The 57,671-nt window shown below is 62.5% G+C and carries 48 protein-coding genes and 3 pseudogenes (1 of these 51 running past the window's edge); 23 read left to right on the top strand and 28 right to left on the bottom strand.

Annotated elements, in window-relative coordinates:
• Together CQ020_RS19710 and CQ020_RS19705 are read right to left on the bottom strand one after the other, a co-directional pair.
• Positions 1-298: the 5' portion of a GntR family transcriptional regulator gene (locus CQ020_RS19710; RefSeq protein WP_024821008.1), read on the bottom strand. 83 nt of this gene lie to the left of the window's left edge; the window shows 298 of its 381 coding nt (coding positions 1-298); its start codon is at positions 296-298; its stop codon lies off the left edge, out of view.
• Positions 299-452: 154 nt separating this feature from the next.
• A complete protein-coding gene (locus CQ020_RS19705; RefSeq protein ID WP_105693384.1) occupies positions 453-1,277 on the bottom strand; it encodes a trans-aconitate 2-methyltransferase in 825 nt (274 codons plus the stop codon).
• A gap of 72 nt (positions 1,278-1,349) precedes the next feature.
• Here CQ020_RS19705 and CQ020_RS19700 point away from each other — a divergent pair, with 72 nt between their 5' ends.
• Genes CQ020_RS19700 through CQ020_RS19685 form a run of 4 tightly spaced genes read left to right on the top strand, consistent with a single transcriptional unit; the run spans position 1,350 to position 7,161 of the window.
• Positions 1,350-3,884: an RNA helicase gene (locus CQ020_RS19700; protein WP_105693381.1), complete on the top strand. Its 2,535-nt coding sequence runs from the start codon at positions 1,350-1,352 to the stop codon at positions 3,882-3,884.
• Between the two features lie 7 nt (positions 3,885-3,891).
• Positions 3,892-5,265, top strand: a complete 1,374-nt coding sequence (locus CQ020_RS19695; protein WP_105693378.1) for a CoA transferase — start codon at positions 3,892-3,894, stop codon at positions 5,263-5,265.
• A 32-nt stretch (positions 5,266-5,297) separates the two neighbouring features.
• Positions 5,298-5,810 carry a GNAT family N-acetyltransferase gene (locus CQ020_RS19690; protein ID WP_105693375.1) on the top strand — a complete coding sequence of 171 codons (513 nt, stop codon included), beginning with the start codon at positions 5,298-5,300 and terminating at the stop codon, positions 5,808-5,810.
• Complete coding sequence (locus tag CQ020_RS19685) at positions 5,779-7,161, top strand: alpha/beta hydrolase (protein ID WP_258142106.1); 1,383 nt, start codon at positions 5,779-5,781, stop codon at positions 7,159-7,161. Before CQ020_RS19690 ends, CQ020_RS19685 begins: the two co-directional genes overlap by 32 nt.
• Here the strand turns inward: CQ020_RS19685 and CQ020_RS19680 are convergent.
• The 4 genes and pseudogenes from CQ020_RS19680 to coaE all read right to left on the bottom strand — a co-directional run.
• Positions 7,158-8,510, bottom strand: coding sequence for an MFS transporter (locus tag CQ020_RS19680; RefSeq protein WP_105693373.1), 1,353 nt, complete (start codon positions 8,508-8,510; stop codon positions 7,158-7,160). The genes CQ020_RS19685 and CQ020_RS19680 overlap by 4 nt on opposite strands.
• Positions 8,511-8,539: 29 nt before the next feature.
• On the bottom strand, positions 8,540-9,568 hold the full coding sequence (locus CQ020_RS19675; RefSeq protein WP_105693371.1) for a TerC family protein: 1,029 nt from the start codon (positions 9,566-9,568) through the stop codon (positions 8,540-8,542).
• A 167-nt stretch (positions 9,569-9,735) separates the two neighbouring features.
• On the bottom strand, positions 9,736-11,835 hold the full coding sequence (uvrB, locus tag CQ020_RS19670; RefSeq protein ID WP_105693369.1) for an excinuclease ABC subunit UvrB: 2,100 nt from the start codon (positions 11,833-11,835) through the stop codon (positions 9,736-9,738).
• 157 nt (positions 11,836-11,992) lie between these two features.
• Positions 11,993-12,637: pseudogene (coaE, locus tag CQ020_RS19665) on the bottom strand (dephospho-CoA kinase); the annotation flags it as partial.
• A gap of 22 nt (positions 12,638-12,659) precedes the next feature.
• Between coaE and CQ020_RS19660 the strand changes: the two are divergent.
• Entirely contained in the window at positions 12,660-13,349 is a 690-nt protein-coding gene (locus CQ020_RS19660) for a YigZ family protein (RefSeq protein ID WP_105693367.1), read from the top strand.
• A 102-nt stretch (positions 13,350-13,451) separates the two neighbouring features.
• Here the strand turns inward: CQ020_RS19660 and rpsA are convergent, their stop codons facing one another.
• A complete protein-coding gene (gene rpsA, locus CQ020_RS19655) occupies positions 13,452-14,930 on the bottom strand; it encodes a 30S ribosomal protein S1 (protein WP_024820997.1) in 1,479 nt (492 codons plus the stop codon).
• 184 nt (positions 14,931-15,114) lie between these two features.
• Entirely contained in the window at positions 15,115-15,957 is an 843-nt protein-coding gene (locus tag CQ020_RS19650) for a polysaccharide deacetylase family protein (RefSeq protein WP_258142105.1), read from the bottom strand.
• Between CQ020_RS19650 and CQ020_RS24585 the strand changes: the two genes are divergently transcribed.
• The gene (locus CQ020_RS24585; RefSeq protein WP_258142104.1) at positions 15,956-16,165 is read left to right on the top strand and encodes a hypothetical protein; all 210 of its coding nucleotides are present in this window, start codon (positions 15,956-15,958) and stop codon (positions 16,163-16,165) included. The genes CQ020_RS19650 and CQ020_RS24585 overlap by 2 nt on opposite strands.
• Here the strand turns inward: CQ020_RS24585 and CQ020_RS19645 are convergent.
• A complete protein-coding gene (locus CQ020_RS19645) occupies positions 16,162-17,475 on the bottom strand; it encodes a GNAT family N-acetyltransferase (protein ID WP_105693362.1) in 1,314 nt (437 codons plus the stop codon). The genes CQ020_RS24585 and CQ020_RS19645 overlap by 4 nt on opposite strands.
• 97 nt (positions 17,476-17,572) lie before the next feature.
• A complete protein-coding gene (gene polA, locus CQ020_RS19640; protein ID WP_258142111.1) occupies positions 17,573-20,215 on the bottom strand; it encodes a DNA polymerase I in 2,643 nt (880 codons plus the stop codon).
• 160 nt (positions 20,216-20,375) lie between these two features.
• Between polA and CQ020_RS19635 the strand changes: the two genes are divergently transcribed.
• Positions 20,376-20,840: a hotdog fold thioesterase gene (locus CQ020_RS19635; protein WP_105693359.1), complete on the top strand. Its 465-nt coding sequence runs from the start codon at positions 20,376-20,378 to the stop codon at positions 20,838-20,840.
• On the opposite strand, the gene CQ020_RS19630 is transcribed toward CQ020_RS19635, so the two are convergent.
• The 5 genes from CQ020_RS19630 to CQ020_RS19610 form a co-directional block, all read right to left on the bottom strand.
• Positions 20,834-21,373, bottom strand: a complete 540-nt coding sequence (locus CQ020_RS19630; protein ID WP_105693358.1) for a dihydrofolate reductase family protein — start codon at positions 21,371-21,373, stop codon at positions 20,834-20,836. The two genes, CQ020_RS19635 and CQ020_RS19630, sit on opposite strands and share 7 nt — an antisense overlap.
• Positions 21,336-22,478, bottom strand: a complete 1,143-nt coding sequence (locus CQ020_RS19625) for a hypothetical protein (protein ID WP_105693357.1) — start codon at positions 22,476-22,478, stop codon at positions 21,336-21,338. Before CQ020_RS19625 ends, CQ020_RS19630 begins: the two co-directional genes overlap by 38 nt.
• 96 nt (positions 22,479-22,574) lie before the next feature.
• On the bottom strand, positions 22,575-22,796 hold the full coding sequence (locus CQ020_RS19620) for a hypothetical protein (protein ID WP_105693356.1): 222 nt from the start codon (positions 22,794-22,796) through the stop codon (positions 22,575-22,577).
• Positions 22,793-23,998: an inorganic phosphate transporter gene (locus tag CQ020_RS19615; protein ID WP_105693355.1), complete on the bottom strand. Its 1,206-nt coding sequence runs from the start codon at positions 23,996-23,998 to the stop codon at positions 22,793-22,795. Before CQ020_RS19615 ends, CQ020_RS19620 begins: the two co-directional genes overlap by 4 nt.
• Before the next feature lie 181 nt (positions 23,999-24,179).
• Positions 24,180-24,698 carry an HAD domain-containing protein gene (locus CQ020_RS19610; protein WP_105693354.1) on the bottom strand — a complete coding sequence of 173 codons (519 nt, stop codon included), beginning with the start codon at positions 24,696-24,698 and terminating at the stop codon, positions 24,180-24,182.
• Between the two features lie 114 nt (positions 24,699-24,812).
• Here CQ020_RS19610 and kynA point away from each other — a divergent pair, with 114 nt between their 5' ends.
• From kynA to CQ020_RS19595, 3 genes are read left to right on the top strand one after another with little or no spacing between them, the layout of a single operon-like run.
• Positions 24,813-25,682 (top strand): tryptophan 2,3-dioxygenase, encoded by an 870-nt coding sequence (gene kynA / locus CQ020_RS19605; protein ID WP_105693353.1) that lies wholly within the window; start codon positions 24,813-24,815, stop codon positions 25,680-25,682.
• A gap of 46 nt (positions 25,683-25,728) precedes the next feature.
• The gene (kynU, locus tag CQ020_RS19600; protein ID WP_105693352.1) at positions 25,729-26,967 is read left to right on the top strand and encodes a kynureninase; all 1,239 of its coding nucleotides are present in this window, start codon (positions 25,729-25,731) and stop codon (positions 26,965-26,967) included.
• Between the two features lie 7 nt (positions 26,968-26,974).
• Positions 26,975-27,862 carry a PaaX family transcriptional regulator C-terminal domain-containing protein gene (locus CQ020_RS19595; protein WP_105693351.1) on the top strand — a complete coding sequence of 296 codons (888 nt, stop codon included), beginning with the start codon at positions 26,975-26,977 and terminating at the stop codon, positions 27,860-27,862.
• Here the strand turns inward: CQ020_RS19595 and CQ020_RS19590 are convergent.
• From CQ020_RS19590 to CQ020_RS19565, 6 genes are all read right to left on the bottom strand, one after another.
• Complete coding sequence (locus CQ020_RS19590) at positions 27,859-29,202, bottom strand: MFS transporter (RefSeq protein WP_105693350.1); 1,344 nt, start codon at positions 29,200-29,202, stop codon at positions 27,859-27,861. The two genes, CQ020_RS19595 and CQ020_RS19590, sit on opposite strands and share 4 nt — an antisense overlap.
• A 41-nt stretch (positions 29,203-29,243) precedes the next feature.
• The gene (locus CQ020_RS19585) at positions 29,244-29,534 is read right to left on the bottom strand and encodes a Dabb family protein (RefSeq protein ID WP_105693349.1); all 291 of its coding nucleotides are present in this window, start codon (positions 29,532-29,534) and stop codon (positions 29,244-29,246) included.
• Positions 29,531-31,216: an FAD-dependent oxidoreductase gene (locus CQ020_RS19580; protein ID WP_105693348.1), complete on the bottom strand. Its 1,686-nt coding sequence runs from the start codon at positions 31,214-31,216 to the stop codon at positions 29,531-29,533. Before CQ020_RS19580 ends, CQ020_RS19585 begins: the two co-directional genes overlap by 4 nt.
• A 107-nt stretch (positions 31,217-31,323) precedes the next feature.
• On the bottom strand, positions 31,324-32,112 hold the full coding sequence (locus tag CQ020_RS19575) for an SDR family NAD(P)-dependent oxidoreductase (protein ID WP_258142103.1): 789 nt from the start codon (positions 32,110-32,112) through the stop codon (positions 31,324-31,326).
• A 169-nt stretch (positions 32,113-32,281) separates the two neighbouring features.
• Positions 32,282-33,076 carry an IclR family transcriptional regulator gene (locus CQ020_RS19570; protein ID WP_105693347.1) on the bottom strand — a complete coding sequence of 265 codons (795 nt, stop codon included), beginning with the start codon at positions 33,074-33,076 and terminating at the stop codon, positions 32,282-32,284.
• Position 33,077: 1 nt separating this feature from the next.
• Positions 33,078-33,809 (bottom strand): GntR family transcriptional regulator, encoded by a 732-nt coding sequence (locus CQ020_RS19565; RefSeq protein WP_105693346.1) that lies wholly within the window; start codon positions 33,807-33,809, stop codon positions 33,078-33,080.
• A gap of 269 nt (positions 33,810-34,078) precedes the next feature.
• Between CQ020_RS19565 and CQ020_RS19560 the strand changes: the two genes are divergently transcribed.
• From CQ020_RS19560 to CQ020_RS19540, 5 genes are all read left to right on the top strand, one after another.
• Complete coding sequence (locus tag CQ020_RS19560) at positions 34,079-35,002, top strand: N-acetylglucosamine kinase (protein ID WP_258142102.1); 924 nt, start codon at positions 34,079-34,081, stop codon at positions 35,000-35,002.
• A gap of 93 nt (positions 35,003-35,095) precedes the next feature.
• The gene (locus CQ020_RS19555) at positions 35,096-36,331 is read left to right on the top strand and encodes a DUF2092 domain-containing protein (RefSeq protein ID WP_105693345.1); all 1,236 of its coding nucleotides are present in this window, start codon (positions 35,096-35,098) and stop codon (positions 36,329-36,331) included.
• On the top strand, positions 36,328-37,344 hold the full coding sequence (locus tag CQ020_RS19550; protein WP_105693344.1) for an ABC transporter ATP-binding protein: 1,017 nt from the start codon (positions 36,328-36,330) through the stop codon (positions 37,342-37,344). The genes CQ020_RS19555 and CQ020_RS19550 overlap by 4 nt, the downstream gene beginning before the upstream one ends.
• Complete coding sequence (locus CQ020_RS19545; protein ID WP_105693343.1) at positions 37,331-38,200, top strand: ABC transporter permease; 870 nt, start codon at positions 37,331-37,333, stop codon at positions 38,198-38,200. Before CQ020_RS19550 ends, CQ020_RS19545 begins: the two co-directional genes overlap by 14 nt.
• Before the next feature lie 20 nt (positions 38,201-38,220).
• Complete coding sequence (locus CQ020_RS19540) at positions 38,221-38,841, top strand: L-threonylcarbamoyladenylate synthase (protein WP_024820974.1); 621 nt, start codon at positions 38,221-38,223, stop codon at positions 38,839-38,841.
• A gap of 26 nt (positions 38,842-38,867) precedes the next feature.
• Here CQ020_RS19540 and CQ020_RS19535 read toward each other — a convergent pair whose 3' ends face one another.
• Positions 38,868-40,031 (bottom strand): serine hydrolase, encoded by a 1,164-nt coding sequence (locus CQ020_RS19535; RefSeq protein ID WP_258142101.1) that lies wholly within the window; start codon positions 40,029-40,031, stop codon positions 38,868-38,870.
• Between the two features lie 39 nt (positions 40,032-40,070).
• Entirely contained in the window at positions 40,071-41,096 is a 1,026-nt protein-coding gene (gene ligD, locus CQ020_RS19530; RefSeq protein ID WP_105693409.1) for a non-homologous end-joining DNA ligase, read from the bottom strand.
• Positions 41,097-41,171: 75 nt separating this feature from the next.
• Between ligD and CQ020_RS19525 the strand changes: the two genes are divergently transcribed.
• Positions 41,172-41,837: an alpha/beta family hydrolase gene (locus tag CQ020_RS19525; protein WP_105693341.1), complete on the top strand. Its 666-nt coding sequence runs from the start codon at positions 41,172-41,174 to the stop codon at positions 41,835-41,837.
• On the opposite strand, the gene CQ020_RS19520 is transcribed toward CQ020_RS19525, so the two are convergent.
• From CQ020_RS19520 to CQ020_RS19510, 3 genes are all read right to left on the bottom strand, one after another.
• Positions 41,834-43,945, bottom strand: a complete 2,112-nt coding sequence (locus tag CQ020_RS19520; RefSeq protein WP_105693340.1) for an elongation factor G-like protein EF-G2 — start codon at positions 43,943-43,945, stop codon at positions 41,834-41,836. The genes CQ020_RS19525 and CQ020_RS19520 overlap by 4 nt on opposite strands.
• Positions 43,946-44,125: 180 nt before the next feature.
• Entirely contained in the window at positions 44,126-44,860 is a 735-nt protein-coding gene (locus CQ020_RS19515; protein WP_105693339.1) for a M50 family metallopeptidase, read from the bottom strand.
• Between the two features lie 13 nt (positions 44,861-44,873).
• Positions 44,874-45,491 carry a TetR/AcrR family transcriptional regulator C-terminal domain-containing protein gene (locus CQ020_RS19510; RefSeq protein WP_105693338.1) on the bottom strand — a complete coding sequence of 206 codons (618 nt, stop codon included), beginning with the start codon at positions 45,489-45,491 and terminating at the stop codon, positions 44,874-44,876.
• A gap of 158 nt (positions 45,492-45,649) precedes the next feature.
• Between CQ020_RS19510 and CQ020_RS19505 the strand changes: the two genes are divergently transcribed.
• Complete coding sequence (locus CQ020_RS19505) at positions 45,650-47,107, top strand: APC family permease (RefSeq protein ID WP_105693337.1); 1,458 nt, start codon at positions 45,650-45,652, stop codon at positions 47,105-47,107.
• Complete coding sequence (locus CQ020_RS19500) at positions 47,097-48,731, top strand: amidohydrolase (RefSeq protein WP_105693336.1); 1,635 nt, start codon at positions 47,097-47,099, stop codon at positions 48,729-48,731. Before CQ020_RS19505 ends, CQ020_RS19500 begins: the two co-directional genes overlap by 11 nt.
• 20 nt (positions 48,732-48,751) lie before the next feature.
• Here CQ020_RS19500 and hrpB read toward each other — a convergent pair whose 3' ends face one another.
• Positions 48,752-51,547 (bottom strand): ATP-dependent helicase HrpB, encoded by a 2,796-nt coding sequence (gene hrpB / locus CQ020_RS19495; protein ID WP_105693335.1) that lies wholly within the window; start codon positions 51,545-51,547, stop codon positions 48,752-48,754.
• Between the two features lie 42 nt (positions 51,548-51,589).
• A complete protein-coding gene (locus tag CQ020_RS19490; protein ID WP_105693334.1) occupies positions 51,590-52,633 on the bottom strand; it encodes an NAD(P)-dependent alcohol dehydrogenase in 1,044 nt (347 codons plus the stop codon).
• Between the two features lie 129 nt (positions 52,634-52,762).
• Here CQ020_RS19490 and CQ020_RS19485 point away from each other — a divergent pair, with 129 nt between their 5' ends.
• From CQ020_RS19485 to CQ020_RS19470, 5 genes and pseudogenes are all read left to right on the top strand, one after another.
• The gene (locus CQ020_RS19485) at positions 52,763-53,659 is read left to right on the top strand and encodes a helix-turn-helix transcriptional regulator (protein ID WP_105693333.1); all 897 of its coding nucleotides are present in this window, start codon (positions 52,763-52,765) and stop codon (positions 53,657-53,659) included.
• Between the two features lie 22 nt (positions 53,660-53,681).
• Positions 53,682-54,086 (top strand): cupin domain-containing protein, encoded by a 405-nt coding sequence (locus tag CQ020_RS19480; RefSeq protein ID WP_105693332.1) that lies wholly within the window; start codon positions 53,682-53,684, stop codon positions 54,084-54,086.
• A gap of 256 nt (positions 54,087-54,342) precedes the next feature.
• Positions 54,343-54,441: pseudogene (locus tag CQ020_RS24820) on the top strand (hypothetical protein); the annotation flags it as partial.
• 150 nt (positions 54,442-54,591) lie between these two features.
• Positions 54,592-54,747: pseudogene (locus tag CQ020_RS24815) on the top strand (DapH/DapD/GlmU-related protein); the annotation flags it as partial.
• 1,272 nt (positions 54,748-56,019) lie between these two features.
• On the top strand, positions 56,020-57,671 hold a 1,652-nt coding region (locus CQ020_RS19470; protein ID WP_258142100.1), incomplete at its 3' end, for a 13E12 repeat family protein.

Here is a 57,671-nt window from a genome sequence, read left to right as displayed (position 1 = left end):
CCGCGGCGACACCTGCCAGTGCTCCCCAGCGGTCATCCCGTGCGCAGACCACGGTGCCGTTGCGCCCACGGGTAGCCACGACACCCGCTGCCTCCAGCTCCTTGTAAGCACGGGCCACCGTGTGGGGTGCGACGTCCAATACCCCGGCCAAATTGCGGACGGGAGGAAGCTTTGCCCCAACGGCCAGGGCTCCGGCATCCACAAGTTCAATGATCCGCAGTCTCAACTGTTCAAAGAGCGCAACAGCACTGCCGGTGTTGGGGCGCCAGTTGCCCGGAAAATCTCCTGTGGGAGTCACGGGGAACTCCGGCCCGCTGCCGGGGCAACCGGCGGCATCTCTTGTTCGAAGCGTCCTTGGTCCATGCCGAGAATTAGACCAGCGACGCCGGAAAGGGACAAGCCGTCATAGCGCGGGAACGTGAATGCTACGTGCGGCGAAGAGATCCAGCGGATCATGCGGGCTTTTGGGCTACGGCGAAAATGCGACGGAACGGGAAGACCGTTCCGTGGCTCGTCGCCGGGTAGGCCTCGCGCAGCAGGGTCGAGTACCCATCTTCGAAATCAGCAGCCTCTTTCGCAGTCAAGGCTGCCAGTACCGGACGAAGTCCCGTGCCGCGTACCCACTCCAGTACCGGGTCCTCACCCTGCAGCACTTGTTGGTACGTGGTCTCCCAAGCGTCTGCCGCACATCCGGCGTCGAGCATGATGCCCAGGTAGTCCGCAGGACTGCCCACGGCGCCATCGTGCCGAAGCACGCCGCCCAGCCGCCCGGACCACGTGCGGGATTCGGCCAATTCCCTCATGAGCGTGTGGGAGGGCGACGTGAAGTTCCCCGGGACCTGCATGGCAAACCACGCGCCAGGCTTGAGGTCGCGAAGCCAAGCGGCCAGCATTTCCTGATGCCCCGGAACCCATTGGAGGGCGGCGTTGCTGACCACCAGGTCAGTATCCGCGTCCGGATGCCACTCAGCAATATCGCCCAGCTCGAAGGCCAGCCTGGCCGGCTTCTGTTCGAGGGACTGCTGAGGGAGGGACTCGGGACGAAGGGACTGCTGACGAAGAGAGTCTGCCCTCAGCAGCATTTCCTCCGATGAGTCGATGCCCACAACGAGGGCCTCCGGCCAACGCTCAGCAAGCGTTGCCGTCAGGTTTCCCGGGCCGCAGCCGAGGTCAACTACTTTGCCCGGTTGCACGGACCGCACCCTCGCGACGAGGTCATGGAACGGCCGGTCCCGATGGTTGCCGAACTCCACGTATTTAGACGGGTCCCACTTCATTGACAGCCTCCTCGCGCCTGGCATCCCTTGCTGGGCTGAGCCTAAACCGTCCGGGCACTAAGCTGGAAACCAATGAAACTTCTTGAGCAGCTCCCCGGTTCCACCGCCACAGGTCCCCTGGACCCGGACGAAATCTACACACGGTTCGTGGAGTGGACTGAGAGCCGCGGGCTGCAGCTCTACCCGGCGCAGGACGAGGCCATCATGGAGCTCGCTTCCGGCGCCAACGTCATCCTTGCCACCCCCACGGGCTCCGGCAAATCCCTGGTAGCCATCGCAGCGCACTTCGAAGCGATGGCGCGGGGCCAGCGAAGCTATTACACCGCTCCGATCAAGGCTCTGGTCTCCGAAAAGTTTTTCGCCCTCTGCGAGATCTTTGGTGCCGAAAACGTTGGCATGATCACTGGTGATTCCGGCGTCAACCAGGATGCACCCATTATTTGCTGCACTGCGGAAATCCTGGCCAACATCGCACTGCGCGAGGGCTCTGCGGCAGAGCTTGGCTCCGTGATTATGGACGAGTTCCACTTCTACTCCGACCCGCAGCGCGGGTGGGCATGGCAAGTGCCGCTCCTGGAACTCCCGCAGGCGCAGTTCCTCCTGATGTCAGCGACACTGGGCGATGTCTCCCGGTTCGAGACCGGTCTGACAGAGTTGACAGGCCGGACCACCACGACTGTGAGTTCCGCGGAACGCCCCATTCCGCTGCATTACTACTACCACCTGACGCCGGTTCACGAGACGTTGGAAGAACTGCTCTCCACCAAGCAGGTTCCTGTCTATGTGGTCCACTTCAGCCAGGCCGAAGCCATTGAGCGTGCCCAGAATCTTATGAGCATCAACATGTGTAGCCGCGCCGAAAAGGACCGGATTGCCGAGTTGATTGCGGGATTCCGATTCGCCGCAGGATTCGGGAAAACGCTGAACAGGCTTGTACGCCATGGCATCGGCGTCCACCACGCCGGCATGCTTCCCAAGTACCGCCGCCTGGTGGAGCAGCTCGCCCAGGCCGGCCTCCTGAAAGTCATCTGTGGAACCGACACTTTGGGGGTGGGCATCAACGTGCCCATCCGGACAGTGCTGTTGACGGCTCTGAGCAAATACGACGGCGTACGCACCAGGTCTCTCAACTCGCGGGAATTCCACCAGATTGCAGGCCGCGCGGGCCGTGCAGGCTACGACACTGCCGGCACGGTGGTGGTTCAAGCCCCGGAGCACGTGGTGGAAAACACCAAGGCCATGGCCAAGGCCACCGCCAAGTTTGGCGATGACCAGAAGAAGCTGCGCCAAGTGGTTAAGAAGAAGCCGCCGGAAGGATTCGTGTCCTGGGGTGAGCCAACGTTCAAACGACTCGTCGAGTCTGTTCCCGAGCCCTTGACGTCCAGTTTCACCGTCACCCACGCGATGCTACTGAACCTCATGGAACGCCCGGGCGACCCCTTCCAAGCGACCCGGCGCCTGCTGAGTGAGAACCATGAGAGCAGGCCCGCGCAGCTCCGGCTGATGAAGAAAGCCCTGGGGATCTACCGGGAACTGCTGGCCGCCGGTGTGGTGGAACGTATTCCGGAGGAGGAACAGGAGGCCGAGGGTCGCTCCGTCCGGCTGACTGTTCATCTGCAGGCCAACTTTGCCCTCAACCAGCCCCTCTCCCCCTTTGCGCTAGCCGCCCTGGAGCTCCTTGATCCGGAGTCGCCCTCCTACGCCTTGGATGTTGTCTCCGTCATTGAGTCGACGCTTGAGAAGCCGCGCCAGATTCTCTCGGCCCAGCAGAAGAAGGCGCGGGGTGAGGCAGTGGCCGCCATGAAGGCTGATGGCATCGAGTACGACCAGCGCATGGCCATGCTGGACGAAGTGACCTACCCCATGCCGTTGGCGGAGATTCTTGGCGAGGCCTTCGAGGTTTACCGCAAGGCGGCCCCGTGGGTGGGCGACTTTGAGCTTGCTCCGAAGTCGATCATTCGGGACATGTACGAGCGTGCCATGAACTTTGGCGAGTTTGTGCAGTTCTATGGCCTGGCCCGCTCTGAAGGCATTGTCCTGCGTTATCTGGCGGATGGCTTCCGTGCGCTGAGGCAGACAGTTCCCCAGGATTCCCTCCGTGAGGATCTTGAAGATCTCATTGCTTGGTTGGGCGAGCTGGTGCGCCAAGTGGACTCCAGCCTGCTGGATGAGTGGGAGGAACTCACTTCAGGGCTTGTCCCGACGCCCCATGACGCTCCCCCGCCCCCACCCCCGCTGCTGACCGCGAACATCCGGGCTTTCCGGGTCATGGTTCGGAACGAGATGTTCCGCAGGGTTGAACTGTTCGCTGACGAGGATTCCGCGGCACTGGGAGAACTCGATTCCGACGCCGGCTGGGAGGCAGGGCGGTGGGAAGAAGTCCTGGACGACTACTTCGACGAACATGACGACATCGGCACGGGCCCCGACGCAAGGGGCCCAGGGTTGCTCATCATCACCGAGGAACCGGGAACCTGGAAGGTCCGCCAGATTTTTGATGACCCGGCAGGAAACCACGACTGGGGAATCTCCGCCGAGGTGGACTTGGCAGCGTCAGATGAGACCGGCACCGCGGTGGTGCGGGTGACGGACGTCAACAGGCTCTAGGTCCACCATGGAATCAGTCCCTGATCTGACCGCCGGCTTGGGCGAGGTGGAAGCCCTGCGCAATGTACAGCCGGCAAGCTGTACTGGTTCGCGTCGTTGGTGGGGTGGCCCCCTGGATGTCGAGGGTTTGGCGCTGGGTTCGGTTCACAGCGCAGCAACGGCGCTTAATGTGCTGACTGGTTCTCCAAGGAGATACTCGGTTGATTCAGGGCTGACTGCAGCTTCTTTTGATTCGCTGGGCCACCTTCGGATTGCGGGCCGGAAACCCCAGGGCTTCGCTCCGTCGTCCGGGTTCCGGCGCACTGCGGACGGCTGGATCCGTCTGCACGCCAACTACCCTCATCACGAGGCGCGGTTGATGGAGGCCCTCTCCGCCACGGTGCCGCGGGACGTGGACCGTGCCTTGGCGTCGATGACCTCTCTGGAGGCCGAAGCTGTAATCGTGGCACACCAGGGTGTTGCCGCCGCTGTCCGGAGCCGTGAGGAGTGGGTTTCTTCAGACATGCATTCCGCGGCAAGCACTGGGCCTTGGATCAGCCTCGCCCCTCATGATTCTCAGCCCGGGAGGCCGGCTACCTCCCCGTGGGTGCCTTCCGGGAACCCGCTCCAGCCGCTGGACGGATTGAAGGTGCTCGATCTGACCCGCGTCATCGCGGGGCCAACTGCCACACGCTTTCTGGGGGCGTTGGGTGCTGATGTTCTGCGGATCGATCCCCCTTTTCTTCCGGAGCTACCGGAGGCGTTCATCGACGCGGGGTTCGACAAACGCAGCGCCGAAGCTGATTTCAGGAAACCCGGGGATCTGGCAGTTGTTCATGGTCTTGTTGCCACTGCGGATGTGGTGGTCACCGGATACCGCAACGGGGTCCTGGACCGATACGGTTTGGGCCAGGAAGCGCTGCTGGGTGCCAGGCCAGACCTGGTGGCGGTTACGTTGACCGCATGGGGCGGTAACGGCCCGTGGCGGGCAAGGCGCGGCTTTGACAGCCTCGTGCAGGCAGCCTGCGGGATCGCCGTCAAGTATGGACAAAATGACGACGACGGATGGAAACCTGGTGCGCTTCCCGTCCAGGCCCTGGACCACGCCACGGGATACGGGCTCGCGGCGGCGGTGCTGACGTTGCTCGCCGAGCGCGTGAGGACCGGAGCCGGCGGATCAGCAACGCTCTCCTTGGCGCGGACAGCTGAGGAACTCTTCGCCCTGGCTTCCGGCCACCAGGGAATGCCTGTGACTCCGGTCCAGGAGCCCGAGTACTTTGCTGCGGACAGCCCCTACGGGCAGCTCAGATTTGTTGGCCCGCCTCTTTCCGTTGACGGTACCCCGCTCAGGTATTGGCGGCCGCCGGTGCGTTATGGAACGTCCACCCCAGCCTGGCAGTAGGAAGCCGGCAAGCCCCTAGTAAGCTCGAATGCATGAGTGTAATCCGCCCCGCCACCGTTGAAGACGTTCCTGCAATCCTGCGTATGATTCACGATCTTGCAATCTACGAAAAGGAACCGGACGCCGTTAAGAACACCCCGGCCATGCTCACCGAAGTACTCTTTGGCGAGAACCCGCGCGTCTACGCCAGCATTGCGGAGAACAGCGCCGGCACGGTGCAGGGTTTCGCCCTCTGGTTCCTCAACTATTCCACGTGGGAAGGCGTTCACGGCATCTACCTGGAGGACCTCTACGTGGTTCCGGATGCCCGTGGCGAGGGCCACGGCAAGGCGCTGTTGCAGCATCTGGCCGCCACCGCCGTCGAACGTGGCTATGCCCGCGTGGAGTGGAGCGTTCTGAACTGGAACGAGCCCTCCATCAATTTCTACAAGAACCTGGGTGCTTTCGCCATGGAGGAATGGTCAACGTTCAGGTTGACAGGCGATGCGCTCCAATCCTTTGGATCGAACGTCGGTGAGTCGAAAGAGGTTCTTGCCCGTGGCTGAGCTGTCCGGAGCCGAACTCTCCGCACCCAGGCCGGGGGAACCTACGGCACGGCACCGCATCCAAGCCCGCTACGAATTCCGCGGACTCCGGACGGCGGAACACTACTTCACGGTCCCTTTGGTTCACCAGGAGGTGGTCCCCGGCGAGACGATCACCGTCTTTGCCCGGGAATACTCCTCAACGAGCCATTCGCCCGAGGAGGCTGCCAAGCTGCCGTGGCTCCTCTACCTGCAGGGTGGGCCGGGTGGCCGGGGTAACCGCGTCACCTCGCTGTCCGGCTGGATGAAGGCGGCAGCGAAAGACTTCCGCATCCTGATGCTGGATCAACGTGGCACAGGATTATCCACGCCGATTGAGCGGCAGTCGCTGGAGCTCCGGGGTGACGCCGCAGCGCAAGCAGACTACCTGACCCACTTTCGTGCCGATTCCATCGTGGCCGATGCCGAGTACATCCGGCGGGTTCTGGGCTCCGGCCCGTGGTCTGTGCTGGGACAGAGCTTCGGTGGCTTTTGCGCGCTGACGTACCTTTCATTCGCCCCGGAGGGGTTGCGTGAGGTGCTGATCACCGGTGGCCTGGCCCCCCTCCACGGTCCAGCGGACCGCGTCTATCAAGCAACGTTCCGTCGGGTAGCTGCAAGGAACGCCGAGTATTTCGCGTGGTACCCGGAGGACAGGGAAAAAGTCACACGCATTGCCCGCCACTTGGAGCAGCAGCCCGAGTTCCTCGCAAGTGGCGAACGGCTGACACCGGAGCGTTTCCAAATGGTGGGATCTTTCCTGGGCGGCAACACCAGGGTGGATGCCCTCCACTACCTTTTGGAGGACGCCTTCATAGAGACACTCAGTGGTGAGCGGTTGTCCGAATCGTTCCTTGAACAGGTTCGGGCACTGGTCAGCCGTGCGGCCAACCCGCTCTATGCCGTCCTCCACGAGTCCATCTATGGCCAAAACGAGGCAACCAACTGGGCAGCTTGGCGGGTCCTGCAGGACTATCCTGATTTCAAACCCGAATCCGAAGAGCCGCTGCTCACAGGGGAAATGGTGTACCCCTGGTACTTCGAGCAAGACCCGGCGCTCGTTCCCTTACGTGACGTCGCCGAACAACTCGCGGCCCGAAAAGACTGGAAACCGCTGTACGACCCCACCCGGTTGGGATCCAACACCGTCCCCGTCGCGGCAGCCGTGTACAAGGACGACATCTATGTGGACCACGATCTCTCGATGGAAACGGCCGCAGCAGTGCGCGGACTCCAAGCCTGGGTCACATCCGACTTCCACCACGATGGCATCGGCGAAGACGGAGAGGGCATCTTCCGCAGGCTCTTTGGCATGGTCCGCGCCCACCGCTAGGTGGACGTGCCATCCGGCGATCCGCTGCTCACAGCTGACGTACGCTGGCGGGCAGCAATTAAGGCCGTCAAGGCCAGCACCGCTGCCGCCAGAACGCTGGAAGCAATGTTGAGCCCCTGATAGCCGATCCAGGCAAGGAGCAGCCCGGACGTTGCGCCTCCGAGCGCTCCTGCGGCACCCATCAGGGTGTCCGAGACGCCTTGCACGGTGACCCTTTGATCGGGTTCAACGCTCTCGGCCAACAGCGTGGAACCGGCAATGGTTGCCGCGGACCAGCCCAGGCCCAGAAGAATCAACCCCGTGGTCACCAACACAGGCTCACGCTGGCCGAACCCTGCGATGAACACCGCTACCAGCAGAAGCCCGTGCCCCATGGCAATGGTCTGAAAGCGTCCGGCCTTGTCCGTAAGCCACCCCCAAAGGGGTGATAGGGCAAACATGCCAGCGATGTGGAGGGAAATCGTGAGCCCGATAACCACCAGTGCATCCGTGCTGTCCGTGGTTCCGCCATGGTGTCCTGCATGCGACCCTCCCAGAAGCTGTTGAAGATGCAGCGGTGTCATGGACATGACTGCCACCATGACGCCGTGGGCGGCCACGACTGCCGCCAGCGCCAGCATCGCCCGGGGTGACGAACGGACGGCACGGAGACCGGATCGAATGGTTCCCCGCACAGGCTGTGCTGCCGGCTGACCGCTGGCATCAACCTGACGGGCCAGACGGCGGGACAGCAGCAGCGGATCGGGCCGCAAACCGGCAAACAACAGTCCTGCTGCCAGTAATAGACCGACTGCGGAGAACACGAACGGACCGGCGATGGGTGGCAGGCCCAGTGCCGCACCTACTGCGGCTCCGGGCTGAATCAGGTTGGGTCCGGCCACAGCTCCGATGGTGATGGCCCAGACCACTGTGGACAATGATCGTCCGCGGCGCTCCGGTTCGGCGAGGTCGACGGCGGCGAAGCGCGCCTGCAGGTTTGCCGCAGTACCCAGGCCGAGGAACGCCGCGCCCAACAAGAGCAAGGCGAACGACTGGGCGGTTACTGACGCGATGATGAGCAGCGCGCCGATCATCGCAGCTACCAAACCAGTGACGAGTCCTACGCGCCGGCCGCGGGCCTCAGCCAACCTCGCCAGCGGCAGGGCTGCGATTGCTGCAGCAAGTGTCAGCACAGTGGTGATGGAGCCTGCCCAGGCTTCGGACCCCGATAAATCCACGGCCAGCAGGGACCCGATGGACAGTGTGGCCCCATTGCCAACGCCGCTGAGCAGCTGTGCCGAACTGAGCAGGAAAACAGTACGGCGCTGAACCCGTTGCGGGTCCAGCGCCGTAGTAGAAGTGGTAGTCACTTCACGAGACTACAACTTTTGGAGTTCCGTTAGTCTGCCTCGCTCATGCTCTTCTTGGCATCTTCCTCGAGCCGGGCATCCAGTTTGGCCTGCCGTGCTTGCGGGCTCAGCAAGCTGGCCACAACAGCTACGACGATGGTGCCCACAATGACAGCCAAGGACACGTAGGTGGGGATCTCAGGGGCCCACTCGATGTGATGACCGCCGTTGATGAACGGGAGCTCATTCACGTGCATGGCATGCAGGACAAGCTTGACGCCGATGAAGGCCAGAATCACGGAAAGAGCGTGCTTGAGGTACACCAGGCGTGTCATGAGTCCGCCCAGGAGGAAGTACAGCTGACGCAGGCCCATCAACGCGAAGATATTCGCGGTAAACACGATGAATGCACTCTGGGTCAGGCCGAAGATCGCGGGGATGGAGTCAACGGCGAACAGGAGGTCGGTCAAGCCGATGGTCACGAAGACGATCAACATGGGGGTGAAGACCTTCTTGCCGTCCACCACGGTGCGGATCTTGTTGCCATCGAACTTCTCGGACATCGGCAGGACCTTGCGGAGGCGGCCGATCAAGGGGTTCTCGGCACCTTCTTCTTCGTCCTCGCCGGAATCCTTGGCCTGCTTCCAGGCGGTCCACAGCAGGAAAGCGCCGAAGATGTAGAAGACCCAGCTGAACTGCTCGATCACAACGGCACCCAGGGCGATGAAGATGCCGCGAAGGATCAGCGCGATGATGATGCCCACCATCAGCACTTCCTGCTGGTACTTACGGGGCACCGAGAAGCGGGCCATGATGATGATGAACACAAAGAGGTTGTCGATGCTGAGGCTGTACTCAGTGACCCAACCAGCAACGAACTGACCGCCGTACTCAGGGCCGGCGAAGGCGAACATGGCAACTGCGAAAAGCAGTGCCAGTCCTACGTAGAAGCCAACCCAGAGGCCGGCCTCCTTCATGGAAGGTTCATGGGGACGCTTGACGACCAAGAGGAGGTCGATCAGCAAGATGATTCCGAGAACGACAAAGGAGCCGATCTCAAACCAGACGGGAAGCTGCATTAAAGGTGCCTTTCGCAGGGTACGGGAAAGCGGTGTAAGTCTCTCCGGCCTGCCAGGGTGCGGTGAAGGCAAAATTGGCGGCCCGCTAGATCCGGCGAGGCATCTGTGCCTTGCGTGCTGACGGACGTAGCGCTTGGGATACTCCCCTACGTGACCATAACCTTACCTTAGGCGTGCCCGGCAGACTGCATCTGGCGTAATTCGCGCTTCAGCTCCTTGACTTCATCACGGATCCGGGCGGCGACTTCGAACTGCAGTTCAGCAGCCGCCCCGTGCATTTGTTCGGTCAGTTGTTCAATGAGGCCAACAAGGTCTTCAGCGGGAGCTGCGGCGAGCCCGTCCTGGCGAACCGTGGCCGCACCCTTTGCGGCCGTCTTACCGCGCTTGCCACCCTTGGCCAGCCGGTTGTTGTTGAGCAGCTCCTGGGTGTCTGCGTCTTCCTTGGCCAGTTGATCGGTGATGTCTGCGATCTTCTTGCGCAACGGCTGGGGGTCTATGCCGTGGTCGGTGTTGTACTGCACCTGGATGGCGCGGCGGCGGTTGGTCTCCTCAATGGCATGGGCCATGGAGTCGGTGATCCTGTCCGCGTACATATGTACCTGACCCGAGACGTTACGGGCGGCACGGCCGATGGTCTGGATCAGGGAAGTGGAGGAACGCAGGAAGCCTTCCTTGTCCGCATCCAGGATGCTGACAAGGGAAACCTCGGGAAGGTCCAAACCTTCGCGGAGCAGGTTGATGCCCACCAGGACATCAAAAACGCCCATCCGGAGTTCCCGGAGCAGTTCCACCCGCCGCAGAGTATCGACGTCGGAGTGCAGATACTCCACCTTCACGCCATGACCCACCAGGTAGTCCGTGAGGTCCTCCGCCATGCGCTTGGTCAACGTGGTGACAAGAACGCGTTCATTCTTTTCCGTGCGGGTCCTGATTTCCCCGAGAAGATCGTCAATTTGTCCCTTGGTGGGCTTGACCACCACCTCGGGATCAATGAGGCCGGTGGGACGAATGATTTGCTGCACATAGCCATCCGCTTTACCGAGCTCGTACTTGCCCGGGGTTGCGGAAAGGTACACGGTCTGGCCGATGCGTTCCAGGAATTCATCCCATTTCAGCGGTCGGTTGTCCATGGCAGAGGGTAGGCGGAAACCGAAGTCCACGAGGTTCCTCTTACGGGACATATCGCCCTCGTACATGGCGCCGATCTGCGGAATGGTCACATGCGATTCGTCCACCACCAGGAGGAAGTCGTCCGGGAAGTAGTCGATCAGACAGTGTGGCGCTGTTCCCGCTTCGCGGCCATCGATGTGGACGGAGTAGTTCTCGATGCCGTTGCAGAAACCCATCTGCTGCATCATTTCGAGGTCGTATGTGGTGCGCATCCGGAGCCGCTGTGCTTCCACAAGTTTTCCTTGGCCTTCGAGGACCTTCAGACGGTCAGCAAGTTCGTCCTCGATCCGCTTGATGGCCCGGGCCATGCGCTCAGGGCCAGCCACGTAGTGCGACGCCGGGAAGACGTACATCTCTTCTTCGTCCCGCAGTACCTCGCCGGTGAGGGGGTGGAGCGTCTGAATATTCTCGATTTCGTCACCGAAGAATTCGATCCTGATGGCCAGTTCCTCGTACATCGGAATGATCTCCACGGTGTCGCCGCGGACCCGGAACGTGCCCCGGTGGAAGTCCATGTCATTCCGGGCGTACTGCATGGAGACGAACTTCCGCAGGAGGTGGTCGCGGTTCATTTCCGCACCCTTGCGGAGCGTCACCATGCCCGCGATGTACTCTTCAGGCGTGCCCAGGCCGTAGATGCAGGACACCGTGGCCACCACGATGACGTCGCGCCGGGTCAGCAGGGCGTTGGTGGCCGAGTGCCGGAGTCTTTCGACTTCCTCATTGATGGAGGAATCTTTCTCAATGAAGGTATCCGTCTGGGCTACGTATGCCTCGGGCTGGTAGTAGTCGTAGTAGGAGACAAAGTATTCCACTGCGTTGTTGGGCAGCAGCTCCCTGAATTCATTGGCCAGCTGCGCGGCAAGAGTCTTGTTCTGGACCATTACCAGGGTGGGACGCTGGACCTGTTCGATGAGCCACGCCGTGGTGGCACTCTTACCCGTACCAGTGGCGCCGAGGAGCACGACGTCTTTTTCACCGTTGTTGATGCGCTCTGTCAGCTCGGCTATGGCAGCCGGCTGATCACCGGCGGGCTTGAACTCGCTGATCACTTCGAACGGCGCGACGACACGGTTGATTTCCTGGGCAAGGCTCATACAACAAATCTACCCCCGACCCAGGACAGCTACTGTCCGCGTTTGCCTTGAGCGGAAGACAATTACGACGGCGGCACGCAGCTTGCGCGTTTGGCCCACTCATTCATGAGCGGCCAGGCAACGTGGAACCGTTTCAGCCACTGGGCGGGATCGGGTTGTGCGGGCTGACAGGCCCGGTATCGCGCGGAGCCTTGGAGTTGTGGTGGAGGCTATTTGCCAAGGGCACCAGTCGGTGCTCCCACAGAGCGTCCACAGCAGCGAGCAACTCTTCCCGGGTTCCGGAGTTATCCAGGACAACGTCGGCGGCGTCATTGCGTTCTGCGCGAGTGGCCTGCGAGGCCATGCGGGCCAACGCGTCCTCCGTGCTCATCCGTCGAAACTCCACCATGCGTTGAAGGCGGACATCGTCCGGGGCATCAACCACCACCACCAAGTGGAAATTGCCGCCCTGCCCGGTTTCGACAAGCAGAGGAATGTCCTGGACCACGATGTCGCCGGCACCTGACACCATTGCGCCGGCTACCTCGCGGACCAGCGGATGGACGATGCTGTTGAGAACGTCTCGTTGGGCGGGGTCCTGGAAAACGATGGCCCCGAGCTTGGGCCGGTCAAGCCGACCGTCGTCGTCGAGGATGCCAGGCCCGAACGCCTTCACCACACGGTCCAGTCCCGGAGTACCCGGCTCCACTACCTGCCGCGCTATAACGTCCGCGTCCACGAGGATTGCACCCAATTCCTGCAGCCTCGACGCCACCAATGATTTTCCTGAGGCGATACCGCCTGTCAGCCCGATCTTCAGCACCCCTCAACACTAGACTGAAGCGGTGGAAATTGAGGATGTCAGCCGCGCCACCAGTTATACGACCCTCGCTGCGGGCTCCGATTTTCGCCACGAACTGGAGATCCGCCGCTCGCGCTTCATCACTGTTCTGAGGCGCTCCCCCGACGAGGACACTGCCCGTTCCCTGGTGTCGAACCTGCGGCGTGAATTCCACGACGCCCGGCACCACTGTTCAGCCTTCGTCATCGGCGCGGACCGGATGATTCAACGCTCCAATGACGACGGGGAACCCTCAGGTACCGCGGGCATCCCCATGCTGGAGGCACTCGTCAAACGCGAGACATCGCCCGGGGTGACGGACCTCAGCGACGTAAGCGTCGTCGTCGTACGTTATTTCGGTGGGATCCTCCTGGGCGCGGGCGGACTGGTCCGCGCCTATTCGGAATCGGTCTCCGCCGCCCTGGATCTGGTGCGGTTGGTGCAGCGGCGAAGATTACGGCTGTGCGCCGTCGATGTCCCCCATGCCGGGGCCGGACGCTTGGAAAACGAACTTCGCAATGCCGGGTACGTGATGGCGGAGACCGGATACGAACCCCAGCACACGATTCTTCGCATCGCCTTGCCTGACGATGCAGCCACCCTCTCCGAGGCCCGTACCAGGCTGGCTTCCCTGACGGCGGGAAACCTTGAGCTGCGGCCCCAAGGAACAGAGTGGGTAGACGTCCCCCTCTGAGTAGTTCCACACCGCATGAAGACGACATAAAACAGAAGGACCCCTGCCCGGAGGCAGGGGTCCTTCTTTGGCTATTCAGCACATCCCGTGAGGGAGGCGGAATTAGTTGCCGGTCAGCTTCTCACGCAATGCGGCGAGTGCTTCGTCGGACGCCAAGGTACCACCAGCGTTGGACTCAGCAGCAGCCGGCTCCGAGGAGTAGCTCGTGGTGCCGGAATCGCTCTCACCGGACGTTGCAGCAGCAGCGTCGTCAGCAGCGTGCTGGGCAACCTGCTTCTTGTGAGCTTCCCAGCGGGTCTGGGCGTCAGCGTACTGCTGCTCCCAAGCGGCGCGCTGGGTCTCGTAGCCCTCGAGCCATTCGTTCGACTCGGGGTCGAAGCCCTCGGGGTACTTGTAGTTGCCCTCTTCGTCGTACTCAGCGGCCATGCCGTACAGAGCGGGATCGAACTCGGTGCTGTCAGCGTCAACGCCCTCGTTAGCCTGCTTGAGGGAGAGGGAGATACGGCGACGCTCGAGGTCGATGTCGATGACCTTGACGAACAGTTCGTCGCCAACGGAGACAACCTGCTCGGCGAGCTCAACGTGGCGGACTGCCAGCTCGGAGATGTGAACGAGGCCTTCGATGCCGTCTTCGACGCGAACGAACGCACCGAACGGAACCAGCTTGGTGACCTTACCCGGAACAACCTGGCCGAGGGCGTGGGTGCGGGCGAAGGTCTGCCACGGATCTTCCTGCGTAGCCTTGAGCGACAGGGAGACACGCTCGCGGTCCAGATCCACTTCGAGGACCTCGACGGTGACTTCCTGGCCAACCTCGACAACCTCGGACGGGTGGTCGATGTGCTTCCAGGACAGCTCGGAAACGTGAACGAGGCCGTCTACGCCGCCCAGGTCCACGAATGCACCGAAGTTGACGATGGAGGAAACAACGCCCGGACGAACCTGGCCCTTTTCCAGCTTGTTGAGGAACGTGGAGCGAACCTCGGACTGAGTCTGCTCGAGCCATGCACGGCGGGACAGAACAACGTTGTTGCGGTTCTTGTCCAGCTCGATGATCTTGGCTTCGATCTGCTGACCGATGTACGGAGCGAGGTCGCGGACGCGACGCATCTCGACGAGGGATGCGGGCAGGAAGCCACGCAGGCCGATGTCCAGGATGAGGCCACCCTTGACAACCTCGATGACGGTACCGGTAACGACACCGTCTTCTTCCTTGACCTTCTCGATGTCGCCCCAGGCACGCTCGTACTGAGCGCGTTTCTTGGAGAGGATCAGACGGCCTTCTTTGTCTTCCTTGGTGAGAACCAAAGCTTCGACCTGATCGCCAACGGCGACGACGTCACCGGGATCAACATCGTGCTTGATGGAAAGCTCGCGGGAAGGGATGACACCTTCGGTCTTGTAACCGATGTCGAGCAGAACTTCGTCGCGGTCGACCTTGACGACGGTACCTTCGACGAGATCTCCGTCGTTGAAGTACTTGATGGTGGCGTCGACAGCTGCGAGGAAGTCCTCAGCGGTACCGATGTCGTTAATGGCGACTACGGGGGTACCGGGCTTCTCGGTGGAGGTGATGGTCATGTAGTAGGGGCTCCGTTGTGGATAGTTAGTCGGTCAGGCAAACCGCTGCCGTCCGGGTCCGGACGGCAGAACACGGCAAATTACCGGGTCATCCTGATTTGTGGATTAATACAAAATGGATGCATGCACGTAGTACACGCCCGTTTATTCTAGTCGCATTGGCAAAGCAGGGTCAAAAGGAGTGTTACGGCGTCAAGACGTCCCCCAGGCGGCCAAACGAGACTCCATGATCGAGAAGCCGCGGCAAGGCTCGCGCATATCCGCCAGCTGTGCCTGCGGCCGGCCTGTTGAAGTGCGAGATCACGATGTCACCGGCCGCGGCCCGCCCCACCTCGGCGGCAACGGTGGCCGCCGAGTAGGTGGCACCGCCGTCGCCATTAACAGTGAAGTTGACCGGCAGCATACCGAGCCTTCGCGTCATGTCCACCGCGACGTCGTCGTAGAACGCAGTTCCTGGACGAAAGAACTGCGCGACCCTTCCGGTGAGTTCCTGCAGGATCTGCTGGTTGCCCATCACTTCATCGTAAGCAGCCGCAACAGAAGCGGTCCCCTGGATGCCGTAAGCGGACTTGCCGTTCACTGACAGGGGCAGGTGAGCGGTGCCGTGATTGGCGAGTTCGAACAGCGGATCAGCGGCCAGTTCTGCGAACAACCCTGGGTTGGCGTGAATCCATCGGCTGTTGACGAACAACGTTGCAGGGACATTGAGCCGACGAAGAGTTTGCAAGAGTGTGTGATCGCACCCTGTGCCTCCATGACCTCCACACGCATCAAAGGTCAACGCAACTTTGGCGGAGGCTGAACGATTCACCACCCCCGTCACGTGCAGCCCCCATTCTTTGGGGTTCCGTCCAGCGAACTCGGCCAGCACCTGCTCCTTGCCGGGAGCTGCCGGCGGCGCGGACGGTCCCGTGGACGGTCCCGTGGACGGTCCCGCCGGTGCGAGGGCGGCCGCCGCCTGCTCACTGGACCTGGCAGCGATGGAAGGAGGTGGCGTGGCCGGCCCAGTTACTGGCGCATTTCCCATGGCCGGCTCCGTCCCGGAGGCTGTAGGTACGGCCGGGCTTCCGCTGTTCGCGCATGCCGATAGTGCCGCAGAAGCCAATCCTGCCATTCCAAGCAGCACTGACCGCCGGCCGGCCAACGGCCGCCGCTTGGAATCCCCCATGGATGTCCTTTTTCTTGTTGTGACTATGTGGTTGTGTTTAGCCGGCGCGGCCTGGAAGCTCGCCTAGAAGTGCGTCAGGCAGTGCGCGGACCTTTCCACGGCAAATAGCTGCTGCGCCAGGAAGGCGGCTCCCGGTGTGTGTTCGTGAATGCGACTGGCCGCTGCCAAGGTCACGGGCGACACAGCGCCAAGGTAGATGGAGGCAAGATCGGCGACGTCCAGGCTGAGGTCGGGTGCCTCGCCTGAGGCTTCAGTCACGACGGCGGCAGCACCGCCGTCGGACTCGAGTACCCAGGTGCCGCCCGCCATATCCAGGGAATCACGTACTTCCAGCACCAGCTTGCCTGCGGCAGCGAACTTTCGGGCGCGCAGGGCGGCAGGTGTATCCAGGATCCGGAGCCAAAGCATGTCGCGGATTTCAGAGGCGTCGATGCACCTGGGATCCACCAGTGCCCATGCCAGGGGATCGTCCACTGGCGCTTCGGCCCACGTCACTTCATCGATGAGATCGATGCTGCCCAGGAACCGCCACAGGTCCAGGTAAGCCGCGTTGCTTGCCGCAACGAGGTCCACGATCTCCATGGTGTACGGCTTGTGTTCCCACCCCTTGAAGCGGTAGGAAACGTAGCCATCCAGCGCGCCGGACTGATCGTAGTGGAGGGCGCATCGGACGGAGGTATCCGGTTTGCCGTCGTGGCCGATCGAACCGGATGCCACCAGCCGGTAATACTCCTGCCGGTCAACCGAACCAGGCGAGAGCCGCTGGAGACGTTCGAAGACCTTCGGAGCTACGTCCAGCAACACCGAGGGATCAGCGACTTCAACAGTGCCTTCCGGCAGGCCCCGGAGCTGGAAGCGCGGGCCGGTATCAACTTTGATGCTCCGTTCGAAGGTGGCCACACCAAAGCCAAAACGGCCATAGATGGAGGCTTCGGACGCCGTAAGGGCTGCCATCGCGAGGCCGTCATCCTTCGCGGCTTCCAAGTCTGCGGTGATCATGCCACGCAGTATGCCGTTCCGCCGGTGGGTGCCGCGGACTGTCACGGCGGTGACGAGATTGGATTCAAGTTGGCGGCCAAAGCCGATGTTCAACGCCTTGCGCATGGTCGCGTACGTTGCCACCGGAACCTCGGGGCCAAGAGAGTGCTCCGGGACGCTGCCATTGACATACACACCCGTCAGCTCGCGCTGATCTGTTTGGTAGGCCGCCAGAGTTTTGGCGAGGTACTCATCATCGCGCCGCTGCTGGTGGAATCCGTGGGAGACAGCCTGCACCCAGGTGGTGCAGCGGCTGTAGCCGGCGTGCTGTGGGTCAGCTACAGCGGGGAATCGTTGGACGGTGTACTTTCCGGACTTGTTTTCATTGGGATCGGCCACGCCCTTGAGCCTAGCCAGACGCCGAAGGGCGCGCCACCATCTCGGCGGCGCGCCCTTCGGCGTTCCCTGAATCCTTACTTAGTGCCCGGCGGCTTGCCTAGTGCCCGGCCTCGTACCAGCTGGAACCAACGCCAATCTGGACATCGAGCGGGACTGACAAGTCGGCGGCGGAGCCCATCTGTTCGATGACCAGCTTCTCCACGGATTCACGCTCCCCCGGTGCAACTTCGAGCACAAGTTCGTCGTGGACTTGAAGCAGCATGCGTGACTTGAGTCCTTGGCTTGCGAGCTCGGCCGAGACGCCCAGCATGGCCCGCTTGATGATGTCCGCGGCCGAGCCTTGGATGGGCGAGTTCAAGGCGATGCGTTCTGCTGCTTCGCGGGCTTGCCGGTTAGTGCTGGTCAGGTCCGGCAGGTAGCGGCGACGGCCTTCGATAGTTGCTGTGTAACCGTCCACCCGTGCTTGATCCCTCACGCCGTCCAGGTAGGCGCGTACGGCACCGAAGCGGTCGTAGTAATCCTTCATCAGCGTCCGCGCCTCATCCACGGAGATCTCCAGCTGCTTGGACAGTCCGAAGGACGTCAGGCCATACGCCAAACCGTAGGACATCGCTTTCACCTTGGAGCGCATGGCACTGGTGACTTCGGCCGGCTCAACGTTGAATATCCGGGCGCCAACGAAGCGGTGGAGGTCCTCGCCGTCACGATAGGCCTGAATGAGGGCCTGATCCCCTGACAGGTGCGCCATGATCCGCATCTCGATCTGGGAGTAGTCGGCAGACAGCAAACACTCGTAGCCTTCGCTGACCACGAAGATGCTGCGCACCCTGCGGCCCTCCTCGCTGCGGACCGGGATGTTCTGCAGGTTGGGGTTGTTGGATGAGATGCGGCCTGTGGCTGCAATGTTCTGCGCATACGTTGTGTGGATACGAGCATCGTCAGCAACAGACTTCTTGAGTGTTTCCACCATCTGAGCCAGTTTGGACGACTCACGGTGCGCCATGAGCTGGACCAGGAATTCGTGTCCGGTCTTCTCCAGCAGGCCCTTCAGGGACGCGGCGTCGGTGGTGTAGCCCGACTTGATCTTCTTGGTCTTGGGCAGACCGAGTTCCTCGAAAAGGACTGTCTGCAACTGCTTGGGCGAACCGAGGTTTACCTCGTGCCCGATCGCAGCAAAAGCCTGTTCCTGGGCATTCTCGATCACCTTGGTGAGGTCCGCGAGTTGCTCGTCCATGCGGTCCGTAGACACAAAGATGCCAGTGAGTTCCATCTGCGCCAGCACACGCGCCACCGGAAGTTCGAGCGTCGTCAACAGGGCGTCGGCCTTGATCTCGGCAAGTTCCGTTTCGAAGTGCTTGCTGAGGGCATGCACGACGGCGGCATGCTGGACGAGCGCTGCTGCGGCAGCCTGGTCTGTTTCACCCGAGAGGTCGAGCTCCAGCTGGCCGGACTGGGCAGCGGCCGTGGCAAGTGAGATCTTCAAGTGCACTTGGGCGAGTTCGGCGAGATCGTAGCTGCGGCGGTCCGGCTGGATCAGGTAGCCGGAGATGGACGTGTCATCCACCACGCCTTCCAAGCCGAGGCCACGGTTGTGAAGAGCCTTCAGGGCCGACTTGAACTCGTGCAGCACCTTTGCTTCCTCGGGGTCCTTGAGCCACCGGGCCAGGACCGACTCTGCCGCAGCGTCCAGACTCGTCAGTTCGATGTACGCCGCTCCGTTGCTCCTGACAACAGCCAGGGCACTCGCATCATCACCGATGCGTCCGGGGACAAGCTGCACTGCCAGCGCTGAACGCACACCGGAGCCGGCAGCGAAGAAGGACTCAAGTTCCGCGGCATCCGTGACGACGGAGTATTCCGGGGCGTCGATGGTGTCCGGAGCCTCTCCGGCGGTGTCGTCACCGTAGAGATCGAACAGCCGGGTGCGGAGCGTCCGGAATTCGAGTTCCTCAAAAAGATCCTCGATCGCCTGGCGATCCGGACGTGGTTCATGCAAGTCAGCCAAGGTGAGTGGAAGGTCGAGGTCGGTCAGCAGGCGGTTGAGCCTGCGGTTGCGCTTGACGTTCTCAAGGTTCTCTTTCAGGGCCCCGCCCACCTTGCCGCCGATGGAGTCAAGGTTTTCCAGGATGCCTTCAAGGCCACCGTAGAGGTTGATCCACTTTGCAGCGGTCTTGGGGCCAACGCCGGGAACGCCGGGAAGGTTGTCCGCAGTTTCACCCACGAGGGCGGCGAGGTCCGAATACAAACCGGGCTTGACGAAGTACTTCTCCTCGATGGCCGCAGCGTCCATCCTGGGAATGTTGCTGACACCCTGCTTGGGGTACAGCACAAAGACGTTGTCGTTGATCAGCTGGAACGCGTCCCGGTCACCGGAGACAAGAAGGACTTCGAAGCCGGCAGCGTCGCCCTGTGCTGCCAGTGTGGCCAGGACATCATCGGCTTCATATCCGGGCATGGCAATGGTCCTGATGCCCCAGGCTTCCATGACCTTGGCGATGAGGCCGATCTGGCCGGCGAACTCGGCAGGCGTGGCGTTCCGGCCGCCTTTGTATTCGCTGTACTCCGCCTTGCGGAACGTGGTGTCATCCGAAACGTCGAAGGCCACGGCAACGTGGGTGGGCTTCTGGTCCTTGATCAGGTTGATCAGCATGGAGGTGAAGCCGTGCACGGCATTGGTGTATTGGCCCCTGGCCGTAGAGAAATTCTCTGCAGGCAGGGCGTAGAAAGCCCTGAACGCCATGGAGTGGCCGTCCAGGACCAGCAACCTGGGCCGGTCCTCCCCCGCGGCGCTGGTGGACGTTGAAGCAGAGGGGGTGGGTGCTGTAGCGATGGCAGCAGCTTGGGCCGTTGGAACCTGGTCCGGTTTGGTTGTTTCACTCACAGGTGCCAGCCTAGTTGGCATGATGGACAATTTCACGCCGAACCGGTTTGTCGACGAGCTCAATGAAGCAGGTGTTCCGGAAGAATTCCACGATTGGCTCTCAGCGCATGGCGTTGGTGCCCTCGTGGTGAAGCTGGGTATCCGGTTCACGGAAATGAGCGCGGAGCGCACGGTGGCCACTATGCCGGTGGAAGGAAATACGCAGGTGGCGGGCATCCTCCATGGCGGCGCCCATGTTGTCCTCGCGGAGACCTTGGGTTCGTTTGCTGCATCGCTCCATGCCGGCCGGGGCCGCCACGCCGTGGGTATTGAGGTGGGCGCTACTCATCACCGTTCGGTGGCAAGCGGCACCGTGACCGGCACCTGCACTGCCATCCATCTGGGTGGAACCTTGGCAACTCACGAGATTGTTATTACCGATGACAAAGGCCGCCGGCTCTCAACTGCAAGGATCACCAACATGATCCGGGATAACCGTCACTGAAGCCGGTAGTGCAGTTCAGCCGCGGCCCCTCCAAGGATCTTCGAAGAAAGCAACTCAAGCGGCGCCGTCGGGCCATTGAGCGGCAGCAGCCGCTTGCCCGCGCCCAGCACCACAGGAATGATGGTGACGATCATCTCGTGGAGCAGCCCGGCATTGGCGAACTGCGCTACGAGGTGGCCTCCGCCCACCAGCCACACGTTCTTGTCTCCTGCATCCTTGAGCAGGTCCGGTGCGAACTCGCGCACGTCGCCACGGACAAACGTGATGTCCGATCCGGCCGGTGCCGAGTACTCATGGTGGGTGAAGACCCAGCACGGAGTGTCCGGATACGGCCACGCGCCGGGCTCGTGCTCCATGAGCCAGCGATAAGTATCCCCGCCCATGGCGATGCATCCAACGCCTGCCATGAAAGATTCGATGCTCTCATTGACGCCCTCTGCTTGGTCGAACTGGAGGAGCCAGCCAAGGTCGTCGTCAGGTGAAGCGATGAAACCATCAATCGTTGAAGCTACGTAGTACTGAAAAATTGACATGGCCCCAGCCTAGGACAGCGGCTGGTTCCGCGGCAGGTGACGGCGTGCTTCCGGGCACGGCGGAGTCGTCGTAGAAGAAGGTTACGGTTCCGGCAACCTCCACCGTGTCCGTGATGGAGATCCGGATGGACTTCCGGCCGTCAGCCGGAGGCATCCGCAAATACATCGTCTGGTAGTCGCCTCCCCCGGCAACAATGTCCGGAGCAGTTGGGACACCATCGATCAGGATTTCCCGCACCCGAACGTAGTATCCGTCCAAGCGAACAATTGTGCCCCCAGACGTGGGGCCCGAAGCGCGGGGCATGCCAACGGCTGGCCGCAAATCCTGGTCCACTACGGTCAGCCCCACCAGTTGCCGGGGGCACGCTTCGCCGGTCCCGGGTTCCGCTGTGAAGATGCTGCCGGGATTGCTGCGGTACTGCGCCACCAGATATGCCGAGGTGGCCGCCACACGGAACTCAAGGCACTGCTTTTGCGGGATCCGTGGAGTCCTTGCTACGGCGACGGCCGCTTCCTGCCAGTCGTAGCGGTCGCCGGTCTGAAGGGCCTGGCAAACGGCGGCGCCGGCCTGCCACACGGCAGCGTCTGCGGCGCCTGCGACGCTCTGAGCCAGGGCGTCGCATTGGAAGTGCTGCAGCATGAGGTACCGCTGGCCTGAGGCGGGATCATCTGCGGCGATGGGCCCCTCGGGAACCCAACTCACCACGATGGGCTCCTGCGGGGGCGCCACGGCAGTCTCCCCGGGCTCAGGAGGCGGCGTGGGTTGACTGCCGCTGGTGGATCCACCGCTCGGTCCGACGGCGGTGGGTTCCGCCGGCGCTGGCGTCGTCGTGGGCGCAAGCGGGGCGGCTGCCGGTGATGAGATGGCCTGCGGTGAAGTGTCCGGTGTTGAGGTGGTCTGGGGAGAAGTGGTCTGCGGAGAAGTGGCTTGTGGTGAGAAGTCTTGTTGGGAGGTGGCCTGTTCCGTGGAAGCCGCCGGAAGAGAGGCAGGCGTCGGATCGGGCGGAAGACTGTCCGTTTCAGGAGGAATGCAGGCCGACAGACCCAGCACCAGAACAGGAACCAGCGCCAGTCCGATGAGTTGGTTCCGGATGAGGAACGTCATGGCGACCCCGTATCTGCCGGATCAGAATCACGCAGCTATGTGCATAACCACATTGCCGATTATTCTCCCCGGAAGACCTGACGGCCAGAAAAACAATTACTTTCCGAAGTAGGGAACAATCAGGTAGATGCCAAAGAGGACTGCGGCTGCGCAGAAAGCAAAGCAAACGTAGGCCAGGGAGCGCACCAAAACGGGCGACTTCTGCTGGGCATCACCAGCGATGGCCGTGAGGCGAACGCCCAATGAATAGAGCACCACCAAAGTCACTGCGGCCACGAGGGTGACTCCGCCTACCTGCAGCAATTCCAACCATTTCATCGCTGCACATCCTCGCTGGGGGTGGTCTTTCGGGATTTCTTCTTCTTGCGGAACCGCACGGCGTGGCCGGCTTCTTCAACTTCGACGGCATTGTGGTGGCCGACGTGCGATTTGCGGGACACGACGAACATGAACAGGACCGCGCTGGTGCCCACCACGGCGGCGATGATGACGCCGACGACGCCGATGCTCACCAGGAGAGCCGTCAGCGCACCGACAATGGCCGAGGCCGGCAGCGTGAACAACCAACCCAGGGCAATCTTGCCAGCCGTGCCCCAGCGGACAGACGTTCCCTTGCGGCCAAGGCCCGAGCCGATGACTGAGCCGGAGGCGACCTGTGTGGTGGAAAGGGCAAAGCCCAAGTGGGATGAGGCGAGGATGGCCGAGGCGGTGCTGGTTTCAGCGGAGAAACCCTGTGCCGGCTTGACCTCGGTGAGGCCTGAGCCCATGGTGCGGATGATGCGCCAGCCACCTGCATAGGTACCGATGGCAATGGCGAAAGCACAAGCTGCGATAACCCAGAACTGCGGACCGCTGCCCGGTGCCTGTGTCCCGCCTGCAATGAGCACGAGGGTGATGATGCCCATGGTCTTCTGGGCGTCATTCGTTCCGTGCGCGAGGGCCACCAGGCTTGAAGTGAAAATTTGTCCGGTGCGGAAGCCGCCACGTTTCTGCGTGAGCTTGTCGCCTGTTTCGGGATCGTGCCGTGAGGTCAGAGCGTAGGCGAGGCGGGTGCAGATGTACGCCACGAGACCTGCAATGAGGGGCGCGAAGAGGGCGGGCAGAATCACCTTCTGCAGCACTGTCTCGAAGTTGATGGAATGGAAGCCGATGCCCACCACTGCTGCGCCGATGAGGCCACCAAACAGGGCATGCGATGAACTTGATGGCAGCCCCTTGAGCCAGGTGATCATGTTCCAGAGAACAGCCCCCATGAGGCCGGCAAAAATGATGTCCGGCGTGATGTGGATTCCGTCCGACCCCTCCCGGATCAGTCCACCGGAGATGGTCTTGGCCACTTCCGTGGAGAGGAATGCGCCGACGAGGTTGAGCACGGCCGCCAGGGCTACAGCTGTCTTGGGCTTGATCGCCCCCGTTGCGATGGGCGTGGCCATCGCGTTGGCAGTGTCGTGAAACCCGTTGGTGAAGTCAAAGAATAGGGCCAACGCTATTACCAGCGCGACCATGAAGGTGATATCCACCTGTTGCCCAATCTGCAGAGTCGACGACGTTCAGCAGTTTCACTTCCCCATACCTGCCAACCACAGCATAGTTCAGCAAGTGTTCAACTGACTCGGCTTGCGATATTCACTCCGGCGGGCTTGAAACCTTAAGAATCCTACGTGCCTTCCGGTGAGCGGACAAACGTGCCGGGGCTCCGGTTCACCCCAGATATGCCCTGACGGCCGCGAGGTCGCGACGGGAAAGACCCTTGCGGGGATCCGGTGAGATGCAAAGCACACGGTCTTGCTGGTATTCGGCCCAGGATCGGGCGTCCGACTCCTGGCTGAGTTGGTCGTCAAGCCAAATGATCCGCTCGCTGCCGGCACTGGCCAGATCCTTTTGAAGGGCAGTCAACTTCCACCATTCAGGGCCCTCATCCCAGCCCACGCTGGAAAGCACCGGCCAGTCCTGTCCGTTCAGGCCAATGGCGGGGCAGAGGAACTCCGGCGCGAGCCCTTCCCACGTGGTCAACCACACAAATCGAGCATCGGGGTGCCGGGCAAGGTCATTGAGTTCGGCCACAGCCTCGGGAGCAAAAGCGACATCGAGGATTCCGGCGTCAGCAAAGGTCCATTCGCTGCCCCAGTCGGTGGTTCCCTGAGGACTGAAGGGGTTCACCACGCCGTCGACGTCAAGATATACGGACACCGGCGCAACGGTGCTTTTGCTGGAATTCATGGACAATCCCCCTTTGCGCCTCAGACTACGCGAGAACTTTGCCGGACAGTGCCGCCCGCAGTTCACCGTGAATCAATCTCTTGACGTGCGTCATGTAAGTGATATTCTCGGAGTATGGAAAAGCCCACAGTCCATTCCGCCCAAAGCGTCCGTGACATCGAAGCCACCGTCCGCACCGATTTCCGGAATGCAATGTCTTACGGCGGGTATCTGGACCTTGACCGCCTGCTCAGCTCCCAGCACCCCCTCAGCGAACCCGAACACCACGATGAGTTGCTGTTCATCATCCAGCACCAGACCAGTGAGCTCTGGTTGAAGCTGGTCTTGCATGAATTGCTGGAGGCCCGGCGGCTCTTTGACGCCGACAACCTGGGCAAGGCACTCAAGTGCATTGCCCGCGTCAAGGCCATCCAACGAACAATGACCGAGCAATGGTCCGTACTCGGAACTCTTACACCCCGCGAATACGCCCAGTTCCGCGGCTTCCTGGGGAGCTCGTCCGGCTTCCAGTCGTATCAATACCGCGGCGTGGAATTTCTGTTGGGCAACAAGAACCGCGGGATGCTGCGCGTCTTTGAAAGCGAACCAGAAGCACACGCGTTGCTCAGCACGCTCCTGGAGGAGCCCACGTTGTACGACGCGTTCCTGAAGGTCCTGGCCCGGGCCGGTTATGACATCCCTGCCGACATTCTGGACCGGGACACCAGCGAACCGTGGACTTTCCGTCAAGACCTCGTCCCCATCTTCCAGCAGATCTACGAATCGGACGATACCCCTTGGGGCCTTTACGAAGCCTGCGAGGACCTGGTGGATATTGAGGACAACTTCCAAGCCTGGCGGTTCCGCCACCTCAGGACAGTCCAGCGCACCATCGGCTTCAAGGTAGGCACCGGCGGTTCCTCCGGAGTGGACTTCCTGAAGCGGGCCTTGGACCTCACGTTCTTCCCCGAGCTGTACGCCGTCCGAACCGAGATCGGCAACTAACCGCACCGCCCGGCCCCTGGCGCCCAAGACTTCCGAAGGAGAAACCATGACCACAACGCAACAGACCCAAAAGCCGACGTCGGCCGAGTTGGACGCCGCTGATCCCCTCGCAGCCCAACGCGATGCTTTCCACACGCCCGACGCTGATCAGCTCGTCTCATATTTGGATGGCAACTCTCTTGGCCGCCCGCTGAAGGTCACCGCCGGGAATCTGGCCTCATTCGTCCACGACGCCTGGGGCAGCCGCCTCATCCGCGGCTGGGACGAGCAATGGATGGACGAGCCCACCAAGGTTGGAGACCGCATCGGTGAAGTGGCCCTGGGAGCCGCTCCGGGACAGACCACAGTGGGTGACTCCACCTCGGTGATGCTCTACAAGATGATCCGCGCAGCCGTGGATGCCCAGCCGGACCGCGACGAAATAATCATTGACCGCGACAACTTCCCTACGGACCGGTTCATCATCGAGGGCATCGCCAAGGAGCGCGGTGCCACCATCAAGTGGATCGCCGCGAACCCTGCCAGCGGTGTCCGTGCCGAAGACTTGGATGGACTACTGGGTGGGCGGACGGCCGTGGTGGTTCTCAGCCATGTGGCCTACCGCTCCGGGTTCCTGGCCGACGCCAAAGGAATTACAGCCAAGGTGCACCAGGCAGGCGCACTGATGCTGTGGGACCTCTGCCACTCTGTGGGTTCAGTGCCCATGGAACTCGACGAGTGGGGCGTGGACCTCGCCGTTGGGTGCACCTACAAGTACCTCAACGGCGGGCCGGGCTCGCCCGCTTTCGCCTACGTCAACGCCTCGCAGCAAGCTCGTTTGCAGCAGCCCATTTGGGGTTGGATGGGTGCGGACAATCCGTTCGGAATGACGGAGTCGTACAAGCCCGCTCAGGGCATCCGCAGGTTCATCACCGGAACACCTCCGGTGCTGGCCATGCAGCCGATGAAGGACATGCTGGAACTGATTGCGTCAGTGGGAATGGACGCCGTGCGCGCGAAGTCCATCAAGCTCACCGAATACGCGATCGCCCTGTCCGAGCAGCACTTGGTGCCCCTCGGCGCGGAAATCGTGAGTCCCCGGAATCCTGACGAGCGCGGCTCGCACATCACCGTGGACCACCTGCTCTTTGCTGACGTCACATCCAAGCTCTGGGAAAAGGGTGTTATCCCCGACTTCCGTCCCCCGCATGGCCTTCGCATTGGCCTGTCACCACTGAGCACCAGCTATGCCGAGGTTGAATTGGGAGTCACAGCCATCCGCGACGCCCTCTCGGAACTACTGTGAGCCGGAAATGAGTGCTGTCCTTGATGACATGGACTCCCGCCCCGGGAGCACAACGTCGTTGCTTCGTACCGTCATCGGCCTGTACCTGCGTGATGCCGGGGGCTGGATGTCCACCAAGGACATAGTGACCCTCATGGAAGCCCTGGGGACATCCGGAACAGTAACCCGGACTGCCCTGGGCCGGCTTCGCAAGAAAGATGTGGTGCTGCAGGAATCCCGCGATGGCGTGCCCGGGTTCACGCTGACGGACGGCGCGGCAACCATGCTGGCTCGCGGCGACCGCAGGATCTACAACCCGAGGAGTATGTCGGAGTCAGATCCGTGGTGCCTTATTTCCTTCTCCATCCCGGAGACGGAACGCGAGAAACGGCATCAGTTACGGCGCCGGCTCCACTGGATCGGTTGCGGTACCGTGGCTGCCGGACTGTGGATCTGTCCCGATTCTCTGCGCCCGGAAGTGGAGGAAATTCTCGCAGATCTGGAGCTGCGGGCCATGGCCACCATCTTCGTCACCGAAACACCGCTGGTGGGCGGCAGCCTTCAGGACGCCGCGTCCAAGTGGTGGGACTTGGACGCAGTAGCTGAACTCCACAGGGACTTCGTCCGCGAGCACGGGACAGGCAGCGGAAACGGGACAGGCAGTGGAAACAGCGCCGAAGTTCCGCTGCCCGCCGGCCACTCTGTGGAGCCATCCCCTGAGGCCTTCGCTGCCTATGTGCAGTGCATCGACCGGTGGCGGATCATCCCGTACCTCGACCCCGGACTGCCGCCGGCATTCCTGCCTGCGGACTGGCCCGGGGCCGAAGGTGCGGCCTTGTTCAGCCGGATAGTTGATGCTTACGCGGAACCGAGCGGGAAGTTTGTGCGCAACACGCTGCAGGCTCCTGGTGACTAGCTCCCGTTCCTGGCTGCGACTCCCCGCCAGTAGGGTCCCCCGAGATCTTCGATGGGTGTTTTGGCAGTCTCACGGGAGAAGAAGGCAGCTACGCCCGCGATAACCATACAGACGACGGCGAAGCAGGCTACGGGGAGCCAGCCGTCGCTGCCTTTTCCGAGGAGCAAGCCTGCGATCAACGGAGCGAATCCGGCAACCACCAAGCCCAGCTGGTTGCCTAATGCCATTCCGGAGTAGCGGACGGGGGCAGCGAAGAGTTCAGCGAAATAGGCGGGCCAGATCCCGTTGAAGCAGGAGTAGAGCAGCGTCATGTTGACGAACGCAGCGGCGAAGACCAGGAAGATGTTACCGGTGGACAACGCCCCGAAGTAGGCGAAGATTGTCAACGAGCAGCCGATGGCCGCTGTCAGGAGTAGCGGCCGCCGGCCCACCCGGTCAGAGATCCTGGCGGTCAAGGGCATCACAAACATGGACAGTCCGATTGCCACGGCATTGACGGTGAGAATGGATGCTTTGTCGAATCCCGCCGCACCTGTGGCGTAGGACAGGCCGAAGACGGTGAAGATGGTTTGCATGACCGACATGATGGACATGCCAACCACCCGAACCACATCTGCCGATTGAAAGCGCAGGACTTCCCGGAGCGGCATTGGCGCAACTGACCTGCGGTCCTTGGCTTCTTCGAACACCGGTGTCTCGTCCAAGTGGGTGCGCACCCAGTAAGCGATAGCTAGAACCACGATGGAAAGCCAGAACGGTATACGCCAACCCCAACTCATGAGTGCTTCAGTGGGAAGTGCGGCAACGGGAATGAAAACCAGGGTGGCAAGCACCATACCTGAGGCATAGCCGGTCATGACAAAGCTGGTGAAGAATCCTCGACGACCCTCCGGAGAGTGTTCCAAAGTCAGCGTGGAAGCCCCCGCCGATTCGGCACCGGCGGAAAAGCCCTGCGCCAGGCGTCCGACCACCAGCAGGATGGGTGCCCAGACGCCGATCTGGCTGTACGTGGGTAAGAAACCAATGCCCAGGGAAGCAAGTCCCATGACGCTGAGTGTGATGAGCAGAATCTTTTTCCTGCCCAGTTTGTCACCGAAATGGCCCATCACCAGTCCACCCACCGGACGGGCGACGTAGGCCACCCCGAAAGTAGCGAAGGCACCGATCAGCCCGACCGCCGGGTCATCCGAAGGGAAGAAGAGCGGGCCGAACACCAAGGCAGCGGCGGAACCGTAGATGAAGAAGTCGTAGTACTCCAGGGTGCTTCCCAGGAAGGAGGCCAGGGCCGCTTTTCCGGGGGTCTTGCGCAGCGTAAGGGGCTGCTGGGTTGTGCTTGACATGCGATTCTCCTTTGAATGGCGCAGGTTCGAAAATTCCGAAGCTAAAGCGGAAAATCAACGGCGATGATCTGCTCGCTGTTGGGGAACGAGTACTTCTTGAGCGGTTCATGCAGCGGGTGCGTGTTGTAGACATCGAGGTCTTCCACTGCATTGAAATCGGCCACGATCGCGTAGTCGAACGAACGATCATGCTGCAGCACATCCGCTCCATGGGTGAGGCTCAGGAGCCCCGGAATGTTGCCCTTCATCCGGTTTAAGCCTTCGATCCATGCGGCCTTGTCCGCTGCCGGGAAATCCGGTTTGAATTTGAAAAGCACTGCGTGGCGGATCATGCGCCGGCTCCAGATTCAGAACCGGCTCCGGCACCTGCGAATACTGCAGAGACGTATTCGGCGGGTTGCCCGGAAATGGCACGGCCCGCGAGGTACCCCATGGTCATGATGGGTCCCAGTGTGGCCCCGGCCCCCGGATAGCCGGCAGCGTAGGCATTCTCCGTGGTGTTTCCCGCGGCGAACAGCCCGGGAATTACTTGCCCGTCCACGTCCAGGACCCTGGCCGAACCATCGGTGGCAACTCCCCCATTACTGCCAAAGGCGCCGTTGACCACTTCCATGGCATAGAACGGTCCTGTCTGCAGCGGTCCGAGGGAAGGGTTGGGCCACGGGCAATCGTCGTCGCCCCAGTATTTGTCGTAGGCGCTTTCGCCCCGCCCAAAGTCAGGATCCTGCCCTTTCACGGCATACTCATTGAAGCGCGCTACCGTGGCCTGAAGGTTTTCCGCGGAGACACCAATTTTGGCGGCGAGTTCTGTCAGGGTGGGAGCTTCCACGAGGTAGTGCGGCGTCGGTTGACCCGCCCGGTGAGCGAGGACGCCGTAGCGTTCCAGGTAGCTGTGATCGAACACCACGTGAGCCGGTGTGTTCAACGTTTGGTGATGAGGCGAATCCCATGACTGCAGGCACCGCGCGAGGTCGTTGTAGTTCTGTGATTCGTTGGCGAAGCGGCGGCCATGGCGGTTCACCATGAGGGAGCCCGGGCCTTGCCGCTCGAAGCGGAGCAGGGTTCCAATGGGTTCACCATCGCGTGTGTCGCCCGTGATGGCCATCGGCGCCCACCATGCTTCCCGCGTACCGCGGGTTTGGGCGCCGATTCGTTGAGCCATCTTCAGGCCATCGCCCGTATTCGATGGAGGCGAGCACATGATGTACAGCCGTGAAGCCAGCAATGAGTCCGCCAATGACTTGTCCCATTCGAAACCGCCCGTGGCGAGGACCACGCCGTCGTTTGCGTGGAAAGTCTCGCCCGACTCGAGCTCGACGCCCACGACCCTGCCGCCGTCGTTCAGCAGCCGATGTCCGCGGGCTCCAACCACCAATGCCGCGTCATCACGGACCAAGCTGGCCACAAGCATCGAAACCAGTGCCTGCCCCTTGGCCACGAGACCCTGCTCCTGGCGTTCGTTCAGCTCCTGCCACGGGAATTTGGTAAAGGCGCCCCAGTTTTCATATTCCTGCATGGTGAAGGGCGCCCGGCCATCAGAACGAACATGGACAGCGAGGTCACCGAGTGCTTCACGGATGTTGTACAGCTCGGGTTCCACCGTCCGGCCACCTTCCACGGAGCCGGGGAGGTCCTGCCGGTAATCCGGGAAGTTGTCCAGGAAGATGAAACGTACGCCGCATTCGTCTTCGGTGAACCGGAGCATGGTGTCGCCGTAGTTCAGCGCGGCGTCCAGCAGCTCTTCACGGCTCCGGCCGCGTGCCACGGCCCGAATATATTCAGCAGCCGCCTCCTTGGAATCGTTCAGCCCCGCTTCGCGGGCGTGGTGGTTGTCAGCCACCCAGAGCATGCCGCCCGAGACAGCTGACGTGCCGCCCAACAGTTCGGTCTTTTCAAGCACGACGACGGACTTGCCGGCCCGCGCTGCCGTCGCCGCTGCCGTCAATGCGCCTGCGCCGGAACCGACAACTACGACATCGTAGGTATCTGTTGGTGTTCCGTTGATGAATTTCATGGTGGTACCTCTCGACTATGGAATGTGGTCACTCAGAGAATCTGGAGTTCCGGGGTGACGGTGATTTGTCAGCGACATATGTCAGTGGCGTTTGCCAGTGATACTGCTCAGACCGCCGTGTAGCCGCCGTCGATGACAAGTTCTGAACCAGTGGTAAACCTCGACTCGTCGGAGGCCAGGTAGAGGACCCCGTACGCGATCTCGTCCGGTTCGCCCTGCCGGGGAAGCGGGTTTCCACCCACCAGCTGCTGGTAATAGGCTTCCGCACCGATGTCAGACTGCTCTGCCGAGCGGCGGCTCATGCGGGTGTTCATTGATCCTGGGTGGATGGAGTTCACCCTCACGCCGTGGACGCCATACGTTGCCGCATCAGATTTGCTGAGCAGCCGGACCGCACCCTTGGTGGCGTGGTAGAGGGGCACGTTCCGCCCGCCGGTCAATCCATGGATTGAGGAAAAGTTGATGATGCTGCCTGATTGCTGGCGAATCATCCCAGGGACGACGTGTTTGGTCATGAGCCATACGCCCTTGACGTTGACATCGAAGATGAGGTTGAAGTCATCCACAGTGGCAGTGTGGCTGGCTCCCGCCGGGCCGATGATTCCTGCTGCATTGACCAGGACATCCGGGGTCCCGTGCTCGGCACCAACCCTGCGGATTGCCTCTGCCACGCTGGCTTCACCAGTGACATCGACGTCGTACTCGGTGATACCGGGGTGGGTGCCTGGAGCAGCCGTTCCTGCCCGGTCAAGGCTGGCGACCGTTGCTCCGTGATCGGCGAGCAGCCTGGCCGTTGCGCTGCCGAGGTCTCCCCTGCCGCCAGTGACTATGGCAACCTTGCCGGCCACCCGCCCGGTTTTCGATTCTTTCCCTGACTGCATTGCTGTTTCCACCATTACTCCTCCTGCCGCGGCATTGCGGCTGCTGAAACCTCCATTGGATGCAGGGCAGCACGGAATGGACCCCCAAGGGCCGTAAGGTGTGGTGACCGGGCGAGTTGCCCTGCTTGGTTCCACTCTGCCAGCGGGCTGTGAGTGAAACCACAGCGTTACCGATGAACGGGAATCAGGAGTTTCCGTTGCTTTGCCGGAGGGCGCCTTTGAGTTCTCCACGCCATCCCAGTGCGCGGGAGATTCCCCGCGCTGCTGTCATCAACACGGGCACGCGGGTGGCTGGGCTCTCCTCGTTCCGTGGAACCACGACGCTGAGTGCGGCCACCACGGTATTTGCCCGGCCGAAGACGGGAACAGCAATTCCACTGGATTCAGGAACGATGATTCCGGGCATGGAGGCGAACCCGCGTTGGCGGATGCCTGCCAGGTGGCGTCGGAGGTCAGCGGGGTCGGTCAGGGTCGCGTCAGTAAACTTTTCCAGCGTCCGGGACAGAAACAAGTCCTGGTAAGCAGGCGGAGAATAAGCCAGCAGCACCAGCCCGGAGGACGTTCCATGGACCGGCAGCCGGCCAGCTACTTTGGTGATGTCCACCATGGAGTCCCGGGAACCGATTCGCTCAATGTAGAGGACTTCATCGGAATCCAGGATCCCCAGCGTGGTGGAATGCTGGACCACCGATTGGACGTCCTCCATGAACGGCAAGGCAGCCTCGCGGAGGCCAACCATGCGGGAACTCCTGGATACCAGCTCCCACAAGCGGGTGCCGACCCGAACCTCGGCGTTAGGTTCCCGTTCCAGCAGACCTTCACTCAAGAGCTCGTCCACCAAACGGTAGGTGGTTGTCACGGGCAATCCGGAACGCCGGGCCAATGTGGCGACGCTCATGGTGCGGTGTGCGTCGTCGAATGCTCCTACCAGGCGGACCACCCGGCGGATCACGGACTCACCAGAGGACGAGTTGGCCACCTCAGTTCCCGGACTTCACACGGGAAACGAAGCGGAATCTGTCCCCGCGGAAAGCGCTCCGGGTCCACTCCACCGGCGCGCCGGCAGCATCCCGGGCCAAGCGGTGTACCACCAGCAAGGGTGCGCCCATTTCGATTCCCAACCGCCTGACATCTTCCGGGCCCGCGAGTGCTGTCTCCACTGTGTCCTCAACCTCAGCTATCCGGATACCGTAGACATCGGCCAGGACGGCATACAGCGAGCCTGCCTTGGCCAGACTGGACTTGAAGCGGGGCAGCTTGCCGGGAAGCCAGGCGGTCTCGTGCGCCAACGGCTCCCCCTCAATCAGGCGGATGCGCTCGAGCCGGGTGACTGTCTTGCCTTGATCAAGCCCCAAATGTGCTGAAACCTCCGCATCTGAAATCATGACGTCAAGGGCAAGCACCGTGGAGTCCGACCGCAGGCGTTGGGCGCGTGCGTCATCAGAGAAGGACGTCAGCTGGCGGACGTGAGTCACCTTGGGTGGGGCAACGAAGGTTCCGTGGCCTTGGATGCGGCCCAGCTTCCCCTCGGCCACGAGTTCGCTGATTGCCTGCCTGACCGTGGTCCGGGAGGTCGCGTACTTTTCCGCCAGGGCACGCTCGGTGGGAATGAGTGTGCCCGGCCGGAGACCAGCCATGAGCCCTAGTAACTCAGTCTTTAAGAGGTAGTACTTGGGAGTTGCGTGCGCGACATCGCTGGACATATTGGACATCCTACTTATGGACAACACCATTGGTCTATGCCAATGTTGACCCCGTTGGTCTGAACCATGAGGCGGTAACACCTCCGAAGACCATAACTTTTCCACAAAACCCAGGACAGCGATGTCATCCTGCACCAACCAAGGCAAGCCCGCCGACCCGGCAGGGCGGGCTTCGCAGGATCCGGCGTCCTGGCTACCCCCGGGTTTATGTTTGTCCAAACGTCCGTACACAAAACGAAGGGCCGTCAGTTGGAGGAAATACAGCGAAAGAGCTACGAATGGGCGGACATCCTGTGACGCCGGCCGTGCTTGGCCTTCATATTGGCGGCTCCAAAACGCACGCCGTCCGCTCCGACGCAGCGCAGGGCGATGTGGACTCGCGAGGCGGTTCCGGCGTCGAAATCACCGAAGCAAGCGCCAACCTCTCCTCCGTCGGGCACCAAGGGGCTGACGCCGTACTGCGGCGGATCGCCGCAAGCGTGGGCGGCAGAATTCAAGCCGTATGCGCCGGAGCCGCCGGAGCAGATACCCCCGCAAGCCGTGCTGTCTTGTCCGCCCTGCTCACGGAACATTTCCCCGGCGCCAGGATCGACGTCGTGCATGACACCAGAATCGTGCTGGCTGCGGCCGGGCTCGACGTCGGAGCTGTGGTGGTTGCCGGTACCGGCTCCGTCGCGTGGGGCCGGAACCATGACGGGCAGGAAGCCCGCAGCGGAGGCTACGGGTACCTGCTGGGCGACGAGGGCGGCGGCTACTCCGTGGTGCGCGATGCCGTCCGCGAGGCTTTACGCGAGTACTATGCCGGGCTGGAACCGGGAACATTGGTCAGAGCCTTGATGGCGGCGACGGCGAGCGTAGACGCTTTGCAGCTCATGGACTCCTTCTATGCCAAACCCGAACCTGACCATTGGGCTGGACTGGCTCCCCTCGTGCTGGATTTGGCGGCTGAGGGCGATCCTGCGGCCTTGCGGATCCAAGCGGAGGCGGCGCATTCCTTGGCGACGCTCGCGCGCCAAGTCCTGGGCGAGCTGGGATTGGACCTCCCGCTGGTGATGGCCGGTGCCCTGTTGGTGAATCAGAGCCAGCTGGCCGGTGCCGTGGCGCGCAAGGTTTCCGTTGAGGATCCGTCCTCGATCAGGATTCTGGCGCAGCCTCCGGTTCATGGTGCGGTGGAACTGGCCCGCCAGCTGATCCAGGCATAAATCAAGGTGTAGGCATAGATCAAGGGCACGTGATCGCTGCAGCCAACCGGAGTAGTCTGGAATCATGCCCCTCGCGAACGGTGGTTGGTCACAATGACGCGGGCCCGGCGGCGGTGGCTGCCAGCTCTCTTGCTCCCCCTTGCCTTGGCGATTGCCGTGGTGCTCGGATCGGTCCAAGCCGGCGCCAGCGTTTCGCTCCCGCCCAAGAGCGCTGAGGAAATCCTCGCCATGATCGCGCGCACGCAGGTGCGGGCGTTGTCCGGGACAGTCGAGCAGAACGCCGGGCTTGGACTTCCCGAGCTACCTGCGTCTGGTCCGGGCGCGGCCCCGGGTGCTGCCTCTGCCCTGGAGTTCCTCACTGGATCCCACACGGCAAGGGTCTACGTTGATGGTCCTTTGAAGGCACGTTTGCAGATCCTGGACCAGATGGCTGAACGCGACGTCGTCATCAATGGCGCTGAAGTTTGGTTGTACAACTCAAAGGACAACAGCGCCACGCATCTGACCGTGCCAACGCCGTCCTTGGCGGAACTGAAGGACGCTCTGCCTACCAAGCCGACGCCAGGGATGTTTGCGTCGGATATGCCCGCAACAGAGATGCCGGAGCCGGACATCCCCAGGCAGGATGTGCCAACCCCGGAGGCCTTGGCCAGCCGCTTCCTTGCAGCCGTTGACGCCAGCACGGAAGTCACGGTTGCCGAGGCTTCATCAGTGGCCGGGCGAAGCGTTTACTCTTTGGTGCTCAACCCCCGCAGTGACGAAACCCTGGTTGATTCGGTGACGATCGACGTCGACTCCGAAACAGGTCTGCCCTTGGGCGTCGAGGTGCGCGCCAAGGGCCAGGCCGAGCCAGCTTACTCACTTGCGTACACCCAACTGGACCTTTCCAAGCCTGATGCCGCGTTGTTCGACTTCACCCCGCCGCAGGGAGCAACAGTCATTGAGAAGGTACTGCCGGCGAGGCCCGTGCCAAGCATGACCCAGCCATCTACGCCGGAACCTGATGCGCCAGCGTCGGATGCTCCGGCGCCCGATGCAACAACGCCGGATGCCCCCGCCCCGGAAGACCAGCTCACCCCGGGCCATGGCTCCCGCACCCACGGGGCCACCGTCACGAGTGAGGGATGGGGTTCCGTGATCGCCTTGCCCGCTGGTTCTGCTCCGGCAGAACTCACCTCCAATCCTCAACTGTCCCAAGCCCTGCAGGCTGTGGACGGCGGCCGGGCGTTGACGACGTCGCTGCTGAGCGTGTTGATTCTCGACGACGGCCGCGTCTATGCCGGCATGGTGCCTTTGGAACGGCTCCAGTCAGCCGCTGCCGCCCAGTGAACGAATCCCGGACGGCAGCCTCCGTTGGTGCAACTGAGCGAGCGGCTCCTGCCCGGTCTTCCGACCTCGCCATAGAAACTCACGGACTGGTCAAGCGCTTCGGCCACCGGTCCGCCGTCGAGGGTATAGACCTCGCTGTGCCGCGCGGCTCGGTGTTCGGCTTTCTGGGACCGAACGGTTCGGGGAAGACCACCACTATCAGGGTGCTGCTCGGCCTTGCTTCGGCGAACAGCGGGGATATCCGCGTCCTCGGCAGGGAGATGCCGCAAGCTTTGGCTTCTGTACTGCCAGGAGTTGGGGCTTTGGTGGAGGGGCCGGGCTTCTACACATTCCTATCGGGCACGGGTAACCTGATGCGCTTGGACGCCGCCGACCCCCATGCGTCCTCGTCCACCAGACGGCAGCGCGTTCATGACGCCCTCGAAAGGGTGGGTCTCAGTCACGCTGCCGGGAAGAAGGTCCGCGCTTACTCATTAGGCATGAAGCAGCGCTTGGGCTTGGCCAACGCGATGCTCAGGCCGAGGGAGCTCCTGGTCCTGGACGAGCCAACCAATGGCCTGGATCCCCAAGGCACCCGTGAAGTCCGCAACCTGGTTCGCTCCCTCGCCGCAGGCGGAACCACCGTGTTCGTCTCCAGCCACCTGCTTGCCGAGGTGGAACAGATGTGTTCCCACGTGGGCGTGATGAGTGCCGGCCGCCTGGTGGCCCAAGGGCCGATTGAGGAGCTGCGGTCTGCCGGGCAGGCGCACGTGGTGGTCCAAACGCCCGACGTCAACTTGGCCTCCCAGGTGTTGACGCGCCTTGGTCTGGTCCCCGGCGAGGCGCCCGGTACGGGTAGCCCGTGGGGAACCACGGCGGTGTTGGGCACCGGGATCAACGGCCATGTTCCCGAGGAGATCGTTGCTGCTTTGGTAGCTGAGGGCGTACGTGTCCGTGGCTTCACAGTGGAGAACGCGAGCTTGGAAGAGCGTTTCGTGTCCCTGACCGGGGAGGGGTTCGATGTTGTCGGCTAAGGCTAATGGTCCTACCCGGGAGGGCGCCGTGCGTCCCGGCCTGGGATGGGCGCTCCTGGGCTCGGAGCTGGCTGTGCTCTTCCGTCGGCTCCGCACGTGGGCCATGCTGATCGCCCTCGCTGCCGTGCCCATCCTGATCGCCGTGGCCGTCAAGTTATCTTCCCGGCCCACCGCTCCCGGCCGCGGGCCACTCTTCCTGGACCGCATCACCCAGAACGGCCTGTTCGTCGCCGTCACTGCGTTGGTGGTGTGCGTCCCCCTGTTCCTGCCGTTCACAGTTGGGGTGGTAGCCGGAGACACCATTGCCGGGGAGGCGAACCTGGGAACGTTGCGGTATCTGCTGATCGCTCCCGCAGGGCGGATACGCCTGTTGCTGGTGAAGTATGCCGGGGCCGTCGCTTTCTGTCTCGCAGCTACCGCCACCGTGGCGGCCTCCGGTGCCTTGGCCGGCGTCGTGCTGTTCCCCGTGGGGCCGGTGACTTTGCTGTCCGGGGACACCATCAGCGTCGGCGAGTCCTCGTTGAGATCCTTGCTGATCGCGGCCTACATCACTGTGTCCCTGTTGGGACTCTCTGCCATCGGTCTGTTGATCTCCACGTTCACGGACGTTCCGGTGGGCGCCATGGCAGCCACCGTTGTGCTCTCTGTGGTGTCCCAGGTGCTGGATAACCTGCCTCAGCTTGAGTGGTTGCACCCCTGGCTGTTCAGCCACCACTGGCTGAGCTTCGCGGACCTGCTGCGCCAGCCCATCTCATGGACGTCATTCGGCGAGAACGCGCTCCTCCAAGCCGGGTACATCGCGGTGTGCGGCGCGCTGGCTTACGCAAAATTCTCCAACAAGGACGTCTTGTCATAGCTTTGTCGTAGGCTCTTCCCATGGCCAGATTCTTTGACGTGCACCCTGAAGATCCTCAACCACGCGCCATCGGCCAAGTGGTGAACATGCTCCAAGGCGGCGGCCTGATCGCCTACCCTACCGATTCCTGCTACGCGCTTGGCGCCCAGATCGGCAACAGGGAAGCTCTGGATCGCATCAGATCCATCAGGCAGCTGGACGACAAACACCATTTCACCCTGGTGTGTAAGGACTTCGCCCAGATGGGGCAGTTCGTGATGTTGGATAACGACATCTTCAGGAGCATTAAGGCTGTTACCCCCGGCAGCTATACCTTCATCCTCCCGGCCACCCGGGAAGTCCCCAAGCGCCTCCTGCACCCCAAGAAAAAGACCGTGGGTGTGCGCATCCCGGATCATCGGGTGGTCCAAGCTCTCTTGGCCGAGCTGGGCGAGCCCCTGCTCTCCAGCACACTCCTGCTGCCCGACGAGGAAGAACCGTTGACCCAGGGCTGGGAGATCAAGGAACGCCTGGACAACCAGGTGGACGGCGTCATCGATGCTGGCGACACCGGCTCGGAACCGACTACCGTGATCGATTTCTCCAGCGGCGTGGCTGAAGTTGTTCGGTACGGGACGGGCGATCCCTCACGCTTCGAATAGGATCCGGCGGTTCCTGTTGTGGCCCTTCACCGAAACTGGAACCGACACCCCGAATTCAGCGCGACTTGCGCGACGCCCGTCATCTCCAGCGCCAGGGCTGATGGCTGGGAGGAGACCGGCTGCGGCGGGTACGCCATGAAAATGGATAGTTGGCGGTTACCGTCGGCGCTGCTGATACCTATGCTCCCGTACCCGGGAATGTCACCGGCGTGGCCGTAGTAGAAGCCGTTGGTGCAGCGGTCGTCCCAGTGGTCCAGGCCGAGGCCATAGTCGGCAAAAACCGTCCCCTTCATGGCGATAAGGCTCGCCGGGGACATCAATTGACCCCTTAACAGCGCGGCTTGGAATACGGAGATATCTTCCAAGGAGGACACCAGCCCTCCTGTGGCGATCCCGTCCGGGATGCCGGTGCCGGCAGCGTCTACTGTTTCTCCGTCCAGCTGGACGTATCCGTGGATGAGGTCATCGGGGGCTGCGGTGTTTGCCCCCAGCAACTCCGTGGAACGGAGGTTCAGGGGCGTGAGGACATCGGTGCGCAGGACAGCCTCCAGTGGCGCACCCCGAAGTTGCTCCACCAAGCGGGCGAGCAAGGTTTCGGCATCTGACCGTGCCGCAGCAGGCACGTCAGCAGGCAGGTCTCCGGCGTCGCCAAGGAGGTCTCGGATTGTCACCGGGTTACCTGCCGTCACAGATCCGGGAAGGTATGCCGCGACCGAGTCCTCCAATCCCAGTCGGCCCTCTTCCACGAGCTTCATGACGGACACGGCCAAGAATGACCGGTACTGCTCGCCCACAGGGAAACGGTGGCCCGGTTGGACCGGCGCGCGTCCGTCGTGGCTTCGCCCTCCCTCTGCGAGGGTCCATTCTTGCTGGCCGACCTTCGCTTTGATGAGGACAGCCGAGGCACCTTCTTGGAGCTTTTCCCGCGAGAAGAGCTCCAGGGTGGCACGGAGCTCTTGGAACGCGGGGGTTGCTGCAACGCTCTCGGTGGGCGAAGGTGCAGGCGCAGGCGTGAGCGTGGTCCTGGTCGGAGGGCCGGTCGTCGAAGGTTGAGCTGTTGGGGCCGGCTGGGTCTTGACCTCAGTGGTGGGCTGAACCGGCTGTGGTTCGGGGGGTGAAGTGCACCCGCCGAGGAAAAGGCCGCAGGCGAGCAGGGTAGTCAGGCCGCCTTTAGCTGGACGTCGCGGCACGTGCCCTCCCGGCTCACTCTCCCGGTTCACTTTTCCGGCTTACTCCTCCGGCTTGCGTGCCCGGCTCGGCTGAACGCGCATGGGCTCGCCCGGCATCTTGGGGAATTCCGGCGGGAAGGGCATTTCACCCTGACCGTTCTTGACGTCGCGCTCCCACCACTTCAACAGAACATCGATGTCACCGGGGTGATCGTGCATGGACGCCCAGGGGTCCCCCACCTTGGCCAGGCGGTCCGGGACTGTTTTGATGGTGTACTTCGCAGGATCGGCGTTTTCCAGTTCGTCCCACGTCAAGGGGCAGGACACCTGGGCCGTGGGTACGGCGCGGGGACTGTACGCTCCGGCAATGGTGCGGTCCCTGTTGGCTTGGTTGAAGTCCACGAAGATTCTGGTTCCGCGTTCTTCCTTCCACCAGGCGGTGGTGACTTTATCCGGCATGCGGCGCTCCAGCTCACGTCCGGCAGCGATCACAGCGTGCCTTACGTCGAGGAACTCGTGCTTCGGGTGGATCGGCGCATACACATGGAGTCCGCGGTTTCCGGAGGTTTTGATGAACGCAGTGAGTCCGGCTTCTTCCAGCACGGAACGGAGTTCCCTTGCCGCAGGAATGGCGTCGTCGAAGTCCGTACCAGGTTGAGGATCCAGATCGATCCTGAGCTGATCAGGATTATCGGGATCGTTGGCCCGGGACGCCCAGGGGTGGAACACCACAGTGTTCATTTGTGCGGCCCATACTGCGGCCGCCGGCTCGTCGATCACCAACTGGGGATGCGATCGCGCGCTGGGGTACGTCACGGGTACGGAACGGACATACTCCGGGGCGCCCTTGGGCGGATTCTTCGAGAAGAACATCTCGCCTTCAATGTTCCCCGAGTATCGCTGGAGGCTGATCGGACGGTTTCCGTTGGCAGCGACAAAAGCCTCGCCGACCTCAATGAGGTAATTGGCAAGGTCAAGCTTGGTAAGTCCCGCCTCAGGCCACATCACCCGGCTTGGACTCGAAATCCGGACCTCGCGTGGGCCTTGGGGACCAGGGACAGTAACGGTGGTTGCTTCGCTCGCCATGGCCACAAGCTACCCCGTTTTAGCCTTGCGCGTCAGCACCCGGCGGTTTTTGCTGTGGTGGGCAATGATGGTTGCATGCCAAACACTGAAACATCCGTGACCATCGCTGTCGGTGAAAATGAAGTATCTGCCCTCCATATCCGGCCCGAGCAACCCTTCGCCACCTTGGTGGTGGCACACGGTGCCGGAGCGGGAATGGAACACCCGTTCCTGCAGGGTTTCGCTGAGGCGATGGCTGGCGAAGGCGTGGCCACGCTGCGCTTCAACTTCCCCTACCGGGAGGCCGGCCGTCGTTTTCCGGATCGTCCGCCGCTGGCTATCGCCACGTGGAAGGCAGTGATGGACACGGCGGCTGGACTCAGCGAAGGCGAGCCCCTGTGGGCCGCTGGTAAGTCCTTTGGTGGACGCATGGCCTCCATGGCAGTAGCTGAGGGCATGCCCGCACGCGGTTTGGTGTACCTGGGGTACCCGCTCCACGCCCCTGGCAAGCCGGAGAAGCTGCGGGATGAGCACCTTTACGGCGTCACCGTGCCCATGCTCTTCCTCCAAGGCACCCGCGATACTTTTGCGACACCGGAACTGCTGGAGGCAGTGGTGAAGAAAATAGGCGCGACGGCGACTCTGCAATGGGCCGAAGGCGGAGACCATTCGTTCGCGGTCAAGGGCCTAAAGCGTGGCGCGGCCGAGGTAGGGGCATCCCTCGCGCCGGAAGTAGCAGCCTTCCTGCGGTCAAACGCTTAGAGCTGCTTCGGCAGGGGTTCATGACGAAGGAAGGACCGGCGGAAACGGCCGGTTCCTGCCGTGAGGGCGCGGAGTTCAATGGCGTACCGCAGGAGCTCCTGGTCCGGTACTTCGGCGCTGATTTCCGTGACCTCTCCGTCCGCGGCAGTGGTTCCGGTGACCCGGCCCCGGCGTCCGGACAGATCGCTCATCACCGCGCCCACGTATTCGTCGGGAACGCTGATGACAACGGAGGAGACCGGCTCCAGTAGTTGGATTTTGGCCGCTGCGGCAGCTTCCCTCAAGGCCAGCGCACCGGCAGACTGGAAGGCTGCGTCGGATGAGTCGACGCTGTGGGTCTTTCCGCCTACCAGTGTCACCTTGATATCTACTACCGGGAATCCCGCTGATACGCCTTTGAGCATTTGGGAGCGGACGCCCTTCTCCACCGAGGTGACAAACGTGCCGGGAATGGCGCCGCCTACGATTTTGTCCGTGAATTCAAAACCGCCTCCGCGGGCCAAGGGCTCCACCTCAATGTCGCAGATGGCGAATTGCCCGTGCCCGCCGGATTGCTTGACGTGCCGCCCATGGCCGGTGGCTTTGCTGGCGAAGGTCTCTCTGAGCGGGGTGATAACGTCCACGGTCTGAACTTTGACGCCTTGGTTCCGGAGCCTGTCCAGGACCACTTCGGCGTGGGCTTCCCCCATGCACCACAGGATGAGCTGGTGCGTGTCTTGATTGCGCTCCAATCGAAGAGTGGGGTCGGCTGCGGCGACTTTGCCGATGCTCTTTGCCAGCGCGTCCTCATCACTGCGCGATGCCCCCTCTATGGCTACAGGCATCAAGGGCTCGGGCATGTTCCAGGTCTCGATCAGCAGCGGGGCCTCGCGACCTGAGACAGTGTCCCCGGTTTCGGCGCTGGCCAGCTTGCTGATGGCGCAGATATCGCCGGCAATGCACTGTGGAACCGCTTTGAGGCTCGAACCCACAGGCGAGTAGAGATGCGTAACGCGTTCATCGGCGTCGTGGTCCTCGTGGCCTCTGTCCGCCAATCCCCTGCCGCCGATATGAATCGAGGAATCCTCCCTCAGGGTCCCCGAAAAGACCCTGACCAGGCACACGCGGCCGAGGAACGGATCCACGGTGGTCCGCACTACTTCAGCGGCAAGGCGAGCGGTGGGATCGCACTCCAGGGGCTTCAGTGACGAACCGTCGAGGTTCATCACTGTGGGAGCGATCCGTTCCAAAGGCGATGGCAGAGCATCCGTCAGCAGTGCCATGAGCTCGGGAAGGCCCAGACCGGTTTCGGCCGAGGTGGGCATAACGGGAAAGAAACTGCCGCGTGCCACCGCCGTTTCAAGATCAGTGATCAGGTCTGCAAGTGGCAGTTCTTCGCCGCCAAGATAGCGGTCCATGAGGGTTTCGTCTTCGCTTTCAGCGATGATGCCCTCGATCAAGGGTCCTCTGGCTGCTTCCACCTCCCTGGCATGCGTCAGGTCCTCGGCCTCCGCGCCGTGGAGGACACCAATGAGGCCGGCGTTTCCCACAGCCGGGAGGTACAGCGGGAGAACTGACTCACCGAATGCTTCCTGGCAACGCACGACGGCGGCGCTGAAGTCAGCGCGAGGATGGTCCAGTTTGCTGACGACCACCGCACGCGGCAGCCGGATCTTCTCGCACTCTCCCCACAATGCAACGGTGGCGGCGTCGAGGCCGTCAGCGGCCGAGACAACAAAAAGGGCCGCATCGGCGGCCCGCAAACCAGCGCGCAGTTCCCCGGTGAAGTCCGTGTAGCCGGGGGTGTCGATCAGGTTGACCTTGATCTCTCCCACCACGATCGGGGCCACGGACAACGTGACGGATCGTTGCTGATGGATCGCGGAAGGGTCGGAATCACTGACGGTGGTGCCTTCGCTGATGGAGCCCATCCTGGTGATGGCACCGGTGGCGGCCAGAAGGGCTTCCACGAGCGTTGTCTTTCCCGCACCCGCGTGCCCCACAAGTGCCACATTCCGGATTTTTGCTGGATGTTCCGCCGCCAAGGCAGTGCCGTTATCGCCTCGCTTGGCTTCCGTGGCGCCGCCTCCCGGGCCCCTGGCCGTTTCGCGCGTGCCCTTCCCGGACATGGGCACCTCCTGGTGTTTGATCCCGGCACGGAGTCCGAACACCTCCGCTTCGAACGTTAAGAAGGATTGGACACCCTGAAGCGACCACAGGGCAAGGCCTCGCAGGAACCAAAACGGGACAACCGCCGTCGGGCGCCTGACTCCGTTCGCCTACGCGCCTGGCTCCGTTCAACCACCGGGCTAAACGGTGAGCATCCCCCACAGCAACCAGACGGATGCGAGGGTGCAACCGATGATGACCACCGTGAATCCGGCCAGCCAGACGAACGCCGGAACTCCTGTGGTGCGGCCCAGGATGAAGGCGTCGGAAGCCTGGAGGCGTTCGCGGCGTCGGGTGTGGACACCGGCGAGTTTGAACAGATCCCTGACGCCACCCACGGACAGTGCCACACCGAGTGCCAGCACCGCGTAGTTGACGGCCGTGGGCGTCGCGAACAGGATCAGGAGCTGGGCGATGCCAGCGCTCAACACCGCCACAAGGATCCCGGTGAGGTTCCTGAGGAAGATGAGCGAGACGAGCAGGATCAATGCCCCTACGGACATTGCTGCGCCGGACCGGCCTGCCGCAAACGCGGCGATCAGGCACAAACCGACCACCGCTGGCGCTGGATAGCCCCAGAATCCGGACCACGCTGCCCCGAAGGTGCTCCGGCCGCTGCTGACGAGCCGACCCGAATGGTCCAGTCCGATCCGAAGCCCGTGGACGAAACGCCCCGTCATCAGGGCCGCGTACGCATGTCCGAGTTCGTGGACGAAAGTCACGTACAGGCCGAACCACCGCCAGGTGGCACGCGGAATGCTCAGGATAACGGCACATGCGAGGATGCCCAGCAGAGCGGGTAACGGCACCGCTGTGGTGTGGACGTCGGTGAAGCCCCGGGTCACCGCGGCGCACCAATCTTGGATGAAATTCACAGGAATGTCCGCTTCACAGAACGTTCGACTGAAGACGGGAATGCAGTCCGGCTATCAGGATCTCGAGGCCGAAATCAAAGGCCGCCGCACCTCGCTCCGTTGCAGGACCCGCTTGGGACAAAGCATCGGTGAGCGCTGGGTAGCCCTCCGCGGGTGGCGCCCAGACGACGTCGGGAGCTGCCAGGTCCAACGCGAAGCCCAAGGCGAAGCTGTCTATGGTGGATATCGCCGACATCACGTCCCTGCCGCGGAACCCTGCGGCGTCGAGGGCCACAGCCAGGTTTTCGTAGAGCGCCATGACCTGGGCATCCTGCACAGTTTGGAGTACCAAGAGGGGTGCAAGTTTTGGGTGGCGCGCGAAGGCATCTCTGTAGCTTCGGACAATGGCGCGGAGGGACGTTTCCCAATCCTGCTCATCCTCCAGGACGTAAGGGCTCTCGGAGATGATCCGGCCGCGCATGAGCTCCAGAATTTCTTCCCGCCCACTGACGTGGTTGTAGATGGAGGATTGGCTGACGCCGATCCGTTTGGCCAGTTTGGGCAGGCTGAAGTCTCCCGCCTCGTCCACCAACTCAAGGGCGGCGGTGACGAGTGCATCGATGGATATCAGCGGGACCAGCGGGCGTGCCATACGGGTGTCTCCATTCAAGGGTGTAGGTACGACTCTAGCCAGAACTTTGCGTCGAGGTATTGTGCCCGGCATCACAAGGACCTACGATAAACGAAAGCCTTTCGCTTAACGTTCGGCTCCCCCTCGAATTTCCCTCCCCAAACACTCAGAGGATCCCCATGTCTGACCTCGAAACACGACCCCCGGCGGCAGACGCCGGTAATGGGCTCAAAAGAAATGCCATAGGCACCGGCGGCATTGCCTTCCTGGTAATCTCCGCAGCAGCTCCCCTGACCGTGATGGCCGGGGTGGCACCTGTTGCCATCGGCGTCGGGGGCATAGGTGCGCCCATGGGATATGTCATTGCCGGCGCGGTCCTGTTGATCTTCGCCATCTCCTTCATGGCCATGACCAAACACGTCAAAGCAGCCGGAGGCTTCTACACCTACATCACCTTGGCCATGGGCAAAACGATAGGGCTGGCCTCAGCCATCCTGGCGATCGTTTCCTACAACTGCCTCCAAATCGGCGTCTACGGATTGTTCGCTGTCCAAACCCAAGGCATGCTCCGCGCCCTCTTTGGCTTGGATGTGCCGTGGCCCGTAGTTGCCCTGGTAGCCATCGCGGCCGTCTGGTTCCTCGGCTACCGCGGCATCGACGTCGGCGCGAAGGTCCTGGGAGTCCTGCTCCTTGCCGAGACCGCGATCCTGGCCATCATGGGCTTCGGAATCCTGGCACGCGGCGGCGCCGAAGGCATCAGTTTCTCCTCGTTCTCCCCCGAACATGCCTTCACGCCCGGTGTTCTTGCCATCCTGGCTGTCTGCTTCGCCGCCTTCATGGGCTTCGAATCCACCGTGCTGTACCGGCGTGAGGCAAGAAATCCAGACACATCGGTTCCCCGGGCCACCTATATTGCAGTGGGCTTCATGTCCGTGTTCTACGCCTTCATTGTGTGGACCGTCATTCAGGCTTTCGGCGATGGAAACGTTGTTGCTGCTGCTGGCGAACTGGCCGATGGCATGTTCTTTGCCACCATCAACCAGTACGTTGGCCCCTGGGCCGAAGTGGTCATGTACGTGCTGATCGTAACCAGCGTCTACGCCTCCCAGTTGGCCTTCCACAACGCCATCAACCGTTACGTGTACATGCTCGCCAAAGACGGTGTGCTCCCCGCCTTCCTCGGCAGGACCCACCCCAAGTACAAGTCCCCGCACCGTGCAGGGCAGATTCAGACTGTCCTGGCCGCCGTCGTCATCATCATTTGTGCCATCGCCGGCGCCGACCCGTACAAGCAGCTGCTGATCTGGGTTAACACCCCGGGCATCTTCGGGATTGTGGCACTGCAGGGACTGGTCTCTCTAGCAGCGTTCATCTACCTTCGGCGTAACCCGGCCGCAGCTACCAACCGCCTGCTCATTCCTTTGAGTGCAGCCTCGGCCGTTCTGCTGTTCGGCGTGGTGGCATTGATCGCCATCAACATCGAACTCCTCACCTTTGCCGATGCCCTGACCAACACCATCCTGCTTTTGGTCGCGCCCGTTGTTTTCCTTGCAGGCCTGCTGATTGCCCGCAGACTGCGCACCACCCGCCCCCACGTCTTCGCCCGGATTGGAAGCTTCGAAACCCATGACTCCTGACCTCATCATTCTTTCCGACACCATTCACACCATGGATGGGCTGCCCCATAAGGAACCCGTCCAAGCCGTCGCCATCAGCAGCGGGATGATTGCCGCCGTCGGAAGCCGCAACGATGCCAGACAGTGGCAGCAAGCGGACACCCGCGTGGTGGACCTTGGCAACGCGACTCTCACGCCAGGACTGGTGGACTGCCACATCCACCCCGTGTTTGGCTTGGACCTGACCATCGGCGTCGACCTGGCCGGTGCTGCGGCCCTGGACGACGTCCTCACACTGCTGCGGGCAGAAGCAGCGCACGACGGCGGGTGGTTGCGTGGATGGGGGCTGAACCCGAACGCTTTCGGAACAGTGCCGCTGCACCGAAGTGTCCTGGACAGGGTCACCGGCGATCAACCCGCATTCATTCGCTTATTCGACGGCCATTCGGCACTGGCCAACAGCCGCGCCTTGGAACTGGCCGGAATCCATGGCCGGTTCGACTTTGACCAGGCCTCCGAAGTGGTCTGCGACGCAGACGGTGCCCCCACCGGGCTCCTGCTCGAAGCCGCGGCCATGGAGTTGGTCCAGCGCCATATCCCGCAGGAGTCGTTTGCCCAACGCAAAGCCCGCCTTGGTGAGCTCTTGAGGGACTTTGCCCGCTCGGGACTGACCGGTGGCCACATCATGGACCACAGCGAGGAATCCACCGCGCTTTTCCAGGCATTGGAGGCCGAGGGCGACCTTCCGATGCGGCTCCGTTCCGCGCCATGGTGCATGCCGGGCAGCGGTGAAGATACTTGGAAGGAACTGGCCAGAAGTATAGGTACAGGTGGGCGCCGCTGGTCCGTTGAAGCCATCAAGCTCTTCGTGGATGGCACCGTGGACAACGGAACGGCCTGGCTCCATGAACCCGATGCTCACGGACAGTCCACTGCACCGTTCTGGCCGCGTCCCGGAGAATACTCCGCGGCCGTCCGCTACTTTGCCTCCCGTGGTATTCCGACTGCCACGCACGCAATCGGAGATGCCGGGGTTGAACATGTACTGGAGGCCCTGGAATCCCTGCGCCACGAGGTGCCCGCCGACGTTTTGCGGGGCGCAGTCCACAGGATTGAGCACATAGAAACCGTGCCGGATGAGCTGGTGGCGCGCTTCCAGGGCGCGGGGGTGGTGGCGAGCATGCAGCCGACCCATTGCACCCACTACTCGTTGGCCGATCACAGTGACAATTGGTCCACCCGGCTTGGTCCTGAGCGGGCGGACCGGGCCTGGCGCTGCAGGGATCTTCGCGACGCGGGTGTGACGCTGGGTATCGGCTCCGACTGGCCGATCGCCCCCTTCGAACCGCTTCCGATCATCGCGGACGCCCAGTTGCGCCGGCGATCGGGACATCCGGAGCAGCAACCCATCGCACCATCCCAAGCCCTCACCGCACTTCAGGCTTTGGAGGGGTACACCTCCCACGCCGCCAAAGCTGCCGGGCTGTGGGACGTATCTGGTTCCATTACGGTGGGCAAGCGGGCCGACTTCACTGCCTTCGAACTCGATCCACTGGCCACTGCCCCGGACGAATTTGCCGCAAGCGCCGTCTTGGGAACGTTCGTGGATGGCGAGATTCAGTTCATGCTGGAGCGGCTCGTTTAGAGGCACTCCAGAGCGTCTGGCTACATTTTGTTCTTCGTCTTTGCCGTAGCCGGCGCGGTCCATGGGTCTTCGGGCCAGGGGTGCCTGGGGTAGCGCCCACGCATCTCGGCCCGAACCTGGCAGTAAGGACCGGACCAGAAGGATGCGAGATCATCCGTCACAGCCAACTGCCTTCCTGCCGGGGATAGTAGGTGAAACAACACAGGGACCCGGCCCTCGACGAGGCGCGGCGTGCGGTCCCAACCGAAGCATTCCTGAAGCTTGACCGCCACCACTGGGCGGCCGCCGTCGTGACCCGTACTGCGTTGACTCGCACTGCGGTGATCCGTACTGCGGTGATCCGTACTGTGCTGGTCCGGACCGCGGTCCGTAACCTCCGGGTAGTCGATCCGGATACGCGAACCGCTCGGCACCATCAAGCGCTCCGGCACGAGATCTTCAAGCCGCGCGGCGTCTGGCCATGGGAGCAGGCGTCGCAAGGGGTCAACGAGGTTGATGGAGCTTACCGCGGCACCTGTGGCCATCGCCTCCATTTCCGGGCCCAGCCATTCATCAAGTCTGGCCAGCAGTGCCGCCTCGCTGACGTCAGGCCATGGTTTCCCGAGTTCACGGTGCACCATTCCGAGGCGCCGGCGCAGGGAATCGGCTGCCGATGACCAGCCGATCATGGACAACCCCGACTTCTCCAAGGCCTTGGACACTGCGCGGCGCCCGGATTTGGCGGTGGGCCGGACGGGCGTGGAGGACAAAACAATGGCGCCCAGGCTGCGTTCCAACCTGGCCATCACCCGGCCTTGCTCGAACTTCGCCTGCACCTTCTCCGTGAGAAGACCCGGCGCGGCGGCTACCGCAAGTTCGGCCGACAACGGCGCGGCAGAACGAATGACGGCGCCGGTTCCCGCGGCATCACGTCCTTGCGCACGAGACACCTCGGCCACGGCAAGCCAGTCATGCCCGGACAGTGAACTCCCGGCGGGGAGCCCGGCCCGTGTTCCGGACGAGAGCAAGTACGTGGTGGACCCGTCACCGGGGACGCGTCTGGCTATGCGGTCCGGGAAGGCCAGCGCCACCACAAAGCCGGGCGCTTCCCTCGCCGTAATATCCGCGGCCGGTCGAGGATGCACGACGGCGGCAGCCTCCTTCCGTGCCCGCGTTTCGTTCCCTGCCAGCGTTTCCATCCGCTTGACGTCCTCCACGAAACGACGAGCCCCAGGGTCTGATCCCGAGCGCAGCATAGTAAGCAGCTTTGTCAGGTCGGCGCCGGGTGCTCTGTGGTCCCCGGCCACAAGTGCCACAGTTTCAGCGGTTATGCGTCGACCCACTACCGCAGATCCGTCCAGCAAGGCCCGGGCGAGCCGTGGGTCAGCGGGGATGCGGGCTAAAGTCTTGCCGACGGCGGTGACTTTTCCGTCCCCACCCACGGCACCCAGTTCGCGCAGGACCTCCACGGCGTCGTTCATGGCGGCGGCAGGCGGTGTGTCCGGAAGCTTCAGACCAGAACCGCCAGGAGCACCCCAGCATGCAAGAACCAAGGCAGCACCGGTGAGGTCCGCCACGGATATTTCGGGCGTCTGGTGCGCTGGAGCCGCCGCATACGCTTGCGGGTCGTAGCAGCGCACCACGGTGCCCGGCCCCTGTCGCGCTGCCCGGCCGGCACGTTGATCGGCCGACGCGCGGGAACAAGAGACCGTCACGAGTCCTGACATGCCACGGCCGGCGTCCCGCCGGGGTTCCCGTGAAAGGCCCGAGTCAATCACCAAACGCACGCCGGGAACTGTGAGGGACGATTCCGCCAAGGACGTGGACACGATGAGCCGGGGTGACCCGCCGGGTACTCGCCCGGATACCGCCCGGTCTTGGGCTTCCGGACTGATTTGGCCGTGCAACTCGAGCACTTCCACACTGTGTGGCAGCTGCCCGCGAAGGCGCGATGCGACGTCTGAAACTTCCCGGGCTCCCGGGAGGAAAACCAAGGCGTCCACCTCGGGGTGCTGCTTCAGGGCCGCTAAGTAGGCAGCCGCCGCAGTGCTGGCCACGTGATCGAGGAAACTCCGGGACACTCCCCGGGCATCCAGTCGATGCTCCCAGGCAGGAGCCCATTGGACCTCCATCGGGTGCAGCGCGGAAGGGCAGTCCACCACCGGAGCCGAGCCACCGCCGTCGAGCCCTGGGCCGCCCGATCCCAGTAGTGCCGCAAAACGAGGCGCGTCGAGAGTGGCCGACATGGCCACCAGCGTGAGGTCACCCCGCAACTCGCGGACCTCAGCGAGCATGCCCACCAGGAGATCCGTTTCCAGCCCACGTTCGTGCACCTCATCAAGAACGACAGCATGGACGTCCTCAAGTCCGGGGTCGGCCAGGAGGCGCCGCAAAAGGATGCCTGGCGTGACGAATTCCACCACCGTGTTCCGGCCGAGTTTGCTTTCACCCCGGACGGTGTAGCCCACCCTGTCACCCAGGCGGCTTCCGTCCAACGAGGCCAGGCGGCGCGCGGCTGAGCGGGCCGCCACACGGCGCGGTTGGGTCACGACGACGCGTGGCTGAGGGTGCTGTTCCGACACGAGATTGGCCAGCAGCGGTGGCACGAGCGTGGTTTTGCCCGTACCCGGAGGCGCCTGAACCACGGCAATGCCTCCAACCGCTGCCGCTCCCCCCATCGGCGCCTTCCGCCCACGGACAGTGCCGCCGTCGGCCTGGTTGGTTAGGGCAGCAGCGAGGTTCGCGAGGGAATCAGCAAAGACCAGCCCTGTACCCATGGTGTCCAGTCTGAAAGTCACCAGACCATTGTCCCTGCTGCGGGGTATAGGAAAGGCCATGCCCCTCAACGGGGGCATGGCCTTTCTTATGGTGCTGCGTCTTTAGCCGATTGTGGAGGCGTCAATGACAAAGCGGTAGCGGACATCCGAGGCAAGAACGCGCTCGTAGGCGTCGTTGATCTTGCTGGCCGGGATGACCTCGATCTCTGCGCCAAGGCCGTGCTCCGCGCAGAAGTTCAGCATTTCCTGAGTTTCACGGATACCGCCAATCGCGGAACCGGCAAAGCGACGACGACCCGTAATCAGCGAGAACACGTTCACCGGCAAGGGTTCGGCCGGTGCGCCAACGTTGACCAACGTGCCGTCGAGCGTGAGCAGCTGCAGGTACGCGCTGATATCGATGGAGGCGCTGACGGTGTTGATGATGAGGTCGAAGGTGCCCGCGAGATCCTCGAACGTGGAGGGATCGCTGGTGGCGAAGTAGTGGTCGGCGCCCAATTTGAGCCCGTCTTCCATCTTCTTCAGCGACTGCGACAGCACGGTAACCTCAGCACCCATGGCGTCGGCAATCTTCACTGCCATGTGGCCGAGTCCGCCAAGACCCACCACGGCAACCTTCTTGCCGGGGCCGGCACCCCAGTGGTGCAGGGGCGAGTAGGTGGTGATGCCGGCGCACAGCAGCGGAGCGGCGACGTCGAGGTCCAAACCTTCCGGAATGGTGACCACGAAGTCTTCATTCACCACGACGTTGCTGGAGTAGCCGCCCTGGGTGATGGTGCCGTCGCGGTCAACGGCGCCGTAGGTGCCCACGTTTCCCTTGAGGCAGTACTGTTCTTCTCCGGCCAGGCAGTTCTTGCACTCCTTGCAGGAATTCACCATGCAGCCGACGCCAACGCGGTCGCCCACCTTGTGCTTGGTGACGTCCGAGCCAACTTCGGTGACAATGCCGGCGATCTCGTGACCAGGGGCCAGAGGATACTGCTGCGGGCCCCAGTCACCCCGGACCGTGTGGATGTCCGAGTGGCAGATGCCGGCGAACTTGATGTCAATGTGGACGTCGTTCGGGCCAACCTCGCGACGTTCGATGGTGGTCAGGGCCAGGTCGCCCGTGGCCGAAGGTGCAGCGTAAGCGTTAGCGGTAGGCATGTTTCTCCTGCGTGGTTCACTTTGTTGGATGACTCCATCTAACCCTGCTTTCCTGGATGAAAGGAGTTACTGCTGTTAGGGGTACTGACAGGGACTCCCTCAGCGGGCCAAACGTCATACCGTTGAAGCATGGACAACCGGACCGAGACGCGCGACTTCCTCTCCACCCGGAGGGCGAAGATCACACCCGAGCAAGCGGGGCTGGCCGCCTATGGCGGCAACCGCCGCGTACCGGGCCTCCGTCGCGGCGAGGTGGCCATGCTGGCCGGAGTAAGCGTGGAGTACTACACCCGCCTTGAGCGCGGAAACCTCGCGGGGGTCTCGGAAAGCGTGCTGGAATCCTTGGCGAACGCCCTGCAACTCGACGACGCCGAACGCGCCCACCTGTACGATCTCGCCCGTGCGGCGAGCGACGGCGGCAGGTCGAGGCGCCGGCCCGTGCGGAAACAGACCATCCGGCCTGGTGTTCAGCTCACCCTGGATGCGATCAGCGGATCGCCCGCGTTCATCCGAAACGGTCGCTTGGATCTACTGGCGACCAACGCCCTGGGCCGGGCTCTGTACTCGGACATTTACGACAGTCCCGCCGGGCCGCCCAACCACGCCCGGTTCCTTTTCCTCGATCCCCGCAGCCATGACTTCTACGCCGACTGGGAACGCGCGGCCAACGACACCGTGGCCATTATGCGGACCGAGGCCGGCCGGGATCCTTATGATCGGGGGCTTAGCGACCTGGTGGGCGAACTGTCCACCCGCAGCGAGGAATTCCGGGTCCGCTGGGCCTCCCACAATGTCCGCCAGCACTTCACCGGCAAGAAGCACTTCCGTCATCGGATAGTGGGCGATCTTCACTTGCTGTACGAAGCCCTTGAGCTGTCTGCCGATGCCGGCATGACTTTGACCGTCTACAACGCCGAGCCCGGCACCGGCACGGACGACGCTCTGAAATTGCTCGCAAGCTGGGCGGCGACGACTCTCGCAAGCACTGATGATTCAGGGCTTGTCCGGGACTTACACACCAAATAATTCATCAACGTCACAAGGAACCATGGATATCTTTCCCAAGACCACCAGTACAAAAGGACCCGCGGAGCTCTTCACGGGTGACGTCTACTTTGATGTCATAGCGAAAGGCGAAGCGCCCTCGCAGCTCCGGGTCAACATCGTCCGCTTCTCTCCATGCTCACGGACGGCCTGGCACACTCATGTAGCAGGGCAAACATTGCATGTCACAGACGGCGTCTGCTTGGTTCAGGCACGCGGTGGCGAGGTGCGCGTGGTTCAGCAGGGTCAGACCATCTACACACCCCCGGGTGAATGGCATTGGCACGGCGCAGCGCCGGACCACTTCATGAGCCACTTGGCCATGTGGGAAACCGCCAGCGCCACGGATGGTTCGGAAACCACGTGGGGTGAATTGGTTACCGACGAGGAGTATGGATACCCGGAGTGATCGAGGTTGATCGTTTGCCCTTGGGGCATTGACCGGGGTATTCAAGACGCAAATAATAGGGGAAGCGCTTTCCGGCGACACACCCCGATGCGGAGACAACGACGTGAACCCCCAGCACAGCCTCAGCTATGACTACTCCCCGTGGACATTCTGGGGCTCTGCCTCCGAAACGGATCGCGTGGCACAGGATGCCTACCAGAGGCGTTTCGCCGAACGGACCGGAGTAAATATTGGTGAGCGGGCCTTCCTGTCTCCCATGGCAAACATTGATCCCGACACACTGACTATAGGCGCGGATTCCTTCATCGCGGCTCACGCCTACGTCACTGGCACCATCACCCTTGGCGACGACTGCACCGTCAATGCGTTCAGCGTGATCCGAGGAAATGTCACCGCAGGCGACGGTGTCCGGATCGGCGCCCACACCTCCATTCTGGGCTTTAACCACTCAATGGAACCCTTAGAACCCGTCTTCAAGCAGCCTTTGACCAGCAAGGGCATCACCATTGGGGACGACGTCTGGATTGGTTCAAACGTGGTGATACTGGATGGAGTCACCGTTGGGTCGCATGCCGTGCTGGCTGCCGGGGCGGTAGTGACCAAGGACGTTCCTGAATGGGCCATAGTGGGTGGCAACCCCGCGCGGCGGATCAGGGACAGGCGTCACCCGGTAAACCGGGAAACTACGGGTGAGGCACCGTTCGACGACGGGATGCTGGCTGAGCTGGCGGCCTTCGCCAACGCCGCACGCGCAGATGCTCCAGCCATTCTTTCGCGGAGTTGGATTCCTGAAGCAAGCGGCCTTTACATAGACCGGCCAGGTGCTGCACCAACTGTCAGGGCCCACTGCGACGCGATTGAAATAGCGGATTTGCTGCTGGGTTCTGTCCCTCCGCAACTGTCTCAGGACGAACACGTTGCCCGGCTCCGCAAGCTACAAGACCCGGTGACGGGCTTGGTTCCCGAGTTCGGATCCGAGCCTCACAGGGAATCGACCCTCACCTTCGGTAGGGGTCTTGGTACCTACCATGTGCTCTCCGTTGGCTATGCCCTGGACCTGGCCGGCAGCGGTTTCGAGCATCCGATCCACGCGATTGCTGACATGAATCCAGCGGCGGTAGTCGCATCGCTGAATGCGCTGCCGTGGAGGAAGGAAGCCTGGGAATCCGGCGCATGGGTGGATGCTTGGGGGACGGCCGCGTACTGGAATCTGGCTCAATCGCATCCGAACTCCCCGGGTTCCCTTGAGTCGCTCTTCGGTTGGTTGCTGAGCCGCGTCAATTCCACAGCTGGAACATGGGGCACCCCCACGGTCGACAATCGCTTGAAGGTAGTCAATGGGTATTACCGGCTTACGCGCGGCACGTTCGCGCAATTCGGTGTGCCGGTTCCCCACGTTGAGCGGCTCGTAGACACAGTTCTGGCTCACTCGGCGGACCCCCGCTACTTCGCCGTTGGCCGGCAGAACGCCTGCAACGTCCTGGACGTGGTGCACCCCCTATGGTTGGCCTCCAAGCACACCTCCCACCGCCGGGAAGACGCCAAAGCATGGGCAAGGACACAGCTCAAGCAGGCACTTTTACGGTGGCGGACCGGTGAGGGAATGGCCTTCAGCGCTGCACGCGAAAGCGGTCACCAGGCCCTCCCTACCCTGCAGGGCACGGAGATGTGGTTGGCAATTATCTGGTACCTGGCCGACCTGCTTGGCTGTGCTGAAGCCCTCGGATACCGGCCCCGGGGCGTCCACCGACCCGAACCTGCGTACTTGCTTCCCACGCTGTAGGCCTCATTTTCGCCGACAACTTCCACTGATCACCGTCAGAGGTATGGTCCCCTGTCACTGCCTGCGCTGGACACACCGCGGTGAAAATTCTCCCGGGCTATCACTCAAGGTTCCGCTAAAAATGTCAGACCCCAATGAAATGATTTATTCATGGAGAAACTGGGGCAGTCGACGGCATCATGGGCGGAACACTCCCCTGCTGTCGCTGCCCTGGCTGCTTTACGGTCACAGCGCGTCCTGAGCATCCCGCACGGGATCAAGGCAGGGTTCAAGGATTCGAGCCCGCACATCACCGTGATCGAAAATTTCCACGGCACTGTGGGGCTCAACGGAACCGGGCTGCTCGGCGGCGCTGGGAGTCTCAAAAGGGCCGGGCAACTCAACGGTACGGGTAGCGCTAGTGTTTGGCTCGACGGTACGGGCCACGGCACCGGGCAACTCAGCGGCCATGTGGGGCTCAACGACCAAGTCATATTCCCCCGGGTTTCAGGGGCCACGGGAGCCATAGCCGCCGGAATCGGGCCCGCGGACGCCCAGAGGGTATGCGTTTCGGTCCACCATGACGAATCGATGCCCGGACCACGGCTGGAAGCCCGGACCGGACATGACCAAGAGTCTTCTCAGCCCCGCCTACGACCTGACAGAAAAAGTCCTGACGGCGAACGTCCGGACAGCCAGCGTCCTGAACCCTTGGCGGCACTGGGATCAGGCCTGGCTGCGCTTCTCGAGGACGGCGCGGCACTTCTGGACTCCGCACGCTTGTCCGCCACCGCCGAGGCCCGGCTGTTGGGGTTTGTTGAGGCTGCTGACTTTGCGGGCAGGGTCGAGGAGATCTCCCGGTCGGTAGAGTATTTGCAGGTGGTCGCGGCGCAGGCGGTGGAACGGGCCCGGAGGGAAGCACAGCAAGCCGGTCCGGGGTCCTCGGCAGCAGCGCCGGGGTGGCGGACTGGCTGGACTGACCCGCCGACGGGAACGGACATGGCGTTAGATTCCACTGCTGAAGCACCTTCCACGATCGGGGCAGCACAATCAACGGTTGGCTCTAGTTCCAAGGGGGGCGTCTCCGGTGAGGGACACAGTGTTCTGGATGATGGGTATCGGGACGCGGCGCAGTTCCTTCGGGCACGGTTGCGGATCGGTATCGGTGAAGCCCGCCGTCGACTCGCCCTCGCCGCGGACGTCCTCCCCCAGGCAGGGATGACCGGGCAGGAGATCCCGGCCCGACGCGAAATCCTCGCCGACGCTGTCGGATCCGCGTTGGTGCCTTCCCGGTCCGCGACGATCATCAGCACCGGCCTGGACAAAGTCCGGCACCTCACCGATGAAGAGACCATCACCCGGATGGAACACGCCCTGACCATCACCGCGGCCCAGTCCGACCCGGACTTCGTCACCACCATGACCAAACGCTGGATCGACTCCATCGACCAGAACGGCCCCGAACCTTCCGAAGAACTCCTCCGCCAACACCAAGGCGCGTTCCTGCGCAAACGGCGCCGCTACGGACTCCACCACCTTGAAATCTTCGCCACCGACGAACAATACGAAACGCTCACCACCGTCATGAACGCCGCCACCAACCCCCGGCTCACCACCCCCGGAGCTGCCGCGTTCGCAGGCAATGCTGATGTCAACCCAGGCCATGGTGCCGGCGCGGGCGAGGAAACCGGCACGGGATCCCACCTCGGATCAAGCGGTCCGGACCTGGACCTGCGCTCCCGGGCGCAGAAACTCCTCAACGGCCTCGTCGGTGCCTGCAGCGTCGCGATGACCACCGGGAAGCTGCCCTCCAACGGCGGCTA

It is taken from the genome of Arthrobacter sp. MYb23 (genome assembly GCF_002979775.1).
Lineage (GTDB): Bacteria > Actinomycetota > Actinomycetes > Actinomycetales > Micrococcaceae > Arthrobacter.
Note: the sequence above shows the minus strand (reverse complement) of the source record. Positions and strands in the feature narration are given on the sequence as shown.

What these genes read in the sequence shown, in the direction of transcription:
- CQ020_RS19705 (WP_105693384.1), bottom strand. Translation starts at nt 1,277, where the DNA reads ATGAAGTGGGACCCGTCTAAATACGTGGAGTTCGGCAACCATCGGGAC.
- CQ020_RS19700 (WP_105693381.1), top strand. Translation starts at nt 1,350, where the DNA reads ATGAAACTTCTTGAGCAGCTCCCCGGTTCCACCGCCACAGGTCCCCTG.
- CQ020_RS19695 (WP_105693378.1), top strand. Translation starts at nt 3,892, where the DNA reads ATGGAATCAGTCCCTGATCTGACCGCCGGCTTGGGCGAGGTGGAAGCC.
- CQ020_RS19690 (WP_105693375.1), top strand. Translation starts at nt 5,298, where the DNA reads ATGAGTGTAATCCGCCCCGCCACCGTTGAAGACGTTCCTGCAATCCTG.
- CQ020_RS19675 (WP_105693371.1), bottom strand. Translation starts at nt 9,568, where the DNA reads ATGCAGCTTCCCGTCTGGTTTGAGATCGGCTCCTTTGTCGTTCTCGGA.
- uvrB (WP_105693369.1), bottom strand. Translation starts at nt 11,835, where the DNA reads ATGAGCCTTGCCCAGGAAATCAACCGTGTCGTCGCGCCGTTCGAAGTG.
- rpsA (WP_024820997.1), bottom strand. Translation starts at nt 14,930, where the DNA reads ATGACCATCACCTCCACCGAGAAGCCCGGTACCCCCGTAGTCGCCATT.
- CQ020_RS24585 (WP_258142104.1), top strand. Translation starts at nt 15,956, where the DNA reads ATGGCCGGCTCCGTCCCGGAGGCTGTAGGTACGGCCGGGCTTCCGCTG.
- CQ020_RS19650 (WP_258142105.1), bottom strand. Translation starts at nt 15,957, where the DNA reads ATGGGAAATGCGCCAGTAACTGGGCCGGCCACGCCACCTCCTTCCATC.
- polA (WP_258142111.1), bottom strand. Translation starts at nt 20,215, where the DNA reads ATGGCGTTCAGGGCTTTCTACGCCCTGCCTGCAGAGAATTTCTCTACG.
- CQ020_RS19635 (WP_105693359.1), top strand. Translation starts at nt 20,376, where the DNA reads ATGATGGACAATTTCACGCCGAACCGGTTTGTCGACGAGCTCAATGAA.
- CQ020_RS19630 (WP_105693358.1), bottom strand. Translation starts at nt 21,373, where the DNA reads ATGTCAATTTTTCAGTACTACGTAGCTTCAACGATTGATGGTTTCATC.
- CQ020_RS19625 (WP_105693357.1), bottom strand. Translation starts at nt 22,478, where the DNA reads ATGACGTTCCTCATCCGGAACCAACTCATCGGACTGGCGCTGGTTCCT.
- CQ020_RS19620 (WP_105693356.1), bottom strand. Translation starts at nt 22,796, where the DNA reads ATGAAATGGTTGGAATTGCTGCAGGTAGGCGGAGTCACCCTCGTGGCC.
- CQ020_RS19610 (WP_105693354.1), bottom strand. Translation starts at nt 24,698, where the DNA reads ATGAATTCCAGCAAAAGCACCGTTGCGCCGGTGTCCGTATATCTTGAC.
- kynA (WP_105693353.1), top strand. Translation starts at nt 24,813, where the DNA reads ATGGAAAAGCCCACAGTCCATTCCGCCCAAAGCGTCCGTGACATCGAA.
- kynU (WP_105693352.1), top strand. Translation starts at nt 25,729, where the DNA reads ATGACCACAACGCAACAGACCCAAAAGCCGACGTCGGCCGAGTTGGAC.
- CQ020_RS19595 (WP_105693351.1), top strand. Translation starts at nt 26,975, where the DNA reads ATGAGTGCTGTCCTTGATGACATGGACTCCCGCCCCGGGAGCACAACG.
- CQ020_RS19590 (WP_105693350.1), bottom strand. Translation starts at nt 29,202, where the DNA reads ATGTCAAGCACAACCCAGCAGCCCCTTACGCTGCGCAAGACCCCCGGA.
- CQ020_RS19585 (WP_105693349.1), bottom strand. Translation starts at nt 29,534, where the DNA reads ATGATCCGCCACGCAGTGCTTTTCAAATTCAAACCGGATTTCCCGGCA.
- CQ020_RS19580 (WP_105693348.1), bottom strand. Translation starts at nt 31,216, where the DNA reads ATGAAATTCATCAACGGAACACCAACAGATACCTACGATGTCGTAGTT.
- CQ020_RS19575 (WP_258142103.1), bottom strand. Translation starts at nt 32,112, where the DNA reads ATGGTGGAAACAGCAATGCAGTCAGGGAAAGAATCGAAAACCGGGCGG.
- CQ020_RS19565 (WP_105693346.1), bottom strand. Translation starts at nt 33,809, where the DNA reads ATGTCCAATATGTCCAGCGATGTCGCGCACGCAACTCCCAAGTACTAC.
- CQ020_RS19560 (WP_258142102.1), top strand. Translation starts at nt 34,079, where the DNA reads ATGGGCGGACATCCTGTGACGCCGGCCGTGCTTGGCCTTCATATTGGC.
- CQ020_RS19555 (WP_105693345.1), top strand. Translation starts at nt 35,096, where the DNA reads ATGACGCGGGCCCGGCGGCGGTGGCTGCCAGCTCTCTTGCTCCCCCTT.
- CQ020_RS19545 (WP_105693343.1), top strand. Translation starts at nt 37,331, where the DNA reads ATGTTGTCGGCTAAGGCTAATGGTCCTACCCGGGAGGGCGCCGTGCGT.
- CQ020_RS19540 (WP_024820974.1), top strand. Translation starts at nt 38,221, where the DNA reads ATGGCCAGATTCTTTGACGTGCACCCTGAAGATCCTCAACCACGCGCC.
- ligD (WP_105693409.1), bottom strand. Translation starts at nt 41,096, where the DNA reads ATGGCGAGCGAAGCAACCACCGTTACTGTCCCTGGTCCCCAAGGCCCA.
- CQ020_RS19525 (WP_105693341.1), top strand. Translation starts at nt 41,172, where the DNA reads ATGCCAAACACTGAAACATCCGTGACCATCGCTGTCGGTGAAAATGAA.
- CQ020_RS19520 (WP_105693340.1), bottom strand. Translation starts at nt 43,945, where the DNA reads ATGTCCGGGAAGGGCACGCGCGAAACGGCCAGGGGCCCGGGAGGCGGC.
- CQ020_RS19510 (WP_105693338.1), bottom strand. Translation starts at nt 45,491, where the DNA reads ATGGCACGCCCGCTGGTCCCGCTGATATCCATCGATGCACTCGTCACC.
- CQ020_RS19505 (WP_105693337.1), top strand. Translation starts at nt 45,650, where the DNA reads ATGTCTGACCTCGAAACACGACCCCCGGCGGCAGACGCCGGTAATGGG.
- CQ020_RS19500 (WP_105693336.1), top strand. Translation starts at nt 47,097, where the DNA reads ATGACTCCTGACCTCATCATTCTTTCCGACACCATTCACACCATGGAT.
- hrpB (WP_105693335.1), bottom strand. Translation starts at nt 51,547, where the DNA reads ATGGCCTTTCCTATACCCCGCAGCAGGGACAATGGTCTGGTGACTTTC.
- CQ020_RS19490 (WP_105693334.1), bottom strand. Translation starts at nt 52,633, where the DNA reads ATGCCTACCGCTAACGCTTACGCTGCACCTTCGGCCACGGGCGACCTG.
- CQ020_RS19485 (WP_105693333.1), top strand. Translation starts at nt 52,763, where the DNA reads ATGGACAACCGGACCGAGACGCGCGACTTCCTCTCCACCCGGAGGGCG.
- CQ020_RS19480 (WP_105693332.1), top strand. Translation starts at nt 53,682, where the DNA reads ATGGATATCTTTCCCAAGACCACCAGTACAAAAGGACCCGCGGAGCTC.